Source organism: Myxococcus eversor (assembly GCF_010894455.1).
Lineage (GTDB): Bacteria > Myxococcota > Myxococcia > Myxococcales > Myxococcaceae > Myxococcus > Myxococcus eversor.
In genome coordinates this window covers 366584-424254 of the sequence record NZ_JAAIXY010000009.1, presented here as the reverse complement: position 1 = coordinate 424254, position 57671 = coordinate 366584, and the positions used below count along the sequence as shown (strand labels likewise).

Sequence of the window (57671 nt, the reverse complement as noted above, 5' to 3'; positions counted from 1 at the left end):
GTCTTCGCCGCCTTCAGCGCCTTCGCCAGCTCCGGCGTCAGCTTTCCCTGCTCCTCCACCGAGCGGAGAATCGTGTCGCGGCGCGAGTCCAGCTCGGTGCGCTCGGAGGTCTTGTCGAGGATGGTCTGGATTTGGACTTCGTCCAGGCCTCCCGTGACTTCCTTGCGATAGCGCGCGATGAAGGGAACGGTGGCTCCGTCGGCGTTCAGCGCCAGGGTGCGGTCCACCTGCTCGGGCCGGAGGCCCAGCTCCTGCGACAACTCAGCGGCGTAGGCGTGCATGACGCCACTTCTATAACCCGGTCCCCACGCCGCTCCCAGCGCGCGTCACCCGCGCTGTCGAGACTCCCACTCCGCGCGCAACAATCCCCAATATTGCTGGTCCTTGCGCTCCCCGCGCAGCAGGGAGTGGCCGCGCATCGTCCCCTCCATCGTGAAGCCCAGCTTGCGCGCCACGCCCTGGGAGCCCAGGTTCTCCGACAGCGTCGTCAGCCACACCCGCTCCAGGAAGGGCAGGCTGAAGAGGCGCTCCAGCATCATCCCCACCGCCCGCGAGCCCAGCCCGCGCCCGTGGTACGCCTCCGCCATCATGTAGCCCAGCTGCGCTCGGCCATGCTCGCGCGACACGTCCCGCGCGGACACCGTGCCCACCCACGCGTCGCCGTACCGCACGAACCAGCGAAACCCCTTCGCCCGAGGCTCCTCCAGCGAGCTGGCCTCCAGGATGCGCTTCACCAGCGTCTCCGGCGAGTCCTCCTCGGTGTCCACGTAGCGCCGCGCGGCGGCCTCCGCTCGAAGCGACATCCAGAAGTCCACATGCTCGGGCCGGGCGGGAACGAGGAGGAGGTCGGAGGCACCCATGGCCCGCCTTCTAACGCATTCCACCTGGGACGACTGCTTCCGCGAAGCGCCTCACGCCTTGCTCCCGAAAAGCCGCGAGGGCCGCCACCGGAAGCGTCATGGCTCCCGGCGCGGCCCTCGTCAGTCCCCTCGCGTGGCGAGAGAGCGTGTCACGACATCAGAGCTTCGTAATCGTCCCGTTCTCGATGCGGAAGTCCACGCGGGTGAACTTCGCCGCCAGGTCGCCGTCCGCGCGCGCCGAGTAGTCCTTCGCCACCTCGGAGCTCGGGATGAGGTGGTAGGACGCCAGCGCCTGCGAGCCCTTCAGCTCCATCACCACGAAGCCGTGCGCGTCGCCGTTCACGTAGCGCATGCCCGGGTTGGAGGCCATCAGCGATTCGTTCAGCTCGGTGACGACGTACCGGTAGATGGGGCTGTTCGGAGCGTAGCCCGCGCCGATGACGGCCAGGCCCGCCAGCTCCTTGATGGAGCCGGACGTAATCGCGGGCGCCGTCAGCGTGGGCACCCCCGACTCCTCCGACGCGAACGACGCGTGGATGTCGCCGGAGATGAACATCGCGTTCGACACCTGGTTGTCCCGGACGAACTTCAAGAGCTCCTGCTTCTTCGTGGGGAAGCCGTCCCACTGGTCCACGCTGAAGTAGAACGCCTGCCGCAGCGTCGCCTCGCCGATGTCCTGCTTCTGCGTCAGGTCGAACACCATGGACGTCATCGACACGGAGCTGACGACAATCTTCCAGGTGTTGGTCGCCCGCAGCTGCGTCTGGAGCCACGCCTGCTGCGCCTGGCCGAGCGCGTTCTCCGTGGCGCCCTGCGAAGCCCCGTACGTGAGGGCCGCGAACAAGTCGTAGATGGGCTTCACCACGATGTAGCGCGAGCCCTGGATGCCGAACAGGCCCGCCTTGCCCATGTGCACGTAGGCCAGGCCCCGGGGCGCGCCCGTCGCGGAGAGCAGCGGAATCGCGGGCTGCTGCGCCGCCACGCGCCCGACGTTCACCGCCGCCAGCACCTGGTTGACGTAGAAGAGCGACTGGCCGCCCTTCACCCAGAACGCGGCCTTCGCGGAAGCCTCCTCCTGGGTGAGGCCCGCGCCCATCGCCTGCTGCACGTACGCGCCCTGCAACACCGCCTTCTGCACGGCGTTCTCCGCCGCGTCGATGTCCACGTAGGCGAACGTCTCCGACTGGAGCAGCGCCTGCGTCGGTGCGGGCAGGCCCGGCAACGCCACGCCCAGCAGTTGCGCCGGCACCGCCACCTTGCCCGGGTACGCGTCCTCGGGGATGAGGTGGTCCGGACGGAAGGTGCGGTAGTCGGCCACCGCCAGCTTCAGCGCCTTGCCGAACTCGAAGTCACGGTAGACGAGCGTGTCCGGGTACACCGGCGCCGCCGCCGGGTCCATGGCGCCCTCCGCCGAGTTCGCGGTGTCCAGCGGGATGTACTCGAAGAAGGCCCGCTCGGAGTTCTGCTTGCGCTCCAGTTGCAGCTCCGACGCGCGCCCGTCCAGGTACGTGGCGTTGGCGCCCCAGCTGTCGTCAGAGAACTCGTGGTCGTCCCAGATGACGATGAACGGGTAGCGCTCGTGGACCTTCTGGATGATCTTGTCCGTGCGCAGCGTCTTGTAGAGGTCGCGGTAGTTGGACAGCGAGTTGGCCGCGAAGAAGGCCGTCAGCCCCGTGCCCACCTTCAGCGCCTTCTCCGGCTCGCTGAACAGCACCGCGCGGGTGTCGCCGCCAGACTGGAAGGACGGGTCGCCCGTCGTCTCGTAGACGTAGTCACCGAGGAACACGACGAAGTCCAGCTCCTCGTCGAGCTGTAGCAGCCGCTGCCACGCGTTGTAGTAACGGCCGATGTAGTCCTGGCAGCTGGCGAAGGCGAACTTCACCGCCACGTCGTCCCCGGCCGCCGGCGCCGTGCGGGTGCGGCCCGTCGCCGTCGTGTACTTCTGCCCGCCCGTCTCGAAGGTGAAGCGGTAGTAGTACGTCGTGCGCGGCGACAGGCTCGTCACCTTCACCTTCAGCGCATGGTCATTCGCCGCCAGCGCCGAGAAGGTCCGGTCCAGGAACAGGCTGCCGAAGCTCTCGCTCGTCGACACCTCCAGCCGCACCGGCGTGTCCGCGCCCGCGTTGTCGGGGTTCACCGCGCGCACCCACAACACCACGCTGTCCGGGCGTGGGTCACCCGAGCAGATGGACTGCGGGAAGTACTTCGAGCCGTCATTGGACGGCGTGTCGTTGTCGTCGGAACAGCCGAATGAGGTGCTTGCCGCGACGGCGACCACGGCCTGCAGGAAGCTGCGACGCTTCAATCTGTCGAACAAGGCGGGACTCCCGAAATGGGGACGCGGGTGAAGGACCCGCGCGCGAGAGTCTACGACCCCCATCCATCACTCCGGAAACATCCCCGCCACGCGTCCGACACAACGCACCGTGTCAGCTACCGGGCGCCCCAGGTGACTCATGCCGTGCGCATGAAACACGAAGGGGCTGCCCCCGGGTGGAGAGGACAGCCCCGAACGGCGTGTCGAGAGGCGGCTCGGAGAGGAGCCGCCGTCACCGACTCACTTCACGGCCTTCACGCGCTGGCGCTTCTCGGAGGCTGCCTCGGGAGGAGCCTCCTCCGCGGCGGGAGCGGCGGCGCCACCCGCGCCCTTCGCGATGCCGTACTTCTCCAGCACGCGGGCCTCGATCTCCTTCGCCACCTCCGGGTGCTCCCGCAGGTAGTCCTTCGCGTTCTCACGGCCCTGGCCGATGCGCTCTCCGTTGAAGGAGAACCAGCTGCCGCTCTTCTCCACGATGTTGTCGTTGGAGGCCAGGTCGATGAGGTCGCCCTCACGGGAGATGCCCGTGCCGTACATGATGTCGAATTCGACTTCCTTGAACGGAGGGGCCACCTTGTTCTTCACGACCTTCACGCGGGTGCGGCTGCCCACCACGTTGTCGCCGTTCTTGATGGCGCCGATGCGGCGGATGTCCAGGCGCTGCGACGCGTAGAACTTCAGCGCGTTGCCGCCCGTCGTCGTCTCCGGGTTGCCGAACATCACGCCAATCTTCATGCGGATCTGATTGATGAAGATGACGCACGTCTGGCTCTTGGCGATGGTGCCCGTCAGCTTGCGCAGCGCCTGGCTCATCAGGCGGGCCTGCAAACCCATGTGCGAGTCACCCATCTCGCCCTCGAGCTCGGCCTTGGGAACGAGCGCGGCCACCGAGTCCACCACCAGCACGTCGATGGCGCCCGAGCGCACCAGCATCTCCGCGATTTCCAGCGCCTGCTCACCGGTGTCCGGCTGGCTCAGGAGCAGGTCGTCGGTGCGCACGCCCAGCTTGCGCGAATAGCCGACATCCAGCGCGTGCTCCGCGTCCACGTACCCGCAGATGCCGCCGCGCTTCTGCGCTTCCGCGACGATGTGGAGGCACAGCGTCGTCTTGCCGGAGGACTCCGGTCCGAAAATCTCGATGATGCGGCCTTTCGGCACGCCGCCCACGCCCAGGGCGATGTCCAAGGAGATCGAGCCCGTCGAGATCGCCTGCACGTCGCGAATCATGGGCTCCTCGTTGCCGAGCCGCATGATCGAACCCTTACCGAACTGGCGCTCCACCGCGGACATCGCCAACTCGATCGCCTTCTCCTTCTCCTGATTCACGGACATTTCCCTTGGCTCCTTGTATTGGCGAGCCACCCCGGCTCACCTGAACGCGCTTTTAGTACGCGATGGGTAGACCCTAGTCCACCCCTCTGACATCCGTGTTGCATCCTGTCGGGCAGCTAGCTCTCGCGGAGGGCAGCCAGGAAGACGGCCACACCCCCTGCCACACCCGCCCACAGCGCGCCGGAGTGGCCCGCCGAACCCAGGGCCAGCAGCAGCCCGAAGCCCGACACGAGGGCCAACAGGCCCAGGCCCAGCCGGTACACGGGACTGCGAGGTGGGGCAAGCCACAAGGCCATCATCGCCAGCACGGCCAGACCCACCTGCAAGGTCACCGTGCCTTCGACCACGCCCGGCCGCAGCACCTCTTCAATCCCCTGGGCCAGCACTCCGCCCGCGAGCACCGTGGCGGGCACCCCGGGCCCGAAGTCGAAGCGGCCCGCATGGCCGCCGCCGGACCGGGACGCGGAGTTGGCGCGCAGGTGCTTGAGGTCGTCGGGCTCCACTTCCAGCGCGTAGGGGAAGCCCAGGGACAGGAGCGCCTCCACCGCCGCCGCGCGGCAGGAGCGCCCCCCGGCGTCCACCAGCCCCTCCAGCCTCCCACCGTCGAGGAGCCGGTGCAGGGTGTCCGCCACCTGCCGCTCCCCGCCGCCGCTGGCCAGTTGCGCCAGGACTTCATTGAGCCGCGAGGCGGCCTCGGGGCGGTCCGCCTCGGAGGCCCCCACGGCCTGCTCCACCCTCACCAACAGGGGCAGGGGCAGCTCCACCGGGGGTGTGGGGCGGCTGGCCGCCTCGGATGGAGGCGGAGCCCACGCGGCGAGGTCCGCCAGGCGCTCTTCGCCCGGGCTCTCGTCGGGCCGGGGGATGGGAGCATGTGTGCTGCGCGTGGCGTCCGACACCCGGAGACTGTATCCACGGAGGCGGGCGCGGTTCAAAGCAGCGCTGTTCCGCAACTTCTTGTGGGTGACGGGGTTGTAGTCGACCGTGGACGTGGATTCGGACGCACAGGCGATGCTGAAGGTGGCCGCGGGGGACCGTCGGGCGTTCGCCTGGCTGTTCGACCGCTACCACGCGAGCGTGGCGCGGTTCGCCTTCCGCTTCGTGGGTGACAGGGAGCGGGCGGAGGAGCTGACGCAGGACATCTTCGTGAAGCTCTACCGCAACGCGAAGGCGTACCAGCCGACGGCGCGCTTCAAGACGTTCCTCTTCCGGGTGGCCACCAATCACTGTCTCAACGAAGTACGGCGCGGGGAGTACCGCGTGGCCCACACGTCCACCGAGGCACCGGACGGTGAGGAGACGGGAGGCGTGGAGATGGCGGGGCCGGACGGCGACAGGCCGGACCAGGCGCTGGCGGGACGGGAGCTGGAGCGAGCGGTGGGAGACGCGCTGCGGAGCATGAGCGACCGGGAGCGCGCCGCCTTCACCATGTGCCGCTTCGAGGGCATGGCGTACCGGGACATCGCGGAGGCGCTGGAGGCCAGCGAGTCCGCCGTGAAGAGCCTCATCCACCGCGCGACACTGGCGGTGGCGCGCAGGATTGAAGAGCTGCAGGCGGGCACCGTGCCCGCGAGGAGCAGGGCATGAGCTGTCATTTCGAGGAAGACCTCACGGCCTACGTGGACGGCGAGCTGCCCGCGGCGCGCCGCGTGGAGGTAGAGGCCCACCTGGGCGGCTGCACCGGGTGCCGCGCGACGGAGGCGCTCGTGCGCCACACGGTGGCGAGGGTGGCGGAGCTGCCGGACTTCGTGCCTTCCGTGAACACGAGGCGCGCGGTGCTGGCGAAGCTGGATGCGTTGCCGGTGCCGTGGTGGGAGCGGCTGCGGATGCTCTTGCGCCCCGCGGTGCTGGTGCCGTCGGCGGGCCTGGCCGTGGCGGTGGGGCTGGCGCTGGTGGTGGTGGGCCCGGGCCCCGAGGCGCCCGACGAGTTGGAGGACCCGGCGATGATGGAGCTGGCGGCGAACCTGGAGCTGGTCGAGGACTACGAGCTCTTGGGGCTCGACAGCCCCGAGGACCTGGAGGTCGTCGCGAGCCTCCACGAGTTGGAGGTGGCGCAATGACGGGCCGGACGTGGATGGCGCTGGGGCTGGCGGTGGCGCTCCTGACGGGCGCGGGCGCGCGAGCGGAGACGGAGCGTCCCGCCTCGGCCGCCGAGCGCTTCGAGAAGATGACGCCGGAGCAGAAGGAGGCGCTGCGAGGCAAGCTGCGCGAGTTCAAGTCGCTGCCGAGGGACGAGCAGACGCGCATCCGGGGCAACCTGGACCGCTGGCGCAAGCTGCCGCCCGAGGAGCGCGAGCGGCTGCGCGCCAACCAGCGCGAGCTGCGCAAGCTCAACGTCGCCGAGCGGCAGGCCCTGCGCGACCAGGCCCGCGAGCTGAAGAAGATGGACCCGGAGCGACGCACCGAGATGCGCCAGCGCATGAAGGCCTATCTGAAGGAGAACCCGGAGCGGCGCGAGCAGTTGATGGAGAACATGCGCCGCTGGCGGCAGATGACGCCCGAGCAGCGCCAGGAGATGCGGGAGCGCGTTCGCGAGAGGCGGCGCCGGTGAGCCGCGCCGCGCCGCTGGTGTTGTTCATGGCGCTCGTGGCGGCCCCGCTCGCCGCCGCGAGTCCCCTGGGCGCGGGCCAGTCCGAGACTCCGCGCGCCGAGGAGACGCCCCTCCCCCCGGTCCCCGCCAGGACTCCGGCTCGCGAGCCCTCCAGACCCGCGCCAGCCTTGTCCGAGGAGGACCGCGAGGTGGTGGAGAACCTCGAGTTGCTCGAGAGCATGGACGCCGCCGAGGACCTGGAGCTGCTGATGGAGCTGTCCCAGCAGGACTGAGCGGCTCCCCGCGCGGGCCGCCCCCAAGACGACGAAAGCCCGAGTTCCCTCGAGGGGAACCCGGGCTTCGCGTACGTCAGGAGCTCCGAGCGGCGACTACTCCACCGTCACGCTCTTGGCGAGGTTGCGCGGCTGGTCCACGTCGTTCCCGCGCATCTCCGCCACGTGGTACGCGAGGAGCTGGAGCGGAATGGTGGCGATGACGGGCGCGAGCAGCGCGCACGCCGCCGGGACCCGGATGACGTGGTCGGCGAGCCCCGCCACCTGGTCGTCGTCCTCGTCGATGACGGCGATGACCTTGCCGCCGCGCGCGCGGACCTCCTCGATGTTGCCGATGATCTTCTCGTAGGCCACGTGCGGCTTCTTCGGCGCGATGACCACCACCGGCATCTTCTCGTCGATGAGCGCAATCGGGCCGTGCTTCATCTCGCCACCCGCGTAGCCCTCCGCGTGGATGTACGAAATCTCCTTCAGCTTCAGCGCGCCCTCCAGCGCCACCGGGTGCATGGGGCCACGGCCGAGGAAGAGGAAGTCCTGCGAGTTCATGAACTCACGGGCCACGCGCTTCACGGCCGGCTCGCACTTGAGCACCTCTTCAATCATCTTCGGGATTTCCGTCAGATGGGTGAGGTGCTCCTGCGCCGCCGCCACGGACAGGGTGCCGCGCATGCGGCCCAGCTTCACCGCCAGCAGGTACAGGGCGACGAGCTGCGTGGTGAACGCCTTCGTGGACGCGACGCCAATCTCCGGGCCGGCGTTGGTGAGGACGGAGAACTCCGCCTCGCGCGTCATCGCGCTGCCAATGACGTTGCAGATGGCCATCGCCGTGGCCCCGCGCGCCTTGGCCTCCTTGAACGCCGCCAGCGTGTCCGCCGTCTCACCCGACTGGCTGATGGCGATGGCCAGGTGCGAGGACTCCACAATCGGGTCGCGGTAGCGGAACTCGCTCGCCAGCTCCACTTCCACCGGGAGCCGCGCCAGCGTCTCAATCATGTGCTTGCCGGCCACGCCCGAGTGCCACGACGTGCCGCAGGCCAGGATGGTGATTTTCGTCAGCGAGCGGACCTTCTCGGGCGTCATGTTCCAGCCCTCGAAGTGGACGTCGCCCTCGGTCAGGAGCATCCGGCCGCGCAGCGTGTCCGCGACGGCGCGGGGCTGCTCCCAGATCTCCTTGTGCATGAAGTGCTTGTAGCCGCCCTTCTCCGCCATCATCGGCGTCCAGTCGATGCGGCGGGTGGCGCGGTTCACCGGCTGACCCTGGCGGTTGAAGATCTCCACCTTGGCGGCGGAGACGATGGCCAGGTCGCCCTCCTCCATGTAGACGATGTCGCGCGTGTGCTCGAGCACCGCGGGCACGTCGCTGGCGATGAAGTTCTGCCCCTCGCTCAGGCCCAGCACCATGGGCGACGCGTTCTTCGTGCAGACGATGCGGTGGGGGTCCGTCGCGCTCACCACCGCCAGCGCGTACGTACCCTTCACCTGGTCGATGGCCCCGCGCACCGCGTCCGGCAAATCCTTGCCCGCCTCCAGCTCATCCGAGATGAGGTGGGCGAAGACCTCCGTGTCCGTCTCCGAGGAGAACACGTGGCCCTTGGCGCGAAGCTGCGTCTTCAGCGACAGGTGGTTCTCGATGATGCCGTTGTGCACCACCGCGACGTTCTTGTACGTGTGCGGGTGCGCGTTCTCGTCCGAGGGACGGCCGTGCGTGGCCCAACGGGTGTGGCCAATGCCGATGTTGCCTTGCGGCTGGTCCGCCACCACCCGGTTCTCCAGGTTGCGCAGCTTGCCCGTGGCGCGAACCACGTTGAGCTGGTTGCGATTGACCACCGCGACGCCCGCCGAGTCATAGCCCCGGTACTCGAGCTTCTTGAGCCCGGACACCAGGATGGGAGCCGATTCCTTGTCACCGACGTAACCAACAATCCCGCACATATTCAGACCTCTCTCTCACGCCCACGCCCGCCGGAGCAAACCGAGGGATACCCATACTTCTCTGGGAGTGGCTGTCAGGCCGCTCCCCAAGCAAGTGCCACGCCCGTCCTCAACCGCCCTTCGCCGCGCGGCGCGCCTTCTTCGCGGCCACCCAGCCTTCCTTCGTCACCTGTGGCGCCCGTGACACAGCGAGGCTGCCGGGCGGCACATTTTTCGTCACCGTGGTCCCCGCCCCCACGTAGGCGCCATCCCCCACCTTCACCGGAGCGACGAGCTGGGTGTCGGAGCCGATGAAGACGCCGTCTCCCAGCTCCGTCAGGCTCTTGTTCACCCCGTCATAGTTACAGGTGATGGTGCCCGCCCCCACGTTGCAGCCGGCGCCAATCCTGGCGTCGCCCAAGTAAGTCAGGTGGTTGGCCTTGCTGCCCTTGCCGATCTGCGCCTTCTTCGTTTCCACGAAGTTGCCCAGATGCACATCCTCGGCCAGCTCCGTCCCAGGGCGCAGCCGAGCGAACGGGCCAATGAAGTTCCGCACGCCGACCTTCGCCTCCTCCAGCACGGAGTAGGGCTTGAGCACGGCGCCCTCCGCCACCGTGGAGGCGCTCACCACACAGCCGGCGCCGATGGTGACGTTCTCTCCCACCACGGTGCCCGCCGTCAGCATGACGCCGGGGCCCACCTCGCTGTCGGCGCCCACCACCACGTCCTCTTCGATGAAGGTGGTGTCGGGGTCCACCAGGGTGACGCCGGCGCGCATGTGCGCCTCGTTGATGCGGCGCTGGAGCACCCGGGCGCGCGCGGCCAGCTCCACCTTGTCATTCACGCCCGCGGTCTCCGTGGCGTCGGCGACGACGGTGCCCACGCGGCCCTGCCTGGAGGCCAGCTCCACCAGGTCCGTCAGGTAGTACTCGCCCTGCGCATTGTTCGGTTTGATTTCGGCCAACGCCTTCCAGAGGAAGGCCGCGTCCACCGAGTAGATGCCCGCGTTGCACTCCTTGACGGCGCGCTGCTCGGCGGTGGCGTCCTTCTGCTCCACCACCCGCACCACCTGGCCGCCCTCACGCAGGACGCGCCCGTAGCCCGTGGGGTCGTCGAGCATCGTCGTCACCATGGCCAGCACCCCGCCCGCGGCGTCATGCGCGGCGAGCAGCGCGGCCAGCGTCTCCCTGCGCAGGAGCGGCACATCTCCGTACAGGATGAGGACCCGGCCGGAGAACCCCTTCAGGGCCTCCTCCGCCGAGCGCACCGCGTCCGCCGTCCCGCGCTGCTCACGCTGGAGCGCGAAGCGCAGGGGGGCGTCGGGAAACAGCGCCCGGACCTCCTTCTCCACGCTCTCCGCCTGATGGCCCACGACGGGCACCACCGTGGAGGCGCCAAGCTCCAGCGCTCGCTTCAGGGGATAGGCGCACAGGGGCTTTCCGAGGATGGCGTGAAGGACTTTCGCCTTCTTCGACTTCATCCGCGTGCCCTTGCCCGCACACAACACCACCGCCGACAGAGCTGTCATGCGGCGGAGAATTAGGGACAGGGAATCGAGTCGTCAACCGCGCGAGGCTCCGAAGTCTCGGAGGTGTTGTCAGGTCGCGGCTTCGCGCTCACGGCCACGCACAGCGCGTTGCTCTTCACCGTGATTCCGAAGCTCGGCTTCAGGAAGAGGGTGACGCGACCCGAGGGCGGAACGGACCCGGTCCGGGTCGGCTTCTCAGGTGTGACCGGTGCGCTCATTTGCTCCCCCAGTCCCGACTCATGATGGGGGAAGGATGCACCCTCTCGAAAAACAATCCAAGAGGAAAAATGTTGCTGAGTTGAAATCATGGTCCGGTGCGGACAGTTCGTGCATACCGGGAGAGGTGTAGTCGGTGCGGCGCCCTCGAGTCCCGGCCCCAAGGTGTGGGTGAGTGTCCGCCGGGTAACACATCATCCGCGACGAAGGCCAGCCTCAAGGTATTGATTGCGCCCCCAGGAGGGGTGGACTCCGTGAACGACACGAGCTTCGAGAAGCAAGCTCCGCGCACAAGCGCGAGGGTGCTGGAGGCGACGGTGCGAAGTCTGGTGGTGGCGCTCGCACTGATGGCGTGTGTGGCCCACGCGGCGCGGCCGTATCGCGGTGGCGCGGTGGCCACGGCGTACCCGCCGGCCAGTGAGGCGGCGCTGAAGATGCTCGACAAGGGCGGCAACGCGGTGGACGCGGCGGTGGCGGCGGCGTTCGTGGCGGCCGTCGTCGGGCCGTACCACTCTGGCGTGGGCGGCGGCGGCTTCGCGCTGGTGCACGACGCGAAGTCCGGGGCCACGCGGGTGCTGGACTTCCGCGAGGTGGCGCCCAAGGCGGCCACGCGCGACATGTTCCTGAAGGACGGCAAGGTGGTGCCGGGGCTGTCCACCGACGGCGTGCTGAGCGTCGCGGTGCCGGGCGCGGTGGCGGGCTATCTGGAATTGCTCAAGACGCACGGCACCCTGCCCCCGTCCGTCGTCCTGGCGCCAGCCATCGAAGCGGCGCGCAAGGGCCTGTGGGTGACGCCGCGCTACCGCAGCATGGCCGAGGGCCGGCTGGAGTGCCTGCGCAAGGACCCGGAGGCCACGCGCGTCTTCCTCGTCAAGAACGAGCAGGGCGAGTTCGTCGTCCCGCCCATCGGCCACCTGCTGCGCCAGCCGGACCTGGCGCGCACGCTGTCCACCGTCGCGAAGAGCGGCGCCAAGGGCTTCTATTCGGGCACTGTCGCCAAGGGCATCGTCGACACGGTGAAGGCGGGCGGCGGCGTGCTCACGTTGGAGGACCTGGCGTCCTACAAGACGCGTCCGCGCGAGCCGCTGGAGGGCAGCTACCGGGGCCACCGCATCCTCACCATGCCTCCGCCGAGCGCGGGCGGCGTGGCGGTGCTCCAGGTGCTGGGCGCGCTGGAGCAATTGCGCCCCCAGGGCTTCGGCTTCAGGGACCCGGAGGCGGTGCACCTGTACGTGGAGGCGCTGCGGCGCGCGTACGTGGACCGCGCCAGGTACCTGGGCGACCCGGACTTCGCCGACGTGCCCACCGCGCGGCTCATCTCCAAGGGGCACATCGCGGACCTGGCGGGCTCCATCGACCCGAAGAAGGCCACGTCCAGCCTGGCGCTGCTGCCCCAGACGGCGGGCTCGCAGGGCTCCACGCTGACGGACAAGCCGGTGACGCTGACGCCGGAGCCGGAGCGCAAGAACACCACGCACATCTCCGTCGTGGACAAGCAGGGCAACGCGGTGGCGCTGACGACCACGGTGAACTACGGCTTCGGCTCGTGTGTCGTCGCCAAGGGCACCGGCGTGCTGCTCAATGACGAGATGGACGACTTCGCCGCGCAGCCCGGCGTGCCCAACGCGTACGGCCTCGTCACCGGCGAGCCCAACGCGATTCAGCCCGGCAAGGTGCCGCAGTCCTCCATGTCGCCCACGCTGGTGTTCTCCAAGGAGGACCCCAAGCGCGTCATGCTCGCGGTGGGCAGCCCGGGCGGCTCCACCATCCCCACCACCGTCATCCAGGTCATCAGCAACATGGTGGACAGCGGCATGGACGTGGCGCGCGCGGTGAACGAGGGCCGCGTCCATCACCAGTACCTCCCGGACGAGCTCTGGGTGGACAAGTGGGGCCTGGAGCCGGCCACGCTGTCCGCGCTGGAGGCCAAGGGACACAAGGTGCGCCGCGTGGACCAGTGGGGCGACGCGGAGGCGGTGTTCATCGACCCGAAGACAGGCCTGCGCTTCTCCGCGAGCGACCCGCGCAACGAGGGCCTCTCCCTGGGACAGGATTGAGACACACCGTGCCCGAGCCCCTGCCCATCTTCGACGCGCACCTGCACCCCGAGGGCCTGAGCGACCAGGACCTCGAGTCGATGCGCTTCTTCGGGGTGGAGCGGGCGCTCGTGGTGGCGCACCACTTCCCGGAGCCCACCTCCAAGGCCCTGCTGCGCCACTTCGACGACATCGTGGAGCGGCAGCTTCCCCGGCTGGAGAAGGTGGGCATCCGCGCGTACGCCGCGCTGGGCGTCCACCCGCGCTGCATCCCCCGCCGCGGCCTGTCGGAGGTCCTCTCCGCCCTGCCCGACTACTTCGAGGGCGGCCGCGTCGTCGCCCTGGGCGAGACGGGGCTGCACGCGGGCGGAGAAGAGGAAGAGGAGGCCTTCCTGGAGCAGCTCGCGCTGGCACGAAGCCTCAAGCTGCGCGTCGTCGTGCACACGCCCCTGGCGGACAAGGAGCGCCACACGCGCCGCATCCTCTTGCTGCTGCGCCAGTCCGGCGTGCTGCCCTCGCGCGTACTGGTGGACCACGCCACCGCGCGCACCGTGCGCACCATCCTGGAGGTGGGCCACTGGGCCGGCCTCACCCTGCACCCGGAGGCCCTGGCCGCCGAGCGCGCCGTGGCGCTGGTGCGCAAGCTGGGCAGTGAGCGGCTCGTGCTCAACTCCGACGCCGGAGATGGCGCCGGCGACATCCTCGGCCTCGCACGCGTGGCCAACCTGCTCTCCAAGGCCCGCCTCTCCGAGCGCGTCGTGCGCCGCGTCACCCGCGACAACGCCTCCCGCTTCTTCCAGGTGGGAACCTGAGCCACACTCGTCTGGCCGGGCCCCACACCGTCTCACCCTTCCAGGCATCGCACTTCACCACCCGACTCCAGTCAGGGTGAATATTTGCAACAAAAGACACCCATTCCCGTCCTTTCTGCGTGAGCGCATACGGGGAAGCCCCAAGTCCCAGGCGCCACGGTGTTCACACTCCGGTTCGGGAGGGCCCTTTGCGTTCCAGCTTCGTCATCGTCGCCGTCATGTTCGCGGGGTGCCTGGGCACGTCTGCCCGGACACCCGTTCGCGCGGGCGACACACGAGGTTTGCTCGCGCCGGAAGCCGGGCGGCTGCTGGCCACCAGCCCCGAACACTTCATGGAGGCGTGTCGGCGCGACATCCAGGAGGCCCGTGGCGCGGTGGCGCGGCTGACGACGCCCGGCGCCCGCCCCGTGACGACGGAGGCGCTGCTCACCACGTATGACGACGCCATGGCGCTCCTGGACGACACCGTCGGGCGCTCGGGCATCGGCGCCAACGTACATCCGGACGCCGCGTTCCGGGCCGCCGCGGAGCGGTGCGAGCAGGCCGTGGAGCGGGTGCGCACGGATATCTCGTTGGACCGCCGCGTCTACGACGTGCTGGCCGCGCTCGATGTCACCCGCCAGGACGCGGTGACGCGGCGCTGGGTGGCGAAGGTGCTGCGAGGCTTCCAGCGCGCGGGCGTGAACCGGGACGAGGCCACGCGCGAGCGCGTGCGCATGCTCCAGGAGGAGCTCATCGTCCTGGGCCAGGAGTTCAACCGCCACATCCACGAGGACGTGCGGCACCTGGATGTCGCGCCCTCGGCGTTGGCGGGGCTGCCGGAGGACTACGTGCGCACCCACCCGCCCGGCCCGGACGGGCGGGTGCGCCTGACCACGGACTCCTCGGACCTGGGGCCCTTCATGACGTACGCGAAGGACACCTCGGCGCGAGAAGCGCTGTGGCGCCTGGGACGACGACGGGGCCACCCGCGCAACCTGGACACACTCGCGAGCATGCTCCAGGCACGCCACGCGTTGGCCACGCTGCTGGGTTACCCGAGCTGGGCGGCCTACGCGGCCGAGGACAAGATGGTGCGCGAGGAGCGCGTGGCGGCGGACTTCATCGAGGAGCTGGCCGCCGCCGTCGACGGGCGCATGCGCTCCGAGTACGCCGCGCTCTTGACGCGCAAGCAGCGGGACGTGCCGGCCGCCACGCGCGTGGAGCCCTGGGAGCAGGCGTGGCTGGAGGATAGGGTGCGCGCCGAACAGTACCGCTTCGACTCGCGCGAGCTGCGGCCGTACTTCGAATACACGCGCGTGAAGCGCGGGGTGATGGACCTCACCTCCAGCCTCTTCGGCCTCACCTATCGCCGCGTGCTGGACGCGCCCGTCTGGCACCCGGACGTGGAAGTCTTTGACGTCTACGAGGGCGCCGAGCGACGAGGCCGCTTCTACCTGGACATGCACCCGCGCCCCGGCAAGTACACGCACGCGGCGCAGTGGGACCTGGCCGTCGGCCGCGCGGGCAAGTCACTTCCCGAGGGCGTGCTGACGTGCAACTTCCCTCGCCCCGGCGCGCGGCCCGCGCTGCTCCAGCACTCAGAGGTGCGGACGTTCCTCCACGAGTTCGGCCACCTGCTGCACCACCTGCTGGGCGGCCGGGTGCGCTGGGCGGGCCTGTCCGGCACGCGCACGGAGGTCGACTTCGTGGAGGCCCCCGCGCAGGTGCTGGAGGAGTGGGCCTGGAGCGTGGAGCCGCTGCAGCGCTTCGCCCGGCACATCGACACGGACGCGCCGCTGCCCGCCGACCTCATCTCCCGGATGCGCCGCGCGGACTCCTTCGGCAAGGGGCTCTGGGTGCGCCAGCAGCTCTTCTACGCCGCCGTCAGCCTCTCCCTGCACTCGGGCGCCCCCGCGGCGGGCACCGACGCCACCACCGCGAGCGTCCTGGCCCTCCAGGAGCGCTACCTGCCCTTCCGCGCCATCAGCGGTACGTACGCCCACCTCGCCTTCACCCAGTTGGATGGCGACTACTCGGCGCTCTACTACACGTACCTCTGGTCGCTCGTCATCGCGCGCGACCTGCTCACGCCCTTCGAACGGCACGGGCTGATGGACGAGGAGACGGCCCACCGCTACCGCGACACCGTCCTGGCGCCGGGCGGCTCCAAGGACGCCGCGGACCTGGTCCGGGACTTCCTCGGCCGGGGCTACGACTTCGGGGCGTACTCGCGTTGGCTGGAGGGCCGCTGACGCATCCCGCCGGGGGCTGTAAATTCAAAGGGCCCCGCGATGTGAATCGCGAGGCCCCTTGTGTTGTGAATCCGTCAAACCCGCACCGACACGCTCACGGGGAGCATGACTTCAGTGCACGGCGGGTACGGATGCGGCCACTTCCGGCTGGAGGGTGATGCCCTGCGCGTCCGGATCCAACCGGACCTGCACGGGCACGCCCTGGAAGCGGTACTGGGCCAGCGAATCCGCCGCTCCGTCGAGGAGAAGCTGGTAGCGCTCCTCCAGCTCCACGGCGATGAGCAGCATCGTCTCGCCCGCGTCCGCCACACCCGGGCGGTACACCTGGCACCGCTGGAACCGCGCCCAGCGACCGTTCTCCATCTTCACCAGCTCGCCGTCGTAAGCCATGCGCAATTCCTCCGCAGCAATGAGACGAGAACCAATGTAAGGACGAATTAACTCGCTGTCATCCCCCCTCTTGAAAATTCGTTAAGGCCTTTGAATTTCCGGGGGTTACACGACAGTTCCGGGGCTGGCGGGCAGATCATCCGGGGCCGCTGCTCAAAAATGTAAATTTGCCAGCCAGTCAATCCTGTCAAGGGAGCGAGGCGGCGCCGAGTCCGAGGCCGGGACAGGTCCCTGGGGGACTTGGGCGCGTCAGCGGGGCGGTAGCGCCAGGCGGCGGGGTCTCCTAGATTCAGAGGGATGAAGTTGCCAGGGCTGTTCCGCAAAGAGCGAACCACCATCGCCGCCGCCGACGCCCAGGACCACGCCGAGAAGCTGCTGGCGGAGTCCTTGCGCCTGTTGGGACAGGTGTGCACGAAGGTCGCGGACGCCATCGAGTCGCAGCGGTTGTCGCGCCAGGGCTATGCGCACAACACGTATCTGCGGCGGACGGACCACCGGTCCGACGAATCCGAGGAGTTGGAGAAGAAGCCCCGGGAGTAGCCGTGTGCCGGGCTCTCAACGGACTCGCTGGAAGCCGGTTGCATCGCGAGGGTGGTTGGCTGTTGAAAAGTGGGGCGCCCCCTTCCGGAATGAAGTTCCCGTTCCCATCTTGCCGCCCATAGAATCCCGCGGTTGAGACGCCGCAGCTCCCCTCTGAGGCCCTGCCATGTCCCACATCCTGGTCGTCGATGACGACGCGAGTCACCGCACGCTCATCAGCGATGCCCTCGAGGAGATGGGTTACCGAACCGTCGAGGCCGCCAACGGCAAGGAAGCGTTGGACCATCTGGAGGGCGACATGCCCGCCGCCGTGCTGCTCGACCTGCGCATGCCGGTGATGAGCGGGTGGGGCCTTCTGGACGCGCTGAAGAAGATGCCGCGCGCCAGGGGTCTGCCCATCATCATCATCTCCGGCTACGGCTTCGAGTGGGAGGCGGAGCTGGTGGGCGCGGCCGGCTACATCTCCAAGCCCGTGGACCTGGACAAGGTGCGGATGACGGTGCAGCAGATCGTCGGCCCGCCGGAGATGGCCTTCGTCCACTGACTTCCGCGCCCGGTTCCGCCGGGTGGGGATTGTCGCGGGGGGCCGGGCTCGGGTGTGATGGCGTCACTTCATGACGCCCTCCCCTTCCGATGACCTCGCCGTCGACGCGCGCGGGCTGATCAAGCGCTTCGGTGGCTTCACCGCGCTCAACGGCCTGGACCTCCAGATACCCAAGGGGGCCTTCTACGCGTACCTGGGCCCCAATGGCGCCGGGAAGTCCACCAGCATCGCGCTCCTGACAGGCGTGTACGGCCCCGACGCGGGCTCCATCCGCATGCTCGGCGTGGACGCGGTGCAAAAGCCCATGGAGGTGAAGCGCCGCGTGGGCGTGGTGCCGGAGGAGCTGAGCCTCTTCGAGCGGCTCACCGGCCGGCAGTACCTCACCTTCTGCGCGCGCATGTATGGCCTGGACGGCGACGAGGCCGCCGCGCGGGCCACGGAGCTGCTGGAGCTGACGGAGCTGACGTACAAGGCGGGCTCGCTCGTCTCCGAGTACTCCAAGGGCATGCGGCGTCGGCTCGCCATCGCCGCGGCGTTGATCCACGCGCCGGAGCTGGTGCTCCTGGACGAGCCCTTCGAGGGCATCGACGTGCTCGCGGCGGGCGTCATCCGCGAGCTCTTGCGCGAGCTGAGCCGGCGCGGCGTCACGCTGCTGCTCACCACGCATGTGCTGGAAATCGCGGACCGGCTGGCCACCCACGCGGGCATCATCCAGGCCGGACGCATGCTGGACCAGGGGCCGGTGTCCTCCTTGCTCCAGCGCTACGACTGTTCCTCGCTGGAGGCGGTGTTCGAGAAGCTCATCGCCGTGCCCTCGTCGCGCAACGCGCGGCTGTCGTTCTACGGCGAGGCCCCCGCTCCCGTCGTCCCGCTGCGGGAGCCGGCATGAATCGCCCCGCCGTTCCCGGCTTCTTCCGGTACCTGTGGCTGTTGTGGGGGCTGCGCTTCAACATCGGGTTGAACCAGGGGCCGGGCAAGAGCCGCCTGCTCGCGGTGGGCTCGTTCATCGCGTCGAGCGCGCCGGGCCTGTTCTTCGGCCTGTTCTTCTTCGCGCTGATGCGGCTCAAGCCCGTCGTGGAGAGCGACGTCTGGCCGTACTTCATCCTCAACCTGCTGTGCTTCGTCACCTTCTCCGTGTGGGTGACGTGGCCGCTGTTGTCCGCCGGCGTGGATGACCACTCGGAGCTGAGCCGGTACGCGGCGTTTCCGATTTCGCCCTTCCGCCTGCTCATCGCCTCCACGGTGGCCAGCCTCTTCGAGCCGCGCGCGCTGGTGTTCTACGCGCCGCTCACGGGCGCCGCGCTGGGCTTCGCCTCCGTCTATCCCTTGTGGGCACCGTGGCTGGCGGTGGTGCTCTACGTGCTGTTCGCGTTCCTGTGCGCGGCGTGGAGCCGCGTGGCGCTGTACGCCGTCATCAACGTGCTGCGGGAGAAGCGCAGCGCTGAAATCATGGGCGGCGGCCTCCTGGCCTTCCTGGTCGCCGCGTCGTTCATCCCGCCCATCGACACCTCGTGGCTGACGGCGGTGGGCGAGGACGGGGTGGACGCGCTGGACATGTCGCTCATCATCAACGCGGCGGTGGCGCTGGGGCGCGTTCCTCCGGGCTTCTTCGGAGATGGCCTGGGACAGCTCGCCTGGTACCGCCCGCGCGTGGCGATGGCGGAGGGGTTGGGCCTGTTGTTCTTCGCGGCCATGGGCATGGCGGTGGCGTACGCGCTGCTGATGCGCTTCCACCGGCAGTCGGGCCGCGCGGGGCCGCAGATGAAGGACGCGAAGGACAAGAACCCCTTCGAGCGCACGCGCACGCGCTTCACCACGCTGGTGACGCGTGAGGCGCTCGACTTGTGGCGCAACCCTCGCGCGCGCCTGCTCGCGTCGGTGCCCTTCATCCTGGCCATCCTGCTGAAGCTCCTGTCCGGCCGGGACTTGTTCGTCTTCCTGCTGGGGGGCTCGGCGGACGCGTGGCTGATGGGCGGCCTGTGCATCTACGGCGCGGTGGTGATTGCGTCGACGTTCTCCCAGAACACGTTCGCCTATGACGGGCAGGGCTTCGCGGCGTTCCTCGCGGCGCCGTTGGACCTGGCGGACGTGCTGCGCGCGAAGAACCAGGTGCAGGCGACGGCGGCGCTCGGCATGGCGCTGCTGGTGGCCGTCTTCTACCGGGTGTACTTCGGCTTCGGGACGGCGGTGGATATCGCCTGCGCCCTGGCCGCGGTGCTGGGCGTGGTGCCCATCCTGATGGCCGCCGGCAACTTCCTCTCGCTGTACTTCCCGGTGAAGTTCCACGCGAGCCTCAAGCGGCGCGACAAGGTGCCGCTGACGGCGTCCATGCTGGGCATCTTCGCGGCCAGCATCGGCTGCATGCCCTTCGGCTGGGCGCTGAAGCTTGCGGGGAAGGACGGGCCGTCCTGGCAGTCCGCGGCGATGATTGCCCTGTGCGCGGCCCTCAACCTGGTCATCTACCGGGGCTCGCTGCCCCTGGCGCTGCGCCTGTTGGACCGGCGGCGGGAGGTCATCCTCCACGCCGTGACGCGCGAATAGCACGAAGGGCCGTGGCCGCCTGGGAAGGTGGACCACGGCCCCTCGGATGTCTGCTTCGAGCGACGCGGAGCCAGGGCTCAGTACGTCACGCCGTGCTTCGCGGCCTGGGCCTTGACGCCCTTCATCACGTTGGCGTCGAAGGCGTCCTCCTTCTCGGGACGATTCTTCGCGAGCCAGGCCTCGCGCTCGGCGGCGAGCTTGGACGCCTGCGTCTCCAGCGCCTTCTTCTCGTCGGAGAGCTGCTGCACCTTCTTCGCCCGCCCCTCCACGCTCAGGCCCTTCAACTCGGAGGGAAGCTCGTCGTCACGCACGCTCGCCAGTGACGCGGGCGCGGCGACCAGGTCCACCGCTCCACCCACCGCCTTGGGCGCGCTGCTCGGGGCGGGAGCCCCCGCCGCGCCGCTGCCACCCCTGCTGCTCGTCTTGCGCATGTAGCTGATGCGCTCGGCCGCGGCCTCCGGCGCCAGCTCCGCCATGGCGTCGGCGCGGGCCCTGTTCGCGGCCTGCACCTCCGCCTTGCCGGTGTAGAGCGTCTTCGACGCCAGCTCCGCGTTCACCTTCGACAGCTCCGCGTCGTACGGCGTCGCCACCGCCACCATGCCGCCCGACTGGTCGATGGAGTCGAACGTGCCGTCCGTCAGCTTCGCCACGTACTTCCACGCCACCTGCGTCTCCTCATCCGAGCCGCAGCGCACCGTGTTCACCACGATGTGCTGCTCGCGGGCGCGCTTCGCCCAGAACTTGAAGTCCCAGTCATCGTTGCGCTTCGCCGGAGGCGCGTCACCCACCAGGAAGATGGCCTTCATCACGGACCGGTCCTGGTTCCACGACAGCTTCGACACGGCCTCGCCCAGGCCCCGGCCCACATGCTCGGGCGAGTCACCGCCGCCGCCCGCCTCGAAGCGCCGCAGGTTCGCGAACACCGTGTCCAGGTCGTCGCTCAGGTCGAACCGCTTCGTCACGTAGTCGTCCCCGACGTCCCGGTACGCCACGAGGCCGACCTTCAGGTGCGGCGTGGGCCGGCCCTGGGCGATGCGAGACGCGATGGAATAGATTTTCGACTTCGCGCCCTCCAGCAGGCCGCTCATCGAGCCCGTCGTGTCGAGCACGAAGACCACCTCGATTTCAGGGCGGGGCGCCTTCGCCTTCGCGTCCACCGGGGGCTGCTCCTGGACGGGCTTCACCGCCGCGGGCTGCTCCTGGGCGGGCTTCACCGCCGGGGGCGGCTTGGGGGCCCGGGTGCTGGGAGGCTCGGGGACGACGGACTCGGCCAGGGCCGGGGCAGCGGACAAGGTGGTGGCGAGCGCGGCCGACAGCATGGCCCGCGACAGGGACTTGAGGTCCATGACGTACTCCGGGAAGGGGGTCTGCGAGGGAAGCTGGGAAGAGGTCTGCGCGCGCGTTCGTCCCAGTGAACGAATCACCCCGCCCAAAGTTCTACGCCCCGGACACGACGCCCCGACTCCGCCCCCAAGGAATGCCCGGGCGGCACGAGGGTTGGGACGTCGTCACCTTCCGCCGGTGTCGCTCCGCGCACGCTGGCCCTCCGGCCTGCTTGCCCGGCGGGAGCGGCGGTTTCATGCTGCGACGACCCCGGGAGATCCACGACCATGATGCCCGTCATCCGCCGAAGCCTCTTCATCCTCGGCTGCCTGTTCGCCGCCTCCTGCAACAGCAACTCGCCGTTCTACCAGGTCCTCATCACCGCGCCCGGGGTGGTCAGCCTCACGCCTGGCGAGTCCACGCAGTTCGACCTGACCCTGGAGCGCGAGGGAGACGAGCTCGGGGAGCTGCGCGTCAACCTGGAGTCCGAGCCCGCGGGCATCACCCTGGCGCCCGAAGTCGTCCTCCCCGCCGGAGAGACGCTCGTCACCACGCCCGTCACCCTCGCCGTCGCCCAGGACATCCAGGTGACGGGCACCCAGCGAATGCTGCTGCTGGCGACGAACGCCGTGAATGACGTCGCGTCGGGCGCCACGTTCTACGTCGTGGTCCTGCCCGCGCCGCAGACACAGCCGGACTTCGCCATCGCCTTGGAGAACCGGCAGTTGGAGCTCTTCGCGGGACAGAGTGAGTTCGTCCGGGTCACCGTCACCCGGACGGCGCCCTTCGCGGGCCCCGTCACGCTCACCGTCGAGTCCCCCACCCAGCGCATCTCCGCCACGCCCCTCGTCGTGACGCCGGAGCAGACCACCGTCAATTTCAATATCAACACCGAGACCAGCACCACGCGCATCCCCATCCCCATCACCATCGTCGCCACCAGCGAGGACGGGCGACAGGTCAAGACGGGCCTCACGCTCAACGTCCGCTAGCAGCGGGGAAGCCCTCGCGCCTCGAAACGCACGAGGGCCGGGGAGCAGGGCTCTTGAAGCCCTCGCCACCCGGCCCAGGTGCGCCTCGGGCTGGCTCGCGCTCAGGCCATGTCGAACAGCAGCGCTTCCACGGGCGTCTCCGCGGTGAGCACCAGCGTGTCCTCGGCCGACACCGCCACTCCATCACCCGCCTTCACCTTCACTCCGTTCAGGGTGCCCGCGCCCCGCGCCACCTGAACCCACGCGTGCCGGCCCGGAGAGAGCGCGTACTCCGCCTTCTCCCCCGCGCCCAGCAGCGTGCCGTGCAGCACCAGGTCCTGGTGCACCGTCAGCGAGCCCTCGCGCCCATCCGGCGACGCCACGACGCGGAAGCGGCCCTGACGCTCCTTCGCGTCGAACGCCTTCTGCTCGTAGCCCGGCTTCAGGCCCTTCTCATTCGGGACGACCCAGATCTGCAGCATGTGCAGGGGCTCCCCGAAGTTGTTCATCTCGCTGTGCACCACGCCCGTCCCCGCGCTCATCCGCTGCACCTCGCCGGGCTTGATGACCGCCTCGGTCCCCATGCTGTCGCGGTGCTCCACCTTGCCGCCCAGCACGTAGGTGATGATTTCCATGTCCCGGTGCGGATGCATCCCGAACCCGCGATTGGGTGCCACCGTGTCCTCGTTGATGACCCTCAGGGACCTGAACCCCATGAAGTCCGGGTCGTAGTAGTCCGCGAAGGAGAACGTGTGGTGCGTGTCCAACCAGCCGTGGTTGGCATGGCCTCTTTCCTCTGCATTTCGAACGGAGATCATCGCCTGCCTCCCTTTCCTTTCTAATTGCAATTCAGATGCATCAACCCCACCCCGCGTCGCGGGGCGCGACAGGAGCCCGCCGCCCACGAGGCCCGAAGCCCCGACGACCAGGCCGCCCGTCACGGACCTCCGGGTCAGCGGGCCTCCCATCGCCCGCTTCCTCACGCCGCCTTCTCGTCGGCCACCGCCACCGCCTGCACATCCAGGGTGATATCCACACGCTCACCCACGAGCAGCCCGCCTGCCTCCAGCGCCTGGTTCCACGAGAGGCCGAAGTCCTTGCGGTCGATGCTGGTGCTCGCCTGGAAGGCCAGCCGCTCATTGCCCCACGGGTCCTTCACCTTCCCGAGCAGCTCCGTCTCCAGTACGACTTCGCGCGTGACGTCGCGAATCGTCAAGTCACCCACCACGCGGTAGTGGCCCTTGCCCGCGTCCTGTACCCGCGTGCTGCGGAAGATGAGCTTGGGGAAGGCCGCCACGTCGAAGAAGTCCGGCGAGCGCAGGTGGTTGTCACGCTGCTCCACGCCCGTGTCGATGCTCGACACATCGATCTTCACCTCGGCCGAGCCCTGCGACAGGTCATCCCCATTCACCACCACCTTGCCCTCGAACCGCGTGAAGCGGCCATGCACCTTCGCCACCACCATGTGGCGGACCATGAAACCCACCGTCGAGTGCGTCGTATCCAGCTGCCAGGTCTTGAAGCTCATGTTCGTATCTCCCGTGCTTGCCGCGTCTGGCCACCCATAGAGCAACACCCGGGCCACGACTCAACCCACTGGAATCACTAGGGCCCACCCACCTGGGCCGACCCGGCCATATCAAATTGATACAATCACCCTCTCAACCAGAGAGGCTCGACTGGAGGTCGGAACGGGGGTGCCTCCGGGGGCCCGGACATGGGGCGCAAGGGAGCGAGTCAGTCGGTGCACGACCCCGGCGTCGAGGGCTACCTTGAGAGACGCCATGACCACCTCACCGATACGCCGACAAGCCGCCCTGGACGCCCTGGCGCTCGATGACGAGGCCCTGCTGAAGGCGTGCGAGGTGGACTACTTCATCGCCTCAGGGCCAGGCGGCCAGCACCGCAACACCACCGCCAGTGGCGTGCGCCTCACCCACGGCGCCACGGAGCTGTCCGTCACCGCGACCGAGCGCCGCAGCCAGATTCAGAACAAGGGCGTCGCGCTGGACCGGCTCCGCGAGGGCCTGCGCGCCCTCACCTTCGTCCCCAAGGTCCGCAGGGCCACGCGCCCCACCGCGGGCGCCAAGCGCCGACGTCTGGAAGGCAAGAAGCGCACGTCGGAGAAGAAGACGCTGCGGGGCAAGTCGGACTGGTGAACTCCACCCCGCACCGCTGAAGCGCCGCTACGCAAGCGCTTGCGGAGTCGCAAACTTTGCATAGCCGCGCGCTTCCCGAGCATACAGGCGCACTGGGATTTTCCCGGCGCGACACTGGGGCCGGGCGCGCGCAAGGCCAGGGCACATGGCGTGCAACCAGGTGGCGAATCTGACCCGGCTTGGGTCGGTTCACCCCCGGTGGGAGCACCCCATGACTCCTCGGCCCCTTTCCTTCACGCCACTGCGCGCGCTGCTGGCGTTGTCGTTGCTGATGGCGCTACCCGCCTCGGCGACGGACCTGGTCACCTTCAGTCGTGGCGCGCTCATCATCCCCGAGCAGGCCACCTTCCAGCGCGGCTGCGGCTCGCTGTCCGCGTACGGGCTGGTGTGGCGCATCCTCCAGGCGAACCAGCCCGGCGGCGCCAACGCCAGTCAGCCGGTGACGGTGTATCTGGCCATCAATGACCTGAAGGCGTCGCCCAACCGGTGCGTGCCCACCAACCGCCACACGCCGCCCGCGCCCGCCGGCGACTCGAAGTGGAACGACGGCTGCGACTTCACCATCACCAACAACACGGAGCAGCCGGTGGTGCCGGTGAACTACGGCGCGTCCTTCCCCGCCAGCGGCATCTATCCCAACGGCAACATCGACAACTTCACCACCACGGCCGTGGAAGCGCGCCCGTACTTCACCACCACGACGCTGAACAACAGCGTCACCAGCCCGCGCTTCAGCACCGTGCGGTACATGGGCGGCGCGTTCATCATCGACGCGGCGGATGCCAAGCGCGCCATCGATTTCATCCGCTCGGGCTCTGGAGACCTGTCCCCGGAGAAGTTCCGCACCACGTGCCCGAGCGACTGCGCCACCTTCAAGAACAACAGCGGCTGCCACTACGTGCGCATGCACCAGTCCACCATCGAGTTCACCGCGCCGGTGGCCCGCCGCATCAACCGCGTCCCGCCGAAAATCGCCCTGCTGGACTTGTCCGACGGGACGAACGGCGGCGGGGACCCGCTGGTGAAGGGCGGCATGCTGGACGACTACCTGCGCAACGCGGGCCTGGACTTCCCGGGGGCCGGCGGCTGCCCCGCGGGGACGACCTCCAACTGCACCCTCAATGGCAAGAAGCCCGGCCTCATCTACGACGCGCTCCACGCCAACGCGGACCTGGTCTCCACCAGCGCCTTCAAGAATGGCCTGCTCAACGCGGTGGACCCCGTCACCAACAAGCCTCGCTACAAGGTGTTCTGGGCGCCCCACTGGGAGATCGGCAACATCGGCCGCGCGGAGTACGTGGCCAACGGCGACGGGGCGACGACGCAGCGGGAGAACGCCCTCAACAACATCGAGTACTTCACCAACCAGCGCGGCAGCGGCCTGTTCGCCGAGTGCGCGAGCATCTGGTCCTACGAGACGACGAAGCGCCCGGACAACACGCCGGTGCTCAGCTCTCGGTTCCAGGGCCAGAGCAACTTCCAGTACAACAAGCTCGGCGGCGGCAGCAATTGGGACGGGCGCAACTGCACGGACCCCGACTACATGGCGCAGCCGCAGGGCAGCCGGGCGGCGTGCATCCTCTATCCCAACCCCGGAGACCCGTTCTCCCAGATGGGCGACTTCCGCTTCAACAACGTGGCGGGCCACACGGAGAACTACCGCGTCAACTACAAGGACGGGGTGCGCCGGCTCGCGGTGAGCTGGTACGGCCACAAGGACGAGCACATCTACGACAACGCCCTCCACCTGGCGGAGGACAACCGGCGCGGCCACGACTTCTTCACCTTCAACCAGAAGGACAATGACCCGAAGAAGGCGACCATCGTCTATCTGGCCGGCCACGACTTCAAGTCGAGCGTCCCCGGCACGCGAATCGTGCTCAACACGCTGCTCAACCTGGGCTCCGAGCCGCTGAGCAGCGAGCGCGCCCTCTCCGCGCCCGTCGCCTTCGACGACACCAACGGCAGCGACTCCAACGGGACGCGCGCGCTGGTGCTCGCGGCCACCTACGACGCGGTGTCGGGCTACCCGCCCGGCGTGGACACGTACGTGCACGCCCAGGGCTCGCAGTGGGTGTTCCCGTACTTCCCGGGCCACCTGCGCGCCCATTCGCTCATCGGCGGCGACTCGCTCGGCACGGGCGAGAGCGAGCTGGACGCGTCCACGCTGTGGGACGCGGACGCCGCGCTGCCCCCGCCCCGCGAGCGCAACCTCTTCACCTACTTCGGTGGACAGGTGAAGGCGAACCCCTCGCTGGGCGCGGGCCTGCGCGCGCCTCGCGGCGTGCTCCAGGTGGGCTGGAAGCCGCAGAGCGTGGCTGGCACCGCCATCAACGCCAACTACGGCGGCTCGCCCAACTCCAACTGCGTGGACGTGCTGAAGCTGGGCGAGGCCAAGAACCCCGACGGCACGTCGCGCTTCGACTTCGTCACCTCGCCCACGGGTGATGGCGTGTGTGACTTGCAGCAGGCGGTGCAGTACTCCCCGCAGCTCGAGGGCACCGATTTCGGCCAGAGCATGGAGGCGGTCAACAAGGCGAAGCTCGCCTCGGACTTCAACGCGGTGGCGCAACTGCTCCAGCGCGTGCGCGGCTTCTGCTTCGCCACCAGCACGCGCCATGACGGCACGGGCACGCCCGTCCTGGAGCCGAGCGACAGCCAGTGCAACAACGACGAGGCGGACAACCGCGCGCACCTGGGCGGCTTCGTTCACTCCGCGCCCGCGGTGGTGAAGCCCAGCGCGTACATCCCGGACCGGGGCGCGCCCCGCCCCACCGTCACCTACGCGGCGGGCCTGGACGGACAGCTCCACGCCTTCTACGTGTCCGGCGGCGCGCGCTACGCGGGCCCCGCGGAGACGCTGTCGTTCCCCAACGTCAGCGCCGCGGACTCCGCCTTCCAGAAGAACTGGAGCGCGAGCTTCAGCGGCGGCACCACGCCCCCGCGCGGCACGGAGCTGTGGAGCTTCCTGCCGGCCACGCAACTGCCGTGGCTGCGCAGCAACAACGCACGCGTCAACAGCGCGCCGGTGGTGATGGACGTCTTCGCGGACTTCGTGGGCAGCGGCAAGCGCGAGTGGCACACCGTGCTGGTGGCCAACGTGGGCAACCCGGGCCGGGACTTGTTCGCCCTGGACATCACCAACCCCCTGCGCCCGGTGATGCTGTGGCACCTGGCGGGCAGCCACGCGCAGACGGGCGCATTCCCGCCGCACGCTCCGGTGGAGCTGGCGGACCGCGACACGGGCGGCACGCAGTGGGCGGTGAAGTGGAAGGAGAAGGACGCGCGCTTCCTCATGGCGCCCCAGACGGACCCGGGCCGCGAGCCCTCCGGCCTCTACAACTACGGAGGCCTGGGCGGCACGCGCGGCCTGTCCGTGGGCGTGGTGCGCCAGGGCCTGGAGCCCACCTATGCCGTCTTCGTCGCCTCCAGCAGCTCGGGCGCGTATGGCGCTCCCACGTTCGGCATGGAGGTCTTCGCCATCGACGCGGCCACCGGACAGAAGCTGTGGCAGTGGGAGCAGGAGTTCACCCAGAGCTGGGTGGACAACACCGCGCCCACCGCGCCCACCGTGCTGACGGACACGGGCGGCGCCTCGCGGCTGTACGTGGGCGACATGGAGGGCCGGCTGTGGGAGCTGGACGGCGCCACCGGACAGAACTCCAACGTGCTGCGCCTGGGCCCCTCGTGCTCGGAGACGTCGCCTTGCAAGTACTCCGCGCTGGACACCGAATCCACCGACCCCCAGCGCCGGCCCATCACCACCAACGTGGCGCTGGCGCGGCTGCCGCAGACCATCGCCACCGGCACCGCCCTGGAGGGCTACGAGGGGGAGCTGGTCGCCATGGTGGGCACCGGCGGCGCGGACTGGGTGCAGCCCACCGCCGCGGGACAGGTGCACCTGGCGCTGCTGGACCGCAAGCGGCGGCTGCCCATGGGCGAGGCTGGCTTCAAGCTGAATGGCTCGGCGATTTCGGCGTCGGGAGCGCACTCGCTGGCGAAAGACCAGGGCGTGCTCCAGGAGCCCCCACCCTTCCCGCTGTCCTTCGCGGGCCCGCGCCACATCTACGGCAACATCACCGTGGCCGGGCGCACCGCGTACTTCAGCACCGCCAACGGCAAGCTGGGGGACTTGATGTCGGTCGACGGGACGACAAAAGGCAACACCTGGAAGCTGGACCTGGGCAACACCGCGACTTCGGCGGGCGCCGCGGCCACGGTGCTGCCCGGACTGAGCCTGGCCAACTTCGGCGGCGTGACGGTGTACCACCGCGACAGCGGCACCACGTCGCAGGACTTCGTGGTGGGGCTGGAGGTCAGCCGCATCACCAACACGCGCATCGACAACACCACCAACACGGGCGCCTCCAGCCCGGACGAAACCCTGCGCGTCAATGGCCAGGGAGGCTTCATCTTCCGACTGCTCAACTGGAGCCAGAGGTTCTTCGAATGAGCTCGCCTGCTCGCGTCCTCCGCCGGGGCTCAAGGCTCACCCGCCGGGGCTCCAGTCTCATCGAAGTGCTCATCGCCATGGTGGTGCTGGCGCTCGCCGCCACCGGGGCGGTGGGCGGCATCGTGTTCGCCTCGCGCGACGTGCATGACGGCCAGTTGCTCCAGGTGAAGAGACTGCTGCTCGAGGCGAGCACGCAGCGGCTGTGGCTGGCCGCCAAGGGCCCGCTGCTCGCGCGGGCGGTGCCTCGTCCCACGCAGCCCCCCACCACGCTGGCGCCCGGCGCGGCGCCCTGGCGGGCGGACCCGACGGTGCCGGTGACGGGGGACCCCAGCTCCGGGGCGTACTTCATGCTGTCCGCCACCGGGCACGTGGAGCCGCTCGCGGGCATCCCCGCGGGCACGGCGTGCAACGACGCCGCGCTGCCGGAGGGGACGTACTGCCGGGAGGTCCTGGTGACGACGGGCCTGCCGCTCGAGGTGCCGCCGTCGGCCACCGCGTTGTTGCCCGCGGGCTCGCGGCCGGTGACGGTGTGGACCCGCGTCGTGCGCAAGGGCGACACCGCGGACCGCGCCCAGTTCCACAACGAGGTGTTCGTCCAATGAGAGCCCTGCGAGGGATGACGCTGCTGGAGACGATGGTCGCCCTGGCCCTCACGGCCATCATCATCGCGGCGGCGGCGGCGCTGATGATGGCGGGCAGCCGCGTCATCCACAACACGGAGCACACCGCCGACAGCCATGACGCCTCCCGGCTCGCGGGCGAGGCCCTCATGAACATGGTGCGCCAGGCGGGGGCCGGCGCGCCTGGTGGCATCTGGGTGCGCCAGGGCGGAGTGCCCGTGCGCGTCGGCGCCATCTTCGGCCGCGATGGCACCACCGGCGCGGGCACCAACTCCAGCACCCCCACCGCCGATGGCAGCGATGACCTGTGGCTGGTGGTGCCGGACCGCGACTACCTGGGCGAGCCCTGCGTCACCCCCGGCGCCGCGGCCTCCGTGGTGCGCCCCGGGACGGGCGTGCTCCAGGTGAACTGCACGCAGAGCCTCAAGTCGGACTCGCTCCATCTGGTCAGCAACATGACGAGCGCCGCGCTCATCTCCAACGTCGTCATCTCCCCGCAGAGCCCGGGCACGCCGGGCCAGGTGAACTACGACGAGGCGGGGACCTCGGGCTTCTCCAACGCGCCGGAGCGGGGCGGGTATCAAAGCGGCGACCTCGTCTATCCGGTGCGGCTGCTGCACTTCTTCATCGGCCCCCACCCCACGTCCGGCCGTCCGTCGCTCCTGCGCACGGAGGGCAGGCTGCTGGCGGACGCGCTGGGCCGACCCTTCTCGGAGCTGGCGACGGAGCAGCCCTTCGTCGTGCAGGAGAACGTGGAGGACCTGCAGGTGGCCTTCGGCTTCGACACCACGGGCCAGGAGGACCCGGCCCAGTACACGTGGCGACACGGGCTGGCCTCCGCCTTCCAGCCGGGCCTGCGCACGGTGCGAGTCAGCGTGGTGGCCACCGGCCGCAACCCGCGCCGCAACACGCAGAGCACCGCGGTGCTGGCGGACGACAAGCGCATCGCCACGGAGAACAACGTGCCGCCGGCCGCCGTCGTCGCGGATGGCTTCTACCGCAGCCTCTACACCCGCCGTCTGGAGCTGCCCAACCTGGCGGCCGCCAACCTGTGAGCGCCATGCACTCCAAGCCGCGCAAGTCCCTTCCCCGCGCCGCCCGTGGCGCCACGTTGATTGTCGTCGTCATGCTCGTCACCGTGCTGCTGGGCCTGGTGGCGAGCCTCATGGTGTACGCGGGCGGAGAGCGCGTGCGCGCCGTCGCCAGCAGTCGCGCGGGCCAGCGACAGAGCTGCGCGGAGAGCGGCCTGCAGCTCGCGCGCAGCTACTACGGGCGCAACTACGCGAGCTGGAACACCTACCTGGCCGCGCCGTCCATCCACAATCCGGTGCGCTCCACCTTCAACCCGGCGCCCGCGGACCCGTTCTCCCCCACGCTGCTGGCCACCAACCCCGCGCTCTTCGCGGACGTGGACGGTGACGGCAAGCCGGACGTGTACCTGTACATCCGCGACAACGAGGACGAGTACGACCCCGTCGCGCCCAACTGGCGTCGAGACAATGACCAGGTGGCCGTCGTCGGCGCGGTGTGCATCTCCTCCACGCTGCGCCCCCGCCGCAGCGACGGGACGCAGAACCCCAGCACCCTCGCCGTGGAGGGACTGCTCAGCTACAACGGCGGCGGAGGCCCCAACACGTCGCAGGGCACCACGGGCACGGGCTCCGGCAACCACAACTGAACGCCGCGCCTGACTCGCGGTAACGTTGACGCTTCTCCCTCACGAAGGACACCTGGAATGCCCACGCTCGAAGACGCGATTGCCCTCGCCGTGGAGGCGCACCGCGGTCAGCGGGACAAGGCGGGCCAGCCCTACATCCTGCATCCCTTGCGGTTGATGATGCGGCTGGAGACGGAGGAGGAGCGCACCGTCGCCATCCTCCACGACGTGGTGGAGGACACGCCCTGGACGCTGGAGCGGCTGCGGGAAGGTGGCTACCCGGAGCAGGTGCTGCGAGCGCTGGAGGGACTCACCCGGCGCGAGCACGAGACGTACGAGGCCTTCATCGAGCGGCTGCGGCCGGACGCGCTGGCGCGCCGGGTGAAGCTCGCGGACCTGGAGGACAACATGGACGTGCGCCGGCTGACCGCGGTGACGGCCAAGGACGCGGAGCGGCTGGCCCGCTACCGCGCCGCCTGGGCGCGACTCAAGGAGCCCTGAGACACGACGGCCCGGAGCGCCACGAGGGCACTCCGGGCCGCTGTGCGAGTCCCGCACCCGCCGAGGAAAGCGGGTGCCGGTCTCTGTCTTCTTAGGAGGACTACGCCTTCGCGAGCTGGCGCAGCACGTACTGGAGGATGCCGCCGTGCCGGTAGTAGTCGAGCTCGTTCGGCGTGTCGATGCGGCACACCGCGGTGAACTCCTTGGTGCCGCCCTCGCCCGTGGCCTTCACGGTGAGCTTCTTCTGCGGCGCCAGGTCCTGCGCAATCCCCGTGATTTCGAACGTCTCGTGGCCGGTGAGGCCCAGCGACTGCGCGTCCTGGCCCGCCTCGAACTGCAGGGGCAGCACGCCCATGCCCACGAGGTTGGAGCGGTGGATGCGCTCGAAGCTCTTGGCGATGACGGCCTTCACGCCGAGCAACTGCGTGCCCTTGGCGGCCCAGTCGCGGCTGGAGCCCGTGCCGTACTCGGCGCCGGCCAGCACCACCAGCGCGGTGTTGTCCGCCTGGTACTTCATGGAGGCGTCGTAGATGCTCATCCGCTCGCGGGTGGGGATGTGGACGGTGACGCCACCCTCCACGCCGGGGACGAGCAGGTTCTTCAGGCGGATGTTGGCGAAGGTGCCGCGCACCATCACCTCGTGGTTGCCGCGACGCGCGCCGTAGGAGTTGAAGTCCTTGGGCTCCACGCCCTCCGCCATCAGGTACTTGGCGGCCGGGCTCGTCTTGGCGATGTTGCCGGCGGGCGAGATGTGGTCCGTCGTGACGGAGTCACCCAGGAGCGCCAGCACGCGCGCGCCCTTGATGTCCTGCGTCGCCTTGGGCTCCTTCGGGAGGTTCTCGAAGAAGGGCGGCTTGCGCACGTAGGTGGACTTCTCATCCCACTGGAACGTGGAGCCCTTGCCCACGGGCAGCTGCTGCCAGAGCGCGTCGCCGTCCATGGCGTTGGCGTACTGGCTGCGGAACTGCTCGGGCTTCACCGAGGCGCGGATGACCGTCTTGATCTCCTCGTTGGTGGGCCAGATGTCCTTGAGGAACACCGGGCGGCCATTGGGGTCCAGGCCGAGCGGCTCCTTGTCCATGTCCAGCCCGACTTCGCCGGCCAGCGCGTAGGCCACCACCAGCGGCGGGCTGGCCAGGTAGTTCATGCGCACGTGCGGGTTGATGCGGCCCTCGAAGTTGCGGTTGCCGGAGAGCACCGCGGCGACGACCAGGTCGCCCTCGACGACGGCGTTGGCGACGGGCTCCGTCAGCGGACCGGAGTTGCCGATGCACGTGGTGCAGCCGTAGCCCACCACGTGGAAGCCGACGGCCTCCAGGTAGGGGAGCAGGCCGGAGTCACGCAGGTACTCGGTGACGACGCGGCTGCCCGGGGCCAGGCTCGTCTTCACCCAGGGCTTCGGGTTGAGGCCCTTCTCCACGGCCTTCTTCGCCAGCAGGCCCGCGCCCACCAGCACCGCCGGGTTGGACGTGTTGGTGCAGGACGTAATCGACGCAATCACCACCGCGCCGTGGCCCAACTGGTAGCTCTCCCGGCCCTGCTTCACGGTGACCGTCTGGGCCAGCCGCTCCGGAGCGACTTCGGCCGCGGGGGCCTTGGCCTTGGCCTTGCCGCCACCCTCGTCGTCCTCGCCCTTGCTCTTGCCGGCCGCGAGCATCTCCACGAGCGACTTCTCGTAGCCCGACTTCATGTCCGTCAGCGGGACGCGGTCCTGCGGACGCTTGGGGCCCGCGAGGCTGGGCACCACGGTGGACAGCTCCAGCTCCAGCGTGTCGGTGAAGAGCGGCTCCGGCGCGTCATCCTTGCGCCACAGACCCTGCTCCTTGGCGTACGTCTCCGTGAGGGCGACGACGGCGTCGGGGCGGCCGGTGAAGCGCAGGTAGTTGAGGCTCTCCTCGTCCACGGGGAAGAAGCCGATGGTCGCGCCGTACTCGGGCGCCATGTTGGCGATGGTGGCGCGGTCCGGGAGGGACAGGCCCTTGAGACCGGGGCCGAAGAACTCCACGAACTTGCCGACCACGCCCTTCTTGCGAAGCATCTGCGTGACGGTGAGCACCAGGTCCGTCGCGGTGGCGCCCGCGGGCAGCGCGCCGTTGAGCTTGAAGCCCACCACCTGGGGGATGAGCATCGTGATGGGCTGGCCGAGCAGCGCGGCCTCCGCCTCGATGCCGCCCACGCCCCAGCCCACCACGCCCAGGCCGTTGATCATCGTCGTGTGGCTGTCGGTGCCCACCAGCGTGTCCGGGTACACCGTGGTGCCCTGACGGAACGTCACCTGCGCCAGGAACTCGAGGTTGACCTGGTGGCAGATGCCGATGTCCGGCGGAACGACACCAAAGCCCTTGAACGCGCTCTGTCCCCAGCGCAGGAAGGCGTAGCGCTCGCGGTTGCGCTCGAACTCCAGCTCCGCGTTCTCCTTGAAGGCCGCCGTCGTGGCGAAGGAGTCAATCTGCACCGAGTGGTCGATGACCAGGTCGGCCGGGTTGCGCGGGTTGATTTTGGCGGGGTCGCCACCCATGGTGGCCAGGGCCTCGCGCATCGCCGCCATGTCCACCACGGCGGGCACGCCGGTGAAGTCCTGGAGCAGCACGCGCGCGGGGTGGAAGGAGATTTCGACGTCCGGGGTGGCCTTGGGGTCCCACGCCAGCATCTTCTCGACGTGCTCGCGCTTGACGACGCGGCCATCCTCGTTGCGCAGCAGGTTCTCCAGCAGCACCTTCAACGAGAAGGGCAGGCGATCCACGGAGGGATGTGCCTTGGCCAGCTTGCTCAGGCTGAAGTAGTCGTAGGTGGCCGAGCCCACCTGAAGCTTGGACTTCGTGCCGAAACTGTCGGTCATGTGAGGTGCCCTTCCGTGCGCAGGATGTGGGCACTTCTAGGCTCGCCTTTGACGCGTTGCAAAGGGTTCCTGCGCGCGCATCCTGCGATGGACTGTTGACCCAGCAAGAGTCCAGCCCCGCTCATCGGAACCATGCGTCCCGCTGGGGAATGTCGTCTCCGACACCCTGTCCCGTCACGGCGAGACAGGGCGGAGACAAGCCCCATCCGTCAGATGAGCTTGCGCAGGCTGTACAGGGCGCGCTCCAGGAGCTTGCGCCAGAGGGGCCGGCGGCGGAATTCCGCCAGCGTCACCTCGCGGCAGTCGCCGCAGTCCGTCCGGAAGGAGTCCTCCAACTGCTGACCCAGCCGGGGGTCGGCGAACACGGCGTTCACCTCGTGGTTGAAGGCCAGGCTCAGCCGCTCCAGGTTGAACGAGCCGATGGTGCCCCAGGCCCCGTCGACGACGGCCGTCTTCGCGTGGAGCACCCCGCGCTGCCACTCGAAGATGCGCACCCCCGCCCCCAGGAGCTTCTCGTAGAAGGCCCGGGTGACGAACTCCATCAGGGGGTGGTCGCTGCGGGCGTTGAGGAGCAGGCTCACCTCCACGCCCCGTTTGGCCGCGTCGCGCAGGGCGACGACGAGCTTCCGGTCCGGCATGAAGTACGCCGCGGCGATGAGCACGCTGCGCCGGGAGCGCTGGATGGCGTGCACGTAGGCGCGGTGGATGCTCCGCCGGCTGGACAGCACCGCCAGGCCCGTGGGTCCGCGCGGGGAGGAAGCGCCCCGCCGCCGGCGCAGGCGGTGCTGCAGCCCGGACGCCCAGCGGTGGATGCGGTCCTGGAACATCATCCGCCAGGTGGCCAGGAAGCGCCGCTCCAGCACGTGCACCGCGGGGCCTTCGATTCGCAGCACGTCGTCGCGCCAACCGGCGCCCTGCCCCTCTGGGGCCCAGTGCTCGGAGATGTTCACCCCGCCGGTGAAGGCCACCTCGCCGTCGACGACGAGAATCTTCCGGTGGTCCCGGCGCAGCAGGTGCCGCCAGCCGCGCGACAGGTTGAAGGGCTTGAAGGAGCGGATGTCCACGCCGCGCTGGCGCAGCTCCTCGAAGTAGCCCTTGCGGCTCGTCCAGGAGCCCACCGCGTCGTAGAGCACCTTCACGTGCACGCCGCGCTCGGCGGCCTCCGCGAGCGCCTGGCCGAACAGCTCACCGACGGCGTCGGTGATGAACATGTACGTCTCCAGGCGGATGTAGCGCCGGGCCCGCCGGATGGCGTCCAGCATCGCCGGATACGCCTCCACGCCGTCGCGCAGCAGCACGCACGCGTTGCCGCGCGTCACCGCGTGTCCACGAGGCAGGTAGTAGCGCGCCAGGAGCAGGCCGGAGACCCCGGGGCTCCAGACGGGCGCTCGCTCCGGCAGGGGGCTCCGCGCACAGCCGGGCTCGGGAAGAACCTCTCCCGACACTCCCGTCCTCTCGCTCATCGCCTCCAGGTCGCGCATGGTCCTCCTACGTTGAGGACGGCGCCCCGGGCCGGCAACCCGAAGGGCCGCCTGAACGGCCCCATGGGGTGATGCACCGTCCACTGGGGGACGGTGCATCCCGGCGAAAACAGGAAGTGGCTACAGCCCGTACTCTCCGCGCTTGTTCTCGGCGCGGGTGGCACACGGCTGGTCGAACTCCGGGAAGTACTGCTTGATGTGGTCCAGCGTGGCGGAGGCGGCCTTGTAGTTGCCCTGGTTGTAGTAGCCCTCCACCTCCAGCAGCAGCTTGGCGCACGTCCTGTCCAGCTCCTGCTGGGCCGTCTTCATGCGCTCCTGCGCCTCGTAGTAGAGGTCCGGCTTGGGCTCCGGGTGGGCCTCCAGCATCAGCCACGACTCGCGGAAGGACTTCCACGCCTCGTAGCGGTTGCGGGCACCGATGTCCGGCGTGTCGTTGTTCTTCCGGCCGCGCTTGTAGGACTCGGTGGCCTGACGCAGCAGCTCCTCGGGCAGCAGGTCCGGCAAGAGCGCGCGCTCCACCCACACGTTCCAGATGCGCCAGGGGTCCTCACCCGGCGGATTCTTGGTGTTGTCGAAGACGATGCGGTTGGGCTCGCCCTTCTTCAGGTGCTGGGAGGGAATCATCAGCTCCAGCGAGCGGTCCTGGCTGGCCAGTGTGTCCGGGGGCACCTTGCCCACATCCACGCCGTTGACGCTGACCATCACCTCGTCCTTGGAGATGCCCTGCGCCTGGTAGTGGAGGATGACCACGGCCTTGGTGGCGGCGGTGTATTCCCACTCGAAGATCTTCATGTCCGCCCGGGCCCACGTCACGTCCGGCCCCAGGCCGAACGAGTCGCGGATGGGCTGCTGGGTGAGCACCGAGGGCTCCTCGCCCACCGGCCCCATGTCCACCTCGCTGAGCACCAGCCAGTACAACAGGCCGAAGAGGCCCAGCACCACGGCGACGCCGCCGCCCACCAGGCCGCCGCGCACCATGTTGCTGGCGTCCGCCCAGAACAGCTTCGCGCTCGCCACCAGGCCCGGGGACTCACGGCGGATGCGGGCGCGCTCGGCGGCGGACAACCCACTGCCCGCGCCAGCTCCGGCATTGGCGGACGGCCGCGCGCGCACGGGCGCGGAGCTGGGCTGCGGACGACGAGGCGCGGGGGCCGAGGCGGGAGCCCGCTCGATGGCCGCGGGCTCGTTCGACGCGGCCAGCGCCGCGCGCGAACCACTCTGCCCCGCGGGCCGCAGCGCGCGCAGGTTGTTGCGGGTGGCGCCCTGGCGAATCTCCTCCAGGGACTCCTCGTCCGCGCCATCCGGGGCCAGGGCCACGCCCTTGTTGCGCTGACGCTTCAGCGCGTCCACGGAGACGATGCGCGTGCTGTTCGCGCCCTCCTCCGCCCCGGCGGGCAGTTCCTCCTCGCCGGTGGACTCCTCCGTCATCAAGGCGAAGACGAACGTCACCGGCCCCAGGGTCAGCTTGTCGCCGTCCTCCAGGGCCTGCGTCTGCACCGCGGTGCCGTTGAGCAAGGTGCCGTTGGCGCTGCCCTGGTCCTCGACGCTGTAGGCGTCGCCATCGAGGAACAGGCGGCAATGTTTGCGGGACACGCCCGGGTCGTACAGCACGACGTCACATTCGGACGTACGACCGATGAGCACGGAGTCCTGGTCGAAGACGAACTCCTTGCCGGCGTCTTTTCCCTCGGAGATCGTCAGCTGGAAAGGCATGGGGGCCCTACAATCCTATCGAGGCACGCGCCGCTCGGGCAACGGCCGCTCGCGCGGAGACCGGTTCCATCACCTCCGCCTCGCCACCAAACGACAGCACCCACTGCGTCAGCCAGCGCTCGCTGTCGCCGGCCACGAGGACTTCCACGCCCCCATCGGCAAGCGGGCGAGCGTCCTGGCCGAAGCGCTCCTTCACGTAGGGCGCCGCCACGGGCGAGAACCGCACGCGCACGGACGCCTCGGAGCTGCTCCGGGCCGGGTTGGGAACGTCCGCCCGGGCGTCGGGCGGGGGGAGAAATGGCGTTTCAGTGACGGTGAGGTCTTCCATCCGGTCCAACCGGAACAGGCGAGCGTCCTGCCGGGTGTGGCAGAAACCCTGGAGATACCACTGTCCCCGGTGGCTGAGCAGCTCATACGGACGCACCCGGCGCGGCTCGGCGGCCCGGCCCGGGCTGGCGTAACCGAACATGACTTCTCGTCTTTCGAGAATCGCGCGGGTGAGCGGCCCGAGCGCCTGGGGGGCCTCGGTGGAGGCATCAATCTTCCGGTACATCTCCCGGTAGCGCTCGCGCACCTGGGGCGGCAGCACGTGCTCCAGCTTCTGGAGGGCGCTCTGGAGCGCGTCACCGGAGGCGGGGCGCAACAGCTCCGCCGACGCGGCCAGCGCGGCGGCCTCTCCCGCCGTCAGCCGGGGCGGGGCGAAGAGGCGCTGGTCCAGGTCCACATAGACGCGGTCATTGTCCACGTAGATATCGATGTAGTCGTCCGGGTTGAAGGGAGGCCGGCCCACGCACGTGAGCAGGTCCAGCTCCTCCAGCAGGTCCTCGCGGCTGATGTTGAGGGCTCGGGCGAGCGACTCCACCGTGACGCCAGGGTGCTTGGACACATACGGGACGAGGAACAGCAGGCGGCGGAGCCGCTCGTGGACGTTGCTCATGCGCTCACCTTGTCTTCCAGCGCGTCCGCATGGCGGTTGGCGACGCGCGCGGCCATCTCCCTCAGCCGCGAGCGGGCACTCTCCGGCCCCTCCACGACACAGTCCGCCCCCAGCGAGAGGCAGAAGCGCGCCAGTCCATCCAGGAAGCTCACCCGCAGCCGCGCGAGCGTGACTCCGCCCTCGGCCACCGTCTCCAGCACCGCGCCCGGGAACAGGCCCGAGGCACGCGACGCCAGCGCGCCGGACAACCGCAACACGACCTCCACCGGCTCGTGGAAGCGGTGCTGCCACGGGAAGTACGCCACGTGGTTGTCGAGCGAGAAGTCCTCCGGCACCTGGAAGTCCGGCGTGCGAGGACGCGCGGTGTTCGCCTTCAGCTCACGCACGCGGTGGACGTGGAACGTTCGCAGACCGCCGCGCAGGTGGCAGTAGCCCACGAGCGTCCAGACGCCCCGGCGCAGCGCGAGCCCGTACGGGTCCACCTTGCGCTGCGTGGTGCCCGGGTGCTTGGGGCTGGCGTAGGACATCTCCACCCACTTGCGCGCGGCGCAGGCCTCCCAGAGCTGCTCCAGGCGGGCGGAGACCTCCTTCTCCTGTCCCGCCTGCGTGGCGCCCAGCTCCATGCGGACCCTGGGCGTGGGCAGCGACTCGCCAGCGAAGAAGCCAATCTTGCGCAGCGCGTGCGCCAGGTCATCCCTGCCGGGGAAGACGCCGGACGCGAGCGCCGCGGAGCCGGCGGCGTAGAGCACGGCCAGCTCCTCCTTCGTCAGGTCCGCCTCCGGCAGGTAGTAGGCGTCACGGTCCACGATGTAGCCATCGCGGCGCTCGTCATCGCCCTGGACATAGGTGAGGGGAAAGCCCAGCTCCACCAGCTCTGCCTTGTCGCGTTCGAACTTGCGCTCGGCGGCGTCGTCCGAGCCTCCGTAGTCTGCGGGGAAGTGCTCGCGCAGCTCGGCCCAGCTGATGGGCTCGCGGGCGTCGAGCAAGAGAGCGACGAGGTCGAGGATGCGTTCGGTGCGGTCCATTCGGGAAGATCGGCGACGATGCCGGGCGGACCCCGGGGGGTCAAGGAAGGGGTACGTGACAGCGGGAAACGACGGCCCGGCCGGTGCGGGGGGCAGGCAGTTAGCTGGCCACGACTGAACAGGCAAGCAGGTATTCACCTGTGCGATATTTGTCAATCAGGTAGGAACCCGAAAGCCGACCAAGGAGGGCTCGCACTATGGGCGCGACTTGGGATATTCCTGCGCCAGCTTCAGAAGGGAACCTCACCATGAACCGCACCTTCCGTAACGTGGTTGCCGGGCTGGCACTGCTGTTGGGGCTGGCCTGTGGGGTGATGCCTTCGTCCGCTGAAGCCGAGCCGCTCTACTTCGCCGTCGAAGTCTGGCGCGAAGGCCGGCTGGTCGCCCAGCCCAAGCTGCTGGGAGAGACGGGCCGCACGCTGCGCGCCGAGCGCCGTCGTCCGGGTGCTCCGCTCGCGGACTACCGATTGGTGCTGATGCCCCGCGCGGAGGGCGAGTCGTTCCTCCTCCAGTTGGACCTGCTCCTGCCGGAGGCCAAGGGTCACTCGGAGCTCGCGCTCCTGCACGGACAGCAGCGCAAGTTGCAGCTCGGCCGCGTGCCCGGTGAGCTGGAAGTGTCGCTGCTCCTGATGAAGGTGGACTCTCCGGAGTTCCGCGCGCTGATGCAGCTGAGCACGGATGGCGGCAACGGCTCCTCCGCCTGCTCCATCTGACCCGCGCCCCTTCCGTCTCCCGCTAGAGCACCGCGAGGTCGTCGCGGTGCACGGCCTCATCCAGGTAGCGGTAGCCCAGCACCGACTCGATGTCGGACGTGCGCCGTCCAGCGATGCGCCGCAGCTCCTGCGCGTCATACGAGGCGAGGCCCCGCGCGAACACCGCTCCGGACTCGTCCGCCAGATCCACCGGGTCGCCCCGGTCGAAGTCCCCGTCCACGCCGCGCACGCCGCTGGGCAGGAGGCTGCGCTTGCCCTGGACGATGGCCTCGCGCGCTCCGGCGTCCACGGTGAGTGTGCCCAGCGGGCGCAGGGCATGGGCAATCCAAGCCGCGCGCGAGCCCCGGCGCGCGCCGGTCGGCTCGAAGAGCGTGCCCACGGGCTCGCCCTCCAGCACGGCGCGCAGGCGACCGGCCACGGCGCCGGAGGTGATGACGCCTCGGATGCCCTGCTCGGCGGCGCTCGCGACGGCGCGGACCTTGGTCGCCATGCCGCCCGTGCCCACGCCGCTGGACGTGCCTCCCGCGAGGGCCAGCACCTCCGGAGTCACCACCTCCACCGTCTCCAGGAGGCTGGCGCCCGCGGCGCGTCGCGGATCCGCGGTGTGCAGTCCATCCACGTCGGAGAGGAGGATGAGGGCATCCGCCTCCACCACGCCCGCGACCAGGCCCGCGAGCGTGTCGTTGTCGCCGAACTTCAGCTCGTCCACGGAGACGGTGTCGTTCTCGTTGATGACGGGCACCACGCTGGCGGCCAGCAGACGCTCGAGCGTGTGCTTCACGTTGAGGTAGCGCCGCCTGTCGCGCATGTCCTCGTGGGTGAGGAGCACCTGCGCCACCGCCTGGCCCTGCCCTCCGAAGACGTCCTCGTAGGCCTGCATGAGCCGGCTCTGTCCCACCGCGGCGCACGCCTGCTTGCCTGGGATGTCCCGGGGCCGGGCGGACAGGCCCAGTCGCTCCATCCCCAGGGCGATGGCGCCGCTGGAAACCACCACCAGCTCGCGCCCCTGGGCGGCCCAGAGCAGGTCCTGCCCCAGCGCCACGAAGTGCTCGCGGTTGAACCGGCCGGTGGCGTGGGTGAGGGCGTTGGTGCCGATTTTCACGACCACGCGCTTCGCGGCGCGCAGGGCGTTACGTCCCGAGTGACTCACGCGCGGCAGCCTAGGACGGAAACGGAAACAGCGCGCAAGGGCCGTGTGTTCACTACGGTTCCGGCAATCCGGCCCGGAACGGTGGTGTCAGCCACCTGGACGCGGCGCCGTATAAAGTGCCGGGAAGGACGGGGACGGCCGGTCCTCGTCAGAGGAGCAAGCGTTTGAAGGAAATCTTCGGCAACACCCTGGGCCTCAAGGCGAACGAGCAGCACCGGCTGCGCAACACCTTCCGCCGGCGCGTGTCACCGCACGAAATCGTGTCGCCCGAGCTCGCCCGCCACCTCACCGAGCTGTCCCACGAGACGAACCGCCAGGTGGGCGTGCTCATCAACCGGAAGGGTGAAATCGAGCACGTGGTGGTGGGCAATGCCCACAAGCTCGAGCTGCCCGACATCGGTCGTGCTCGCGCGGGTCAGGTGCGTCTGCGTGGCCTGCGGCTGGTGCACACGCACCTCAAGAGCGAGCCCCTCACCAAGGACGACCTGACGGACCTCGCGCTCCTGCGCCTGGACTGCGTGGCCGCGGTGGGCGTGGGCCAGGAGGGCCTGCCGGGCGTGCTGCACTACGCCTACCTGGTACCGGAGAACGGCACGGGTGAGTTCTGGCACGTCTCCACCCTGCCCTCCGTGCACGGGGAGCAGCCGGACCTGACGGACACGCTGGGCGCGCTGGAGGAGGAGTTCAGCCGCAAGGCGGCGGCGCGCGCGGTGGGAGGCCGGGAGAAGGCCATCCTCGTCGCGGTGTGCCTGGACGGAAACCGGGGCCGGGCGGAGGCGAGCCTCGCGGAGCTGCGGGAGCTGGCCCGCACGGCGGGCGTGGAGGTGGTGGACAGCGTGCTCCAGGTGAAGCGCGAGGCGGACCCTCGCTACCTCATCGGTCGGGGCAAGCTGGAGGACCTGAACCTGCGCTCGATGCAGTCCATGGTGGACCTGCTCATCTTCGACAAGGACCTCACCCCGTCGCAGGGGCGCCACATCGGCGAGGCCACCAGCCTCAAGATTCTGGACCGCACGCAGCTCATCCTCGACATCTTCGCGCAGCGGGCGCAGAGCGCGGAGGGCAAGCTCCAGGTGGAGCTGGCGCAGCTGAAGTACCGGCTGCCCCGGCTGGTGCAGAGCGACGACTCGCTCAGCCGGCTCGCGGGTGGAATCGGCGGACGAGGCCCTGGCGAGACGAAGCTCGAAATCGACCGACGCCGGGTGCGCGAGCGAATCACGCATCTGGAGAAGCGCATCGACGCGATTGGCAAGGAGCGCAGCGTGCGTCGCGCGCAGCGCAACCGGCGCGAGCTGCCAGTCATCTCCATCGTCGGCTACACCAACGCGGGCAAGTCCACGCTGCTCAACGCGATTACCAACGCGCAGGTGCTGGCGGAGAACAAGCTGTTCGCCACGTTGGACCCGACGAGCCGCCGGCTTCGCTTCCCACAGGAGCGCGAGGTCATCATCACCGACACGGTGGGCTTCATCAGGGACCTGCCCAAGGACCTGGTGGCGGCCTTCCGAGCCACGCTGGAGGAGCTGTACGACGCGACGCTGCTGTTGCACGTGGTGGACGCGGCGGACCCGGCGCGGGACGAGCAGGTGGAGGCGGTGGAGAAGATCCTCTCGTCGCTGGGGTTGATGGAGAAGCCTCGGTTGATGGTCTGGAACAAGGCGGACCTGATGCCGGCGGAGGAAGTGGAGACGCTGCTGCGCTCGCGGGGCGGGGTGGCCATCAGCGCCCAGTCGCGCGAGGGGCTCGCCATGTTGCTGGCCAAGGCGGACACGACGCTGTTCGCCGAGGGCGCCTCCGAGGCCATGGGCGTCGTCTGACGCGGCGTGCGAGTTGCGGGGCAGGCGCGGCTCCCCCTAGAGTTGGGGAGCCGTGGCGACCTTTCCCGCAATGTCCATGCAGCTCTCCGGCCTGCTCGCGCAGATCGTGCCGGACTACACCCGTCCTGTCTCCTCCATGTCCCCGAAGTACTTCGAGGTCCTGGAGCAGAACAGCCACATCATCTATCCGCTGGTGGCGATTCTGACGCTGGTGCTCATCGCCGCGGGCGTGCTCCAGGCGTGGAAGACGCAGGACCTGGACGGCCTGCAGAAGAACGAGTTCAAGAAGGCCATCGTCAACGAGCTGCGCCGCAACATCACCGGCCTGCCCGGTGACGTGCTGGCGAAGGCCGTGGGCCTGGACCGCTTGAAGACGAACCGACTGCTGGAGCAGATGCAGCAGGACGGCATGGTGGTGAGCCACACCAACTCGCAGCGCCTCACCGTCTGGCGCATCCGCGGCTCCGGCCCGGAGCAGAGCGTCCGGCGGTACTGAGCAGTTCGGGAGCGGTGGGATGCCGCCGCTCTCTTGCACGTGCCAGGAGTCACGAAGCGCGAACAGTGACGTCCTGGGTCCGCTCGAAGCACTCACGCAGCAGTGACGCCAGCCGTGTCACGTCGGGCCCGCGCAAGATGGAGTAGTGGTCGCCCGGAATCGCGTGGACGGTGAGCTCGCCCGTCGCCACCTGCTCCCAGCCGTGTACGCGCGTGGTGCCCGTGGCCTCGATGGAGACGACAGGCCCCGCGTAGGGCGCCGGCACGTAGCTCCACGCCGCCAGGAGGTTCACCTCGAAGACCCGGCGCAGGACTTCGAGTGATTGGACTCCACTGCTCGTCGCCGCCAGGGTGCGCATCAGCGCCTCGGGGTCCTGTCGCACGAGCCCTTCATCCGTCAGGTCGACAACGTTCCCCGCCGCGCGCATCAGGTCCGAATAGAACATCGCGCCGAAGCGCCGGGCCTCATCGTGCCCAGGCGCGGAGCCCTCTCCGTCGAACGGACGCACGAAGCCGTCGATGAGCGCGAGCACCTCCACCCGCTCGCCCTGCGCTTGGAGCTGGTGCGCCATCTCCCACGCGATGCTGGCTCCCATCGACCAGCCTCCGAGCCGGTACGGCCCACGTGGCTGCACCTCCTTCATCGCGGAGAGATAGAGGCTCGCCATCTCCGGGATGCTCTCGCATGGAGGCACATCTCCCTCGAGTCCACGCGACTGGAGCCCGAAGAACGGCTGCTCGGGCCCCAACGACTTCGCCAGCTCCGCGTAGCTCAGCACAGTGCCACCCACCGCGTGCACACAGAAGAAGGGCCTCTGTCCCAGCCCTTCCTGGAGTCGCACCAGCGGACTCCACGTGGACGTCGTCGCTGACTCCCGGCGCAGCACGGACGCGACATGCTCCACCGTCGCGCGCTGGAAGAGTGTCGACACCGGCAACGCCCTGCCCACCGCGCCTCGGATGCGTGCGAGCAGCCGGATGGCCATCAGCGAATGGCCGCCCAGCGCGAAGAAGTCCTCCGTCACGCCCACGGGACTCACGCCCAGCACCTCTTCCCACACGCGCACCAGCTTCCGCTCCAGTTCGTCGCGGGGCCCCTCATGCGCGCCGCGCGACGCGAGCTGCGGCCTTCCCGGCGCGGGCAGTGCCTTGCGATCCACCTTGCCCGTGGGCGCCAGCGGCAGTGCATCCAGTCGCACCAGTACGCTCGGCACCAGGTACTCCGGCAGTCGTTGCCCCAACCGCGACCGCAACGCCTCCGCGTCCCACGGCTCCGCGTGCACCACGTAGCCCACCAGTCGCTTCTCCCCACCCTCCTCCTGTCGCACCACCACCACCACCGCGTCCTTCACCCCCGGCAGCGCCTTCAACGCCACCTCCACCTCACCTGGCTCCACGCGGAAGCCGCGCACCTTCACCTGCCCGTCCACGCGCCCCAGGAACTCAAGGTTCCCGTCCCCCAGCCACCGCGCCTTGTCCCCCGTGCGGTACAGCCTCGCGCCCGGCTCGTCACTCAGCGCATCCGGGATGAACCGGTCCGCGGTCAGCTCCGCGCGCTCCCAGTACCCGTGCGCGAGACTCGCCCCCCCGACGAACACCTCTCCCACCACACCCACGGGACTCGGAGCGCCCCGCTCGTCGAGCACGTACACCTTCACGTTCGAGATGGGCACGCCGACGGGCGGCAGCGCGGGCCATGTCCCGGGTGGGCCTCGAGCCCTCCAGGCCGTGACGACATGGGCCTCTGAAGGGCCGTACTGGTTCTCCAGCACGCACCCCGGCAGGCGCTCGAAGAAGGACACCAGCGCGGGCGTCGCCTGCAACTGCTCACCGGCCGTCACCACCTCGCGCAGCGGCGGCAGCACGGCCTCGTATTGCGCCACCTCGCACAACGCCTGGAGCGCCACGAAGGGCAGGTACAGCCGCCCCACGCCGTGAGTCACCATGCGATGCAACAGGGCCACCGGGTCCCTTCGCGCCTCCTCGCCCACCAGCAGCACCGTGCCACCCAGGCACCACGTTCCGAACATCTCCTGGAACGACACATCGAAGTTCAGCGAGGCGAACTGCAGCGTCGTCGCCCCAGGGTCCACCGTGCGCGCGAGCAACCAGCGCAGCATGTTCCCCACCGCGCGATGAGACATGAGGATGCCCTTGGGCCGCCCCGTACTCCCTGACGTGTAGACGAAGTAGCACGGAGTCTCCGGCGAGAGCGGAACGGCGGGAGCATGCACGGGCCTCGCCTCAATCCGCCCTGCCTCCTCTTCCAGGCGCACCCGACGCGTCCCGGCGCGCTCGGGCAACGCTCGCTCCAACGCGCCGTGCACGAGCACCACGGGCGCGCCCGTGTCCTCCAACATCTGCTCCAGGCGCTGCGACGGGTAGCTCGGGTCCAACGGGAGGAAGGCCGCGCCGGCCTTCAGCGTCGCCAGCACCGCCACCGGCATCTCCAGGGACGCACGCTCCAGGCACAACCCCACCGTGCCCCCCGGCCGAACACCCAACCCCAGCAGGTGATGCGCGAGCTGATTCGCGCGCCGCGCCAGGCTCGCGTACGTCAGCGACGACTGTCCGTCCGTCACCGCCACCGCGTCGGGCGAGCGCGACACCTGCGCTTCAACCCACGCGTGCATCAAACCGGGCACGGCACTTGAATCCGCGCGGCCACTCCACTCACGCAGCAGTGCGCGCCGCTCCGACTCATCCAACAACGGCACGTCACCGACGCGTCGCCCCGGGTCCGCGAGCAGGCCGTCCAGCAGCGTCACGTAGTGAGTCGCCATCCGCCGCAAGGTCGCCTCGTCGAACAGCGCCTGGTTGTATTCCCAGATGCCGACCCAGCCCTCGGCCGTCTCGCGCAGGAAGAACGTCAGGTCGAACTTCGCCATGCCGTAGTCGAAGACCACCTGGCTCGCCGCGAGCCCCGGCAGCGACGGCAGGGCGCGCGGTCCCTCGATGACGAACATCACCTGGAACAGCGGCGAGCGGCTCAAGTCCCGAGCCGGCCGCATCGCCTCCACCAGCGTCTCGAACGGAACGTCCTGGTTCGCGTAGGCCCCCAGACACAGCCGACGCACCCGCCCGAGCATCGCCCGGAACGACTCCTCCCCATCCACGTCCAGACGCGGCGCGAGCGTGTTGACGAAGAAGCCGATGAGGTTCTCCAGCTCGCGCCGGTTCCGCCCGGAGATGGGCATCCCCACGACGACGTCCCGCTGGCCGCTGTAGCGCGACAGCAGCACCTGGAAGCACGCCAGCAACAGCATGAACGGCGTCACGCCCTCGGCGCGAGACTGGGCCTTCACCGCTTGCGAGAGCGACGGCGACAGGGGCAGCGCCACACTGGCGCCCCGGAACGTCTGCACTGGCGGCCTCGGCCGGTCCACGGGCAGCTCCAGCGCGGGCGAGGCTCCCTCCAGCAGCGCCTTCCACCACGCGAGCTGCGACTCCAGTACCTCGCCCTTCAACCACTCGCGCTGCCACAGCGCATGGTCCGCGTACTGCACAGGCAACACGGGCAACATCGGCGAGCGGCCCTCGGTGAAGGCGCCATACAGCTCGCGCAGCTCGCGCTCCATCACCCCCATGGACCAGCCGTCACACGAGATGTGGTGAAGCATCAGGAGCAACACGTGGTCGTCTTCGTGCACTCGCAACAGCCGCGCGCGAAGCATCGGTCCGGTACTCAGGTCGAACGTGCGCCGCGCCTCCTCCTCGGCGAGACGGAGGAGGTCCTCCTCCGCCACGACCTCCACGGACATCGTCACGGAGGCATCGGGCGCGATGCGCTGCACCGGCCTCCCGGCCTCTTCACCGAACGTGGTGCGCAGGGCTTCGTGTCGTTGCACCAGCGCCGACAACGCTCGCTGGAGCGCCGCCACGTCGAGCCGCCCCTTCAGCCGCGAGAAGAAGGGCACGTTGTAGGAGTAGCCCCCGGCGTCCACCTGCGCGAGGAACCACAGGCGCTGCTGGGCGAAGGACAACGGCGGAGGAGACTCCCTCGGAACGGGCACCAACGGGGGCAGGCTTCGCACCCTCGCCACCTCTCGCTTCACTTCGGGTGCGCTCATCACGACCCCTCCGTCCCGACAGCTATTTCAGGTTAAATCAGATTTATCAGCCTCTGAGGTCAACCACGTTCAACTCGCGCATCCAGCCATGCTCTAGTTCGGTGATGGGTGAGAACGTGTCTCATGAGCCGCCCGGCCCGACGGCCATCGCCATCATCGGGTTGTCGCTGCGTTTTCCGGGCGCTTCGGACGCACAGGGCTTCTGGTCCAACCTCATCTCGGGTGTCGACTCCGTCACGGTGCTGGACGCCGAGCAGCGCGCGAAAGCGGGCTTCCCCTCGGGCGAGGGATGGGTCGCGGCGGCGGGCGTCATCGAAGGCGCCGACCTCTTCGACGCGCGCTTCTTCGGGTACTCCCCTCGCGAGGCAGAGCAACTGGACCCACAGCAACGCCTGTTCATGGAGTGCTGTTGGGGCGCGCTCGAATCCGCGGGCCATGCCGCTCGGACCCGGCCACTGCACGTGGGCGTCTATGGCGGTGCCTCGCTCAGCACCTATCTGCTGACCAACGTCATTCCGAGCATGGAGCGGCGCTCCAGTGACTGGACGGAGAGCATCCTCGGGACTCACAGCGACTTCCTGGCGACGCGCGTGGCCTACAAGCTGAACCTCACCGGGCCGGCGCTGACGGTGCAGACGGCGTGCTCCACGTCGCTGACAGCCGTGCACCTCGCGTGTCAGGCGCTGCTCGCGGGGGAGTGCAATCTGGCGCTCGCGGGAGGCGCGGCCGTGCGTTCGCCGCAGCTCGTCGCCTACCCCACTCAGGAGGGCGGAATCTCTTCTCCCGATGGCCACTGCCGTGCCTTCGATTCCCAGGCGGCGGGCACCGTGCCGGGGAACGGTGTCGGCGTCGTGCTCCTCAAGCGACTGGAGGATGCGCTCGCGGATGGAGACCCGATTCGCGCGGTCATCCTCGGCTCAGCGGCCAACAACGATGGCAGCAGCAAGGCGGGCTTCACCGCGCCCTCCGTCTCCGGACAGGTCGCCGCCATCAGCGATGCCCTGGCCCTGGCGGGAGTCGAGCCTCACACCATCTCCTTCATCGAGGCCCACGGCACGGGCACCCCGCTGGGAGACCCCGTCGAGGTCGCCGCGCTCAAGCAGGTCTTCCGAGGCGTTGCACCGGGCACCATCGGACTGGGTTCAGTGAAGAGCAACCTCGGCCATCTCGACGCGGCGGCCGGAGTGACAGGACTCATCAAGGCGGTGCTGGCGCTGGAGCACCGACAGCTTCCGCCCACCGTCCACTTCCGTCGGCCCAATCCGCTGCTGGAGCTGGAGGGCAGCCCCTTCTACATCGTGGCCGAGCCTCGACCCTGGAACAGTCCGGGCCCCCGACGCGCGGGCGTGAGTTCGTTCGGCATGGGTGGCACCAACGTGCACGTCGTGCTCGAAGAGGCGCCCACTCCGGTGAGCGACCCGCCTCGCGGAGAAGAACAACTGGTGTTGCTGTCAGCCCGGTCCGAGGCCGCGCTGGAGCGGATGACCACGGAACTGGCGGAGCACCTGGGCCACACCGAAGCCGCGCTCGCGGATGTGGCGCACACCCTTCAAGTCGGGCGCAATCGCTTCGGCTGGCGACGCTTCGTCACCACGAGCACTCGCCCGGAGACCTCCGCGCGACTGAGTCATCGGGATGAGTCCCTTCGACCTCGCACCACGTTCGACGAAGTGGACCGACGAAGCGCTGTCTTCCTCTTTCCGGGCGGAGGCGCGCAGCGGGTGAACATGGGCGCGGAGCTGCTCGGTGAACCCGCGTTTCGCGACGCCGTGGACCGCTGTGCCGCGCTGCTGCGTGGCCCACTCGGTGGCGACCTGCGCGAGGTGATGTTCGCGCCTCCGGAGCGCTACGACTCGGCGGCTCGCGAGCTGGCGCGTCCGCTGTGGACCCAGGCGGCGCTGTTCACATGTAACTGGGCGCTGGCGCAGCTCTGGCTGTCCCGGGGCGTCCAGCCCGAGGCCCTGTTCGGCCATTCGCTGGGCGAATACGTCGCGGCCTGTCTGGCCGGCGTCTTCACGCTCGAAGAGGCGCTGGAGCTGGTCACCGCGCGCGGAAGAATCATGGAGCGGCTTCCTCCTGGCGGGATGACGGCGGTCCTCGCGCCGCTGGCCCAGGTGGAATCCCCGCTGAACTCCTCGCTGTCCGTCGCGGCCATCAACACGCCTTCCGACTGTGTCATCTCGGGGCCTCTGGACGCGCTCGATGCGCTGGAGGCCACGCTCGCGGGCCAGGGCGTGGAGACGCGCCGACTGCATCTGAGCCACGCGGCGCACTCCGTCATGCTCGAACCGCACCTGGCGGACTTCGCGCGCGTGGTCTCCCGCTTCTCCCCGCGTGCGCCCAAGCTGCCCGTGGTGTCGAGCCTCACCGGACGCTGGCTCGGTGAGCGCGAAGCGGCAGACCCCATGTACTGGTGCCGCCACCTTCGCGAGACAGTGCGATTCTCCGACGGACTGCACCTGCTGCTCTCCAGCGGAGACCGGGCCTTCATCGAAGTCGGTCCGGGGACGGCGCTGTCCTCGCTCGCACGGAGGCATCCGACTCGTACGTCGCAGCCCGTGCTGTCGACCCTGGCATCCGCCTCGGTGGAGCGGCCTCCGCATCCACTCGCTTCACTGGGTGAAGCCTGGCTCGCGGGTGTCACCATCGACTGGGAGCGCTTCCGCGCTGGAGAGCGGCGCCGACGCGTCGCACTGCCGGGCTACAGCTTCGACCGGGAGCGACACTGGATTGAGCCCGTCACGGCGACTGGGACGACGGCTCGCGCCGTGGAAGCCCGCGAAGCAGCGCGTGCCGAGGTTCAACGCGACGAGGGCTCTCATGCCGCGCCTCCTCGCAATGACACGGAGCAGGTGTTGCTGGAGTGCTTCAGGCTCACGTTCCATCTGGAGAACATCGGCATCCACGATGACTTCTTCGCCCTGGGCGGAGACTCACTGCTCGCCTTGCGCCTGAGTGCGCGCATCCAGGACCGCCTTGGCGCGCGGCTTCCCCTGAAGACCGTGCTGGAGTCCCCCACGGTTGCCCGACTCGCGGCGCGCATTCGCATTGGAGACGGTGCTCGCGACGCCGCGCCCACGGCCCCCAGTTGCCTCGTGCGGCTCCAGGAGGGAACTCACGGGGTGCCCGTCTTCTTCGTGCACGCAGCCGGTGGACAGGTGCTCTTCTACCGTGAACTGGCGAGACACCTCGCTCCCGAGCGCCCCATGTACGGCTTCGAGTCGGTGGGACTCGAAGCGGGGGCCTCCAGCCACACCACCGTGGAGCAGATGGCGGAGCACTACCTCGCCGTCCTTCGTACCGTGCGCCCCAGAGGCCCCTACCTGCTCGTGGGCGCCTCCCTGGGTGGCACCATCGCCTACGAGATGGCGCGCCGACTGTCGGCTGAAGGCGACAGCGTGCCCCTGTGCGCGCTCCTGGACACGCCGCCACCTGGACACGTCTCCGCGGAGCTCGCGGACCAGGTCTCGCTGCTGACCTTCCGCGCGGGGAAGACGTTCACACCGTCCACCGGGTGGCCGAAGGACTTGCCCGTCGAAGAGCAGTTCCGCCTGCTCCAGGAGGAAGCAGCACGCGACGGCATCGAGCCTCCGTTCTCCGAGCTGGAATCGGCCCGCAGACAACTGGACGTGCTGCGCGCGAACACGCGAGCGTTGAGTCTCTACGTGCCGCCGCCCTGGGACGGGGGCGAGCTCCAATACTTCCGCGCCCGACAGCCACCTCCCGGTTTCCCATCCCACCCGGAGCTCGGCTGGTTGGACCTGGGCTCGGCGGCGCGCGTGGAGGTCGTCCCTGGCGACCACCACACGATGCTGCAAGCACCGCATGTCGAGGTGCTCGGAGCGAAGCTGGCACGCCTGCTGCGTTAATCCGAGCCAGGTCGTCGTCGTCGCTGCTGCGCCAGACGCTGGAGTCCCTCACGTCTGTCTCCGGCAGTCGCGGCCTGACGAGGCGCCTCCGGCTCCGGGGCGGGCCCCAACTGAGCGGCGAGCGTGCGCACGGTGGAGAACTGGAGCAGCGACACCAACGGCACCTTGCGCTCCAGCCGCTCCTCCAGCTTCAACTGAAGCGACTGCAAGAGGAGCGAGTTGCCGCCCAGGTCGAAGAAGTTGTCGTCCGCGCCCACGCGGTCCAGCTTCAGGACCTCCGCCACCAGTTGGGCGAGCACCTGCTCCAGGCCCTCTCGAGGCGCGACGTAGCCACCGCTCAGCTCTGGCCGGTGCGCCTCGGGCGCGGGCAATGCCTTCCAGTCCACCTTCCCGTTCGGCGTGAGCGGCAACTCGCGCAGCATCACGAACACCGAAGGAACCCATGGCTCCGGCAACGAGCGCTTCATCCACGCGCGCAGCACATCGGCCGTCAACGGGGCCTCGTCCCTCGGCACCACATACGCCACCAACCGCATGTCTCCCGGCGTGTCTTCCCGGCCCATGACCACGGCGGACCGGACCTCCGGATGGGCCGAGAGCGCGGCACTCGCCTCCGCGGGCTCGACGCGCACGCCACGCACCTTCACCTGGGCATCGGCGCGCCGCAGGTACTCGACCCTTCCGTCTTCGAGCAGCCGCACCACGTCACCCGTTCGATACAGCCGTCCTCCTTCACCAAACGGGTCCGGGACGAAGCGCTCCGCCGTCAGGTCCGGACGACCCAGGTAACCTCGCGCCAGTCCCACGCCACCGAGGTACAGCTCGCCCCAGACTCCCGTGGGAGCCAGGTTGCCCGCTTCATCCATCACCCGCACCACCACGTTGCGCAACGGCCTGCCAATCGTGGGGCGCGTTCCTGGGAAGCACTCGCCCCAGGTCGCGGCCACTGTTCCTTCCGTCGGGCCATAACCATTGACGAAACGGCGCCCCGGACTCCACCGTGCCACCAGCTCCGCGGTGCAGGCCTCGCCCGCCGAGAGCAGGACTCGAAGACTGGGAAGCTCGACCTCCGGCATCATCGCCAGGACCGACGGCGGCAGGGTCGCCACGGAGATTCGCTCGCGCGCGAGCAACTCCGCCAACGGCCTTCCAGGCGCCATCTGCGCACGCCGGGCCAGGACCAGCGTCGCACCGTGCAGCAGCGCGGGGAAGACCTCCGCCACGGAGGCATCGAAGCTCACCGTCGCGAACATCAACGTCCTGTCGCTCGGACCAAGACCGCCGAGCAACGAGGGGAAGGACTCCACCAGGTTCGCCGCGCCCCGGTGCGCCAGCAGCGTCCCCTTCGGGCGCCCTGTGCTCCCCGACGTGTAGATGACATACGCGAGGTTTCGCGCCGTGACTTCGGGCGCCGGCGATTCCGCGCCCACCACCAGGTCATCAAGCTCACCGATTTCATCCAGCAATACGGTGGCCCCGGACCAGGCGAGTCGGGACCTCTCTTCCGAGCGCGACACCAGCAGAGCGACCTTAGCGTCATCCAGCATGTATGCGAGGCGCTCCGGTGGATGCTCCGGGTCCATCGGCAGGTAGGCGCCTCCCGCCTTGAGGATGGCGAGCATCGCCACGACCCAATCGAGGCTCGGCCCCAGGCACAGGCCCACCACCACGTCGGGCCTCACGCCCCGCTTGCGCAACACCGTGGCCAACTTGTGGGCTCTCCGGTCGAGCTGGGCGTACGTCAGCGTCCGCCCTTCCATCTCCACCGCGATGGCCTCGGGCGTTCGCGCGGCCTGGGCCTCGAACAACCGGTGCAGGCACTCCCCCTCGAAGGGCGCTTCGCTGCCGCCCCGCGCCAGCAACTCCCGCCGCGAGGACTCGCTCAGGAGCGGAAGGTCTCGCAGTCGTCGGCCCGGCTCGGTCACCGCGCCTTCCAGCAGACGCTCCAGGTGTTCTCCGAAGCGCTCCATCGTCGCCACGTCGTACAGGTCGCTGCTGAACTCGAGCGCTCCCTCGATACCCTCCGCGGTTTCTCGCACGCTCAGCGCGAGGTCGACCTTGGCGGCACGAAGCCCCAGGTCCAACGGGCGTTGCGCGAGGCCGGACAACGACAGGTCTCCCGAAGGCGTGTTCAAGAGCTGGAACACCACCTGGACCAACGGCGCGCGACTCATGTCGCGCTTCAGGTTCAGAGCCTCCACCAGCTTCTCGAACGGCACCTCCTGGTGCCCGAAGGCCCCCAGCACCGACTCCTTCACACGCCCCAACATCTCCCGGAACGTCAGCTCGCCCGACGCCTCCGTCCTCACCACCAGCGTGTTCACGAAGAGGCCAATCAGCCCCTCCACTTCCTTCGTCGTGCGCCCCGACACCGGCGAGCCCACCACCACGTCCCACTGTCCGCTGTAGCGCGCCAGCAGCACCTGGAAGCCCGCAAGCAGCGTCATGTACAGCGTCACGCCCTCCCGCAGGCTCAGTTGCTTCAACTTCTCGCTCAACTCCGAGGACAGCCTCACCGCCACGCTCGCGCCCTGGTACCCCTGCACCGCAGGCCTCGGTCGGTCCGTGGGCACCTCCAGCGCTTCGGGTACGCCCGCCAGCTTCGTCCTCCACCACGACAACTGCTCCTCCAGCACCTCCCCCTTCAGCCACTCGCGCTGCCACACCGCGTAGTCCACGTACTGCACGGGCAACTCCGGCAACGTCGCGGCCTCTCCCTTCACATAGGCGCCATAGAGCGTCTCCAGCTCCTTCGTGAGCACCCACGTCGACCAGCCGTCCGCCACGATGTGGTGCAGCACCAGCACCAACACGTGCTCCTGCTCGCCCAGCTTCAGCAGCGTCACTCGCAGCAACGGGCCTGTGCTCAAGTCGAACGGACGCCGTCCTTCTTCGGCTCCCAGTCGGAGCGCCTCTTGCTCTCGGGTTTCGACGGCGAGGCCACTCAGGTCCACCACGGACAACGGCAGGGAGGCGGCGGCGTGGATGCGCTGCACGGCCCCCTGCTCATGTTGATGGAAGGTCGTCCTCAAGGATTCGTGGCGACGGAGCAGTTCATTGAAGGCACGCTCCAGGGCCTTCACTTCGAGCACGCCCTCCAGCTTCATCGCGAGCGCGATGTTGTAGAGCGAGCCACCCGGCTCCAACCGGTCGAGGAACCACAAGCGCTGCTGCGCGAACGACTGGGGCAGTGCCTCCGCCCGTGCTGTACGGACCAGCTCTGGACGACCTGTCCCGAGCCCGTCCTTCACGAGTTCATCCAATCGCGAGGCCAGCGCGGACACCGTGGGTGACTCGAAGAGCATCCGCACCGGCACGTCGCGGCCCAGCGTCTCCCGCAGTCGCGAGGCCACCTGCATCACCAGCAGCGAGTGCCCTCCCCGCTCGAAGAAATGGTCCTCCGCGCCAACGCGCTTCACGCCCAGCAGCGGCGCCCAGAGCTCCGCCACCCGCTCCTCCATCGCCGTCCTGGGCGCGATGAAGGACTCCAGGGTCTGCTCCAAATCCCGCTGCTCCGTGCGCCGGGCGTGGATGCGAACTGACGGCGTCCTCTCCGGCACTTCAATGTGCCCAGGCATCCCGAGCGCATCCAGCCGCGCGTCGGGCATCGCCACGGCGGACTCCAGCAGTCGCTCGTAGTGGATGGCCAGGCGCTCCACGGTCCGCGTGTCGAACAGGTCCGTGTTGAACACCCAGTAACCCGCCATGCCCTCCGCGTCCTCTCGCACGGACAACGCGAGGTCGAACTTCGCCACCTGCGTCCCCAGGTCCAACGGGCGCAGCGCGAGCCCTGGCAACGACAAGTCTCCCGACGGTGCACTCTGGAGCGCGAAGGACACTTGCACCAACGGCGAGCGGCTCAAGTCGCGAGACAACTGCAACGCATCCACCAGCTTCTCGAACGGCACTTCCTGATGCGCGAAGGCGCCCAGCACGGACTCCCGGACCTGCGCCAGCAGCTCACGGAACGTCAGCGCCCTCGACGCCTCCGTCCTCACCACCAACGTGTTCACGAAGAAGCCAATCAGGCCTTCGACTTCCTTTCTCGTCCGACCCGACACGGGCGAGCCCACCACCACGTCCCACTGCCCGCTGTAGCGCGCCAGCAACACCTGGAACACCGCCAGCAGCGTCATGTACAGCGTCACATCCTCCGCGCGACTCAAGCGCTTCAGCTTCGCGCTCAGCTCCAAGGACAGCCGCACCGCCATGCTCGCGCCGCGATGCCCCTGCACCGCGGGTCTCGGTCGGTCGGTCGGCAGCTCCAGCGCTTCGGGGGCGCCCTCCAGCTTCGCCCTCCACCACGACAACTGTTCTTCCAGCACTTCTCCCTTCAACCACTCCCGCTGCCACACCGCGTAGTCCGCGTACTGCACGGGCAGCTCCGGCAACGCCGCGTCTCCGCCCTTCACCTGCGCGCCGTAGAGCGCCTCCAACTCCTTCGTGAGCACTCCCATCGACCAGCCGTCGGACACGATGTGGTGCAGCACCAGCACCAGCACATGCTCCTGCTCGCTCAGCTTCAGCAGCGTCACTCGCAGCAACGGGCCCGCGCTCAAGTCGAACGGGCGCTGCTCCTCCTGCATCCCGAGTCGCAAGGCCTCGGGCGCTCGCGCCTCCACGGGCAGACCGCTCAGGTCCACCACGGACAGCGGCACGGACACAGAGGGACTGATGTGCTGAATCGCGCCCTGCCCACCTTGGCGGATTGTCGTCCTCAGGGACTCGTGGCGGCGAACCAACTCATGGAACGCCTTCTCCAGCGCGCCAAGGTCGAGCGCGCCCTCCAACGTCATCGCCAGGGCGATGTTGTAGAGCGGGCTGTTCGGCTCCAGCCGGTCGAGGAACCACAGGCGCTGCTGCGCGAAGGACAGGGGCAGCGCATCCGCCCTCGATGCGGGGAGCAGCTCCGGACTCCGAGTTTCAAGGCTTCCCCGCACCAACGTGGACAGCCTCGCGGCCAACGAGGACACCGTGGGTGCCTCGAAGAGCATGCGCACCGGCACTTCGTGTCCCAAGGCGGCTCTCAGCCGGGACGCCGCCTGCATCACCAGCAGCGAGTGTCCTCCTCGCTCGAAGAAGTTGTCCTCCGCGCCGAGGCGCTTCACGCCCAGCAGCGGAACCCAGGTCTCCGCCACCAGCTCTTCCATCGCGGTCCTGGGAGCGATGAAGCCCTCCAACCCCTCCTCTGGAATCACGCGCTCGCCGCTGCGTGACTGGATGCGGGGACCAGCGACCTTCACGGGGACCTCGCGGTGCCCTGGCATCGGAAGCGCTCGCAGCGTCGCCTCCGGCACTTCCACGACCGCCTCCAGCAACCGCTGGTAGTGCGTCGCCATCCGCTCCACCGTCGCGGTGTCGAACAGGTCCGTGTTCAAATCCCAGGAGCCTGACAGTCCCTCCACGTCCTCTCGCACGGACAACGCGAGGTCGAACTTGGCGGTCCGAGTCCCCACGTCCACCGGTTGCTGCGTGAGCCCCGGCAACGACAGGTCTCCCGACGGTGCGCTCTGGAGCGCGAAGGACACCTGCACCAACGGCGAGCGGCTCAGGTCGCGAGACAGTTGCAACGCATCCACCAGCTTCTCGAACGGCACGTCCTGGTGCGTAAGCGCCCCCAGGACCGCGTCCCGGACACGCCTCAACATCTCCCGGAACGTCAGCTCGCCCGACGCCTCCGTCCTCACCACCAGCGTGTTCACGAAGAAGCCAATCAGCCCTTCGACCTCCTTCGTCGTCCGCCCCGATACTGGTGAACCCACCACCACGTCCCACTGTCCGCTGTAGCGCGCCAGCA

The 57671-nt window shown here is 69.1% G+C and carries 41 protein-coding genes (1 of these 41 cut by a window edge); 22 read left to right on the top strand and 19 right to left on the bottom strand.

The genetic code is table 11. The features are described from left to right. The 5 genes from G4D83_RS20950 to G4D83_RS20930 all read right to left on the bottom strand — a co-directional run. A protein-coding gene (locus tag G4D83_RS20950; RefSeq protein WP_163866552.1) for a Tex family protein crosses the window boundary here: on the bottom strand, positions 1-281 show its 5' portion. Its footprint begins 2128 nt before the window's first position; only the first 281 of its 2409 coding nucleotides appear in the window; the start codon lies at positions 279-281; its stop codon lies off the left edge, out of view. A 45-nt stretch (positions 282-326) separates the two neighbouring features. Beyond that, positions 327-860 carry a GNAT family N-acetyltransferase gene (locus G4D83_RS20945; RefSeq protein ID WP_163866551.1) on the bottom strand — a complete coding sequence of 178 codons (534 nt, stop codon included), beginning with the start codon at positions 858-860 and terminating at the stop codon, positions 327-329. Positions 861-1017: 157 nt separating this feature from the next. Next, on the bottom strand, positions 1018-3177 hold the full coding sequence (locus tag G4D83_RS20940; protein ID WP_240356456.1) for an alkaline phosphatase D family protein: 2160 nt from the start codon (positions 3175-3177) through the stop codon (positions 1018-1020). A 240-nt stretch (positions 3178-3417) separates the two neighbouring features. Next, on the bottom strand, positions 3418-4509 hold the full coding sequence (recA, locus tag G4D83_RS20935) for a recombinase RecA (RefSeq protein WP_163866549.1): 1092 nt from the start codon (positions 4507-4509) through the stop codon (positions 3418-3420). A gap of 116 nt (positions 4510-4625) precedes the next feature. Then, the gene (locus G4D83_RS20930; protein ID WP_163866548.1) at positions 4626-5405 is read right to left on the bottom strand and encodes a hypothetical protein; all 780 of its coding nucleotides are present in this window, start codon (positions 5403-5405) and stop codon (positions 4626-4628) included. An 85-nt stretch (positions 5406-5490) separates the two neighbouring features. Here G4D83_RS20930 and G4D83_RS20925 point away from each other — a divergent pair, with 85 nt between their 5' ends. From G4D83_RS20925 to G4D83_RS20910, 4 genes are read left to right on the top strand one after another with little or no spacing between them, the layout of a single operon-like run. Further along, positions 5491-6093, top strand: coding sequence for an RNA polymerase sigma factor (locus tag G4D83_RS20925; RefSeq protein ID WP_240356455.1), 603 nt, complete (start codon positions 5491-5493; stop codon positions 6091-6093). Then, the gene (locus tag G4D83_RS20920; protein ID WP_163866547.1) at positions 6090-6566 is read left to right on the top strand and encodes an anti-sigma factor family protein; all 477 of its coding nucleotides are present in this window, start codon (positions 6090-6092) and stop codon (positions 6564-6566) included. Before G4D83_RS20925 ends, G4D83_RS20920 begins: the two co-directional genes overlap by 4 nt. Then, on the top strand, positions 6563-7057 hold the full coding sequence (locus G4D83_RS20915) for a DUF3106 domain-containing protein (protein ID WP_163866546.1): 495 nt from the start codon (positions 6563-6565) through the stop codon (positions 7055-7057). The genes G4D83_RS20920 and G4D83_RS20915 overlap by 4 nt, the downstream gene beginning before the upstream one ends. Then, positions 7054-7329 (top strand): hypothetical protein, encoded by a 276-nt coding sequence (locus tag G4D83_RS20910; RefSeq protein ID WP_163866545.1) that lies wholly within the window; start codon positions 7054-7056, stop codon positions 7327-7329. The genes G4D83_RS20915 and G4D83_RS20910 overlap by 4 nt, the downstream gene beginning before the upstream one ends. A 96-nt stretch (positions 7330-7425) precedes the next feature. Here the strand turns inward: G4D83_RS20910 and glmS are convergent, their stop codons facing one another. Both glmS and glmU read right to left on the bottom strand, forming a co-directional pair. Further along, entirely contained in the window at positions 7426-9261 is a 1836-nt protein-coding gene (gene glmS / locus G4D83_RS20905) for a glutamine--fructose-6-phosphate transaminase (isomerizing) (protein WP_163866544.1), read from the bottom strand. A 109-nt stretch (positions 9262-9370) separates the two neighbouring features. Next, entirely contained in the window at positions 9371-10780 is a 1410-nt protein-coding gene (gene glmU, locus G4D83_RS20900) for a bifunctional UDP-N-acetylglucosamine diphosphorylase/glucosamine-1-phosphate N-acetyltransferase GlmU (protein WP_205522676.1), read from the bottom strand. Between the two features lie 551 nt (positions 10781-11331). On the opposite strand from glmU, the gene ggt reads away from it, so the two are divergent. The 3 genes from ggt to G4D83_RS20885 all read left to right on the top strand — a co-directional run bounded on the left by ggt (position 11332) and on the right by G4D83_RS20885 (position 16066). After that, complete coding sequence (gene ggt / locus G4D83_RS20895) at positions 11332-13041, top strand: gamma-glutamyltransferase (protein ID WP_163866591.1); 1710 nt, start codon at positions 11332-11334, stop codon at positions 13039-13041. 8 nt (positions 13042-13049) lie between these two features. Beyond that, positions 13050-13832, top strand: coding sequence for a TatD family hydrolase (locus G4D83_RS20890; protein ID WP_163866542.1), 783 nt, complete (start codon positions 13050-13052; stop codon positions 13830-13832). Positions 13833-14050: 218 nt separating this feature from the next. Then, entirely contained in the window at positions 14051-16066 is a 2016-nt protein-coding gene (locus G4D83_RS20885) for a M3 family metallopeptidase (protein ID WP_205522675.1), read from the top strand. Positions 16067-16177: 111 nt separating this feature from the next. On the opposite strand, the gene G4D83_RS20880 is transcribed toward G4D83_RS20885, so the two are convergent. Next, complete coding sequence (locus G4D83_RS20880) at positions 16178-16456, bottom strand: hypothetical protein (RefSeq protein WP_163866541.1); 279 nt, start codon at positions 16454-16456, stop codon at positions 16178-16180. Positions 16457-16753: 297 nt separating this feature from the next. On the opposite strand from G4D83_RS20880, the gene G4D83_RS20875 reads away from it, so the two are divergent. From G4D83_RS20875 to G4D83_RS20860, 4 genes are all read left to right on the top strand, one after another. Next, positions 16754-16996: a hypothetical protein gene (locus G4D83_RS20875; RefSeq protein WP_163866540.1), complete on the top strand. Its 243-nt coding sequence runs from the start codon at positions 16754-16756 to the stop codon at positions 16994-16996. 166 nt (positions 16997-17162) lie between these two features. Next, complete coding sequence (locus G4D83_RS20870) at positions 17163-17540, top strand: response regulator (RefSeq protein ID WP_163866539.1); 378 nt, start codon at positions 17163-17165, stop codon at positions 17538-17540. A 70-nt stretch (positions 17541-17610) separates the two neighbouring features. Beyond that, positions 17611-18429 (top strand): ABC transporter ATP-binding protein, encoded by an 819-nt coding sequence (locus tag G4D83_RS20865; RefSeq protein ID WP_163866538.1) that lies wholly within the window; start codon positions 17611-17613, stop codon positions 18427-18429. After that, a complete protein-coding gene (locus tag G4D83_RS20860) occupies positions 18426-20081 on the top strand; it encodes a hypothetical protein (protein WP_163866537.1) in 1656 nt (551 codons plus the stop codon). Before G4D83_RS20865 ends, G4D83_RS20860 begins: the two co-directional genes overlap by 4 nt. Before the next feature lie 77 nt (positions 20082-20158). Here G4D83_RS20860 and G4D83_RS20855 read toward each other — a convergent pair whose 3' ends face one another. Continuing rightward, a complete protein-coding gene (locus G4D83_RS20855) occupies positions 20159-21427 on the bottom strand; it encodes a vWA domain-containing protein (protein WP_163866536.1) in 1269 nt (422 codons plus the stop codon). A gap of 264 nt (positions 21428-21691) precedes the next feature. On the opposite strand from G4D83_RS20855, the gene G4D83_RS20850 reads away from it, so the two are divergent. Further along, complete coding sequence (locus G4D83_RS20850) at positions 21692-22396, top strand: hypothetical protein (RefSeq protein ID WP_163866535.1); 705 nt, start codon at positions 21692-21694, stop codon at positions 22394-22396. A 101-nt stretch (positions 22397-22497) separates the two neighbouring features. On the opposite strand, the gene G4D83_RS20845 is transcribed toward G4D83_RS20850, so the two are convergent. Together G4D83_RS20845 and G4D83_RS20840 are read right to left on the bottom strand one after the other, a co-directional pair. Continuing rightward, positions 22498-23193 (bottom strand): pirin family protein, encoded by a 696-nt coding sequence (locus G4D83_RS20845; RefSeq protein ID WP_163866534.1) that lies wholly within the window; start codon positions 23191-23193, stop codon positions 22498-22500. 161 nt (positions 23194-23354) lie between these two features. Continuing rightward, on the bottom strand, positions 23355-23903 hold the full coding sequence (locus G4D83_RS20840; protein ID WP_163866533.1) for a YceI family protein: 549 nt from the start codon (positions 23901-23903) through the stop codon (positions 23355-23357). Between the two features lie 256 nt (positions 23904-24159). Here G4D83_RS20840 and G4D83_RS20835 point away from each other — a divergent pair, with 256 nt between their 5' ends. The 6 genes from G4D83_RS20835 to G4D83_RS20810 all read left to right on the top strand — a co-directional run bounded on the left by G4D83_RS20835 (position 24160) and on the right by G4D83_RS20810 (position 31765). Further along, positions 24160-24534: a peptide chain release factor family protein gene (locus G4D83_RS20835; RefSeq protein ID WP_163866532.1), complete on the top strand. Its 375-nt coding sequence runs from the start codon at positions 24160-24162 to the stop codon at positions 24532-24534. Between the two features lie 211 nt (positions 24535-24745). Continuing rightward, positions 24746-28987: a pilus assembly protein gene (locus G4D83_RS20830; protein WP_163866531.1), complete on the top strand. Its 4242-nt coding sequence runs from the start codon at positions 24746-24748 to the stop codon at positions 28985-28987. Beyond that, on the top strand, positions 28984-29589 hold the full coding sequence (locus G4D83_RS20825; RefSeq protein ID WP_163866530.1) for a type IV pilus modification PilV family protein: 606 nt from the start codon (positions 28984-28986) through the stop codon (positions 29587-29589). Before G4D83_RS20830 ends, G4D83_RS20825 begins: the two co-directional genes overlap by 4 nt. Beyond that, positions 29586-30662 (top strand): PilW family protein, encoded by a 1077-nt coding sequence (locus G4D83_RS20820; protein WP_163866529.1) that lies wholly within the window; start codon positions 29586-29588, stop codon positions 30660-30662. The genes G4D83_RS20825 and G4D83_RS20820 overlap by 4 nt, the downstream gene beginning before the upstream one ends. Positions 30663-30667: 5 nt before the next feature. Then, positions 30668-31285 (top strand): FG-GAP repeat domain-containing protein, encoded by a 618-nt coding sequence (locus G4D83_RS20815; RefSeq protein WP_163866528.1) that lies wholly within the window; start codon positions 30668-30670, stop codon positions 31283-31285. A 57-nt stretch (positions 31286-31342) separates the two neighbouring features. Beyond that, positions 31343-31765 carry an HD domain-containing protein gene (locus G4D83_RS20810; RefSeq protein ID WP_163866527.1) on the top strand — a complete coding sequence of 141 codons (423 nt, stop codon included), beginning with the start codon at positions 31343-31345 and terminating at the stop codon, positions 31763-31765. Positions 31766-31865: 100 nt separating this feature from the next. On the opposite strand, the gene acnA is transcribed toward G4D83_RS20810, so the two are convergent. From acnA to G4D83_RS20785, 5 genes are all read right to left on the bottom strand, one after another. Beyond that, positions 31866-34604 carry an aconitate hydratase AcnA gene (acnA, locus tag G4D83_RS20805; protein ID WP_163866526.1) on the bottom strand — a complete coding sequence of 913 codons (2739 nt, stop codon included), beginning with the start codon at positions 34602-34604 and terminating at the stop codon, positions 31866-31868. Positions 34605-34813: 209 nt separating this feature from the next. Continuing rightward, on the bottom strand, positions 34814-36085 hold the full coding sequence (locus G4D83_RS20800; protein WP_163866525.1) for a phospholipase D-like domain-containing protein: 1272 nt from the start codon (positions 36083-36085) through the stop codon (positions 34814-34816). A gap of 120 nt (positions 36086-36205) precedes the next feature. Further along, on the bottom strand, positions 36206-37798 hold the full coding sequence (locus G4D83_RS20795; RefSeq protein ID WP_163866524.1) for an FHA domain-containing protein: 1593 nt from the start codon (positions 37796-37798) through the stop codon (positions 36206-36208). A gap of 7 nt (positions 37799-37805) precedes the next feature. Beyond that, complete coding sequence (locus G4D83_RS20790; protein ID WP_163866523.1) at positions 37806-38735, bottom strand: WYL domain-containing transcriptional regulator; 930 nt, start codon at positions 38733-38735, stop codon at positions 37806-37808. Next, positions 38732-39760, bottom strand: coding sequence for a helix-turn-helix transcriptional regulator (locus tag G4D83_RS20785; protein ID WP_163866522.1), 1029 nt, complete (start codon positions 39758-39760; stop codon positions 38732-38734). The genes G4D83_RS20790 and G4D83_RS20785 overlap by 4 nt, the downstream gene beginning before the upstream one ends. A 248-nt stretch (positions 39761-40008) precedes the next feature. Between G4D83_RS20785 and G4D83_RS20780 the strand changes: the two genes are divergently transcribed. Next, positions 40009-40473, top strand: coding sequence for a hypothetical protein (locus G4D83_RS20780; RefSeq protein WP_163866521.1), 465 nt, complete (start codon positions 40009-40011; stop codon positions 40471-40473). Between the two features lie 22 nt (positions 40474-40495). Here the strand turns inward: G4D83_RS20780 and proB are convergent, their stop codons facing one another. Continuing rightward, on the bottom strand, positions 40496-41623 hold the full coding sequence (gene proB, locus G4D83_RS20775) for a glutamate 5-kinase (protein WP_420826645.1): 1128 nt from the start codon (positions 41621-41623) through the stop codon (positions 40496-40498). A 164-nt stretch (positions 41624-41787) separates the two neighbouring features. On the opposite strand from proB, the gene hflX reads away from it, so the two are divergent. Together hflX and G4D83_RS20765 are read left to right on the top strand one after the other, a co-directional pair. Next, positions 41788-43440 carry a GTPase HflX gene (gene hflX / locus G4D83_RS20770; RefSeq protein WP_163866520.1) on the top strand — a complete coding sequence of 551 codons (1653 nt, stop codon included), beginning with the start codon at positions 41788-41790 and terminating at the stop codon, positions 43438-43440. Between the two features lie 70 nt (positions 43441-43510). Then, complete coding sequence (locus G4D83_RS20765) at positions 43511-43936, top strand: hypothetical protein (protein ID WP_163866588.1); 426 nt, start codon at positions 43511-43513, stop codon at positions 43934-43936. Positions 43937-43985: 49 nt separating this feature from the next. On the opposite strand, the gene G4D83_RS20760 is transcribed toward G4D83_RS20765, so the two are convergent. After that, positions 43986-48005: an amino acid adenylation domain-containing protein gene (locus tag G4D83_RS20760; protein WP_163866519.1), complete on the bottom strand. Its 4020-nt coding sequence runs from the start codon at positions 48003-48005 to the stop codon at positions 43986-43988. 104 nt (positions 48006-48109) lie between these two features. On the opposite strand from G4D83_RS20760, the gene G4D83_RS20755 reads away from it, so the two are divergent. Continuing rightward, a complete protein-coding gene (locus tag G4D83_RS20755) occupies positions 48110-51874 on the top strand; it encodes a type I polyketide synthase (protein ID WP_163866518.1) in 3765 nt (1254 codons plus the stop codon). Here G4D83_RS20755 and G4D83_RS20750 read toward each other — a convergent pair. Then, a complete protein-coding gene (locus G4D83_RS20750; RefSeq protein WP_275902381.1) occupies positions 51871-57669 on the bottom strand; it encodes a non-ribosomal peptide synthetase in 5799 nt (1932 codons plus the stop codon). The two genes, G4D83_RS20755 and G4D83_RS20750, sit on opposite strands and share 4 nt — an antisense overlap. Positions 57670-57671 lie beyond the last annotated feature (2 nt).

Excerpts from the sequence above, each read along its gene's own strand:
- G4D83_RS20870 (WP_163866539.1), top strand. The coding sequence starts at position 17,163 with ATGTCCCACATCCTGGTCGTCGATGACGACGCGAGTCACCGCACGCTC.
- G4D83_RS20810 (WP_163866527.1), top strand. The coding sequence starts at position 31,343 with ATGCCCACGCTCGAAGACGCGATTGCCCTCGCCGTGGAGGCGCACCGC.
- G4D83_RS20875 (WP_163866540.1), top strand. The coding sequence starts at position 16,754 with ATGAAGTTGCCAGGGCTGTTCCGCAAAGAGCGAACCACCATCGCCGCC.
- acnA (WP_163866526.1), bottom strand. The coding sequence starts at position 34,604 with ATGACCGACAGTTTCGGCACGAAGTCCAAGCTTCAGGTGGGCTCGGCC.
- G4D83_RS20785 (WP_163866522.1), bottom strand. The coding sequence starts at position 39,760 with ATGGACCGCACCGAACGCATCCTCGACCTCGTCGCTCTCTTGCTCGAC.
- G4D83_RS20820 (WP_163866529.1), top strand. The coding sequence starts at position 29,586 with ATGAGAGCCCTGCGAGGGATGACGCTGCTGGAGACGATGGTCGCCCTG.
- G4D83_RS20885 (WP_205522675.1), top strand. The coding sequence starts at position 14,051 with ATGTTCGCGGGGTGCCTGGGCACGTCTGCCCGGACACCCGTTCGCGCG.
- G4D83_RS20815 (WP_163866528.1), top strand. The coding sequence starts at position 30,668 with ATGCACTCCAAGCCGCGCAAGTCCCTTCCCCGCGCCGCCCGTGGCGCC.
- G4D83_RS20915 (WP_163866546.1), top strand. The coding sequence starts at position 6,563 with ATGACGGGCCGGACGTGGATGGCGCTGGGGCTGGCGGTGGCGCTCCTG.
- G4D83_RS20860 (WP_163866537.1), top strand. The coding sequence starts at position 18,426 with ATGAATCGCCCCGCCGTTCCCGGCTTCTTCCGGTACCTGTGGCTGTTG.
- G4D83_RS20765 (WP_163866588.1), top strand. The coding sequence starts at position 43,511 with ATGTCCATGCAGCTCTCCGGCCTGCTCGCGCAGATCGTGCCGGACTAC.
- G4D83_RS20830 (WP_163866531.1), top strand. The coding sequence starts at position 24,746 with ATGACTCCTCGGCCCCTTTCCTTCACGCCACTGCGCGCGCTGCTGGCG.
- G4D83_RS20795 (WP_163866524.1), bottom strand. The coding sequence starts at position 37,798 with ATGCCTTTCCAGCTGACGATCTCCGAGGGAAAAGACGCCGGCAAGGAG.
- G4D83_RS20880 (WP_163866541.1), bottom strand. The coding sequence starts at position 16,456 with ATGGCTTACGACGGCGAGCTGGTGAAGATGGAGAACGGTCGCTGGGCG.
- G4D83_RS20800 (WP_163866525.1), bottom strand. The coding sequence starts at position 36,085 with ATGCGCGACCTGGAGGCGATGAGCGAGAGGACGGGAGTGTCGGGAGAG.
- ggt (WP_163866591.1), top strand. The coding sequence starts at position 11,332 with ATGGCGTGTGTGGCCCACGCGGCGCGGCCGTATCGCGGTGGCGCGGTG.
- G4D83_RS20825 (WP_163866530.1), top strand. The coding sequence starts at position 28,984 with ATGAGCTCGCCTGCTCGCGTCCTCCGCCGGGGCTCAAGGCTCACCCGC.
- glmS (WP_163866544.1), bottom strand. The coding sequence starts at position 9,261 with ATGTGCGGGATTGTTGGTTACGTCGGTGACAAGGAATCGGCTCCCATC.
- G4D83_RS20760 (WP_163866519.1), bottom strand. The coding sequence starts at position 48,005 with ATGAGCGCACCCGAAGTGAAGCGAGAGGTGGCGAGGGTGCGAAGCCTG.
- G4D83_RS20855 (WP_163866536.1), bottom strand. The coding sequence starts at position 21,427 with ATGGACCTCAAGTCCCTGTCGCGGGCCATGCTGTCGGCCGCGCTCGCC.
- G4D83_RS20945 (WP_163866551.1), bottom strand. The coding sequence starts at position 860 with ATGGGTGCCTCCGACCTCCTCCTCGTTCCCGCCCGGCCCGAGCATGTG.
- G4D83_RS20865 (WP_163866538.1), top strand. The coding sequence starts at position 17,611 with ATGACGCCCTCCCCTTCCGATGACCTCGCCGTCGACGCGCGCGGGCTG.
- G4D83_RS20920 (WP_163866547.1), top strand. The coding sequence starts at position 6,090 with ATGAGCTGTCATTTCGAGGAAGACCTCACGGCCTACGTGGACGGCGAG.
- G4D83_RS20790 (WP_163866523.1), bottom strand. The coding sequence starts at position 38,735 with ATGAGCAACGTCCACGAGCGGCTCCGCCGCCTGCTGTTCCTCGTCCCG.
- G4D83_RS20850 (WP_163866535.1), top strand. The coding sequence starts at position 21,692 with ATGATGCCCGTCATCCGCCGAAGCCTCTTCATCCTCGGCTGCCTGTTC.
- G4D83_RS20845 (WP_163866534.1), bottom strand. The coding sequence starts at position 23,193 with ATGATCTCCGTTCGAAATGCAGAGGAAAGAGGCCATGCCAACCACGGC.
- recA (WP_163866549.1), bottom strand. The coding sequence starts at position 4,509 with ATGTCCGTGAATCAGGAGAAGGAGAAGGCGATCGAGTTGGCGATGTCC.
- G4D83_RS20840 (WP_163866533.1), bottom strand. The coding sequence starts at position 23,903 with ATGAGCTTCAAGACCTGGCAGCTGGATACGACGCACTCGACGGTGGGT.
- G4D83_RS20780 (WP_163866521.1), top strand. The coding sequence starts at position 40,009 with ATGAACCGCACCTTCCGTAACGTGGTTGCCGGGCTGGCACTGCTGTTG.
- G4D83_RS20755 (WP_163866518.1), top strand. The coding sequence starts at position 48,110 with ATGGGTGAGAACGTGTCTCATGAGCCGCCCGGCCCGACGGCCATCGCC.
- G4D83_RS20835 (WP_163866532.1), top strand. The coding sequence starts at position 24,160 with ATGACCACCTCACCGATACGCCGACAAGCCGCCCTGGACGCCCTGGCG.